General features: G+C 49.2%; 42 protein-coding genes and 2 pseudogenes. 22 read left to right on the plus strand and 22 right to left on the minus strand.

The annotated features are described in order from the left end of the window. Positions 1–266: hypothetical protein (locus ACUVQO_RS08300; protein ID WP_445925420.1), on the plus strand; the 266-nt coding region annotated here is incomplete at its 5' end. Between the two features lie 721 nt (positions 267–987). Here the strand turns inward: ACUVQO_RS08300 and ACUVQO_RS08305 are convergent. Together ACUVQO_RS08305 and ACUVQO_RS08310 are read right to left on the minus strand one after the other, a co-directional pair. Then, positions 988–1,428 carry a TetR/AcrR family transcriptional regulator gene (locus ACUVQO_RS08305; RefSeq protein ID WP_445925421.1) on the minus strand — a complete coding sequence of 147 codons (441 nt, stop codon included), beginning with the start codon at positions 1,426–1,428 and terminating at the stop codon, positions 988–990. A 15-nt stretch (positions 1,429–1,443) separates the two neighbouring features. After that, positions 1,444–1,524: pseudogene (locus ACUVQO_RS08310) on the minus strand (TetR/AcrR family transcriptional regulator); the annotation flags it as partial. Here ACUVQO_RS08310 and ACUVQO_RS08315 point away from each other — a divergent pair. Beyond that, positions 1,500–1,865: a GNAT family N-acetyltransferase gene (locus ACUVQO_RS08315; RefSeq protein WP_445925459.1), complete on the plus strand. Its 366-nt coding sequence runs from the start codon at positions 1,500–1,502 to the stop codon at positions 1,863–1,865. The pseudogene ACUVQO_RS08310 and the gene ACUVQO_RS08315 sit on opposite strands and share 25 nt — an antisense overlap. Before the next feature lie 307 nt (positions 1,866–2,172). On the opposite strand, the gene ACUVQO_RS08320 is transcribed toward ACUVQO_RS08315, so the two are convergent. Further along, positions 2,173–2,574 carry a sensor histidine kinase gene (locus tag ACUVQO_RS08320; protein WP_445925422.1) on the minus strand — a complete coding sequence of 134 codons (402 nt, stop codon included), beginning with the start codon at positions 2,572–2,574 and terminating at the stop codon, positions 2,173–2,175. A gap of 523 nt (positions 2,575–3,097) precedes the next feature. On the opposite strand from ACUVQO_RS08320, the gene ACUVQO_RS08325 reads away from it, so the two are divergent. The 3 genes from ACUVQO_RS08325 to ACUVQO_RS08335 all read left to right on the plus strand — a co-directional run bounded on the left by ACUVQO_RS08325 (position 3,098) and on the right by ACUVQO_RS08335 (position 6,533). Further along, entirely contained in the window at positions 3,098–4,336 is a 1,239-nt protein-coding gene (locus tag ACUVQO_RS08325) for an anhydro-N-acetylmuramic acid kinase (protein ID WP_445925423.1), read from the plus strand. Positions 4,337–4,421: 85 nt separating this feature from the next. Then, positions 4,422–4,868 (plus strand): hypothetical protein, encoded by a 447-nt coding sequence (locus ACUVQO_RS08330; protein ID WP_445925424.1) that lies wholly within the window; start codon positions 4,422–4,424, stop codon positions 4,866–4,868. A gap of 120 nt (positions 4,869–4,988) precedes the next feature. Continuing rightward, positions 4,989–6,533: a serine/threonine protein kinase gene (locus ACUVQO_RS08335; RefSeq protein WP_445925425.1), complete on the plus strand. Its 1,545-nt coding sequence runs from the start codon at positions 4,989–4,991 to the stop codon at positions 6,531–6,533. A 202-nt stretch (positions 6,534–6,735) separates the two neighbouring features. On the opposite strand, the gene ACUVQO_RS08340 is transcribed toward ACUVQO_RS08335, so the two are convergent. Next, complete coding sequence (locus ACUVQO_RS08340) at positions 6,736–8,382, minus strand: tetratricopeptide repeat protein (protein WP_445925426.1); 1,647 nt, start codon at positions 8,380–8,382, stop codon at positions 6,736–6,738. A 187-nt stretch (positions 8,383–8,569) separates the two neighbouring features. After that, positions 8,570–8,860 carry a hypothetical protein gene (locus tag ACUVQO_RS08345; protein WP_445925460.1) on the minus strand — a complete coding sequence of 97 codons (291 nt, stop codon included), beginning with the start codon at positions 8,858–8,860 and terminating at the stop codon, positions 8,570–8,572. A 302-nt stretch (positions 8,861–9,162) separates the two neighbouring features. Here ACUVQO_RS08345 and ACUVQO_RS08350 point away from each other — a divergent pair, with 302 nt between their 5' ends. Further along, positions 9,163–10,806: a NupC/NupG family nucleoside CNT transporter gene (locus ACUVQO_RS08350; RefSeq protein ID WP_445925427.1), complete on the plus strand. Its 1,644-nt coding sequence runs from the start codon at positions 9,163–9,165 to the stop codon at positions 10,804–10,806. Between the two features lie 259 nt (positions 10,807–11,065). Here ACUVQO_RS08350 and ACUVQO_RS08355 read toward each other — a convergent pair whose 3' ends face one another. The 3 genes from ACUVQO_RS08355 to ACUVQO_RS08365 all read right to left on the minus strand — a co-directional run bounded on the left by ACUVQO_RS08355 (position 11,066) and on the right by ACUVQO_RS08365 (position 13,109). Continuing rightward, complete coding sequence (locus ACUVQO_RS08355; protein WP_445925428.1) at positions 11,066–11,413, minus strand: hypothetical protein; 348 nt, start codon at positions 11,411–11,413, stop codon at positions 11,066–11,068. Positions 11,414–11,604: 191 nt separating this feature from the next. Next, positions 11,605–11,922, minus strand: coding sequence for a hypothetical protein (locus tag ACUVQO_RS08360; RefSeq protein WP_445925429.1), 318 nt, complete (start codon positions 11,920–11,922; stop codon positions 11,605–11,607). A 110-nt stretch (positions 11,923–12,032) separates the two neighbouring features. Then, on the minus strand, positions 12,033–13,109 hold the full coding sequence (locus ACUVQO_RS08365) for an ABC transporter ATP-binding protein (protein WP_445925430.1): 1,077 nt from the start codon (positions 13,107–13,109) through the stop codon (positions 12,033–12,035). 130 nt (positions 13,110–13,239) lie between these two features. Between ACUVQO_RS08365 and ACUVQO_RS08370 the strand changes: the two are divergent. Further along, positions 13,240–13,824, plus strand: a pseudogene (locus tag ACUVQO_RS08370) (lipase family protein). 234 nt (positions 13,825–14,058) lie between these two features. Next, positions 14,059–14,322, plus strand: a complete 264-nt coding sequence (locus ACUVQO_RS08375; RefSeq protein ID WP_445925431.1) for a DUF3146 family protein — start codon at positions 14,059–14,061, stop codon at positions 14,320–14,322. Between the two features lie 51 nt (positions 14,323–14,373). Here the strand turns inward: ACUVQO_RS08375 and ACUVQO_RS08380 are convergent, their stop codons facing one another. Together ACUVQO_RS08380 and ACUVQO_RS08385 are read right to left on the minus strand one after the other, a co-directional pair. Further along, positions 14,374–15,492: a glycosyltransferase family 4 protein gene (locus ACUVQO_RS08380; protein WP_445925432.1), complete on the minus strand. Its 1,119-nt coding sequence runs from the start codon at positions 15,490–15,492 to the stop codon at positions 14,374–14,376. Between the two features lie 520 nt (positions 15,493–16,012). Next, positions 16,013–17,743 carry a CocE/NonD family hydrolase gene (locus tag ACUVQO_RS08385; protein WP_445925433.1) on the minus strand — a complete coding sequence of 577 codons (1,731 nt, stop codon included), beginning with the start codon at positions 17,741–17,743 and terminating at the stop codon, positions 16,013–16,015. Between the two features lie 628 nt (positions 17,744–18,371). Here ACUVQO_RS08385 and ACUVQO_RS08390 point away from each other — a divergent pair. After that, positions 18,372–18,731 carry a Uma2 family endonuclease gene (locus tag ACUVQO_RS08390; protein WP_445925434.1) on the plus strand — a complete coding sequence of 120 codons (360 nt, stop codon included), beginning with the start codon at positions 18,372–18,374 and terminating at the stop codon, positions 18,729–18,731. A 308-nt stretch (positions 18,732–19,039) separates the two neighbouring features. Continuing rightward, positions 19,040–20,029 carry a M48 family metallopeptidase gene (locus tag ACUVQO_RS08395; protein ID WP_445925435.1) on the plus strand — a complete coding sequence of 330 codons (990 nt, stop codon included), beginning with the start codon at positions 19,040–19,042 and terminating at the stop codon, positions 20,027–20,029. A 68-nt stretch (positions 20,030–20,097) separates the two neighbouring features. On the opposite strand, the gene ACUVQO_RS08400 is transcribed toward ACUVQO_RS08395, so the two are convergent. From ACUVQO_RS08400 to ACUVQO_RS08425, 6 genes are all read right to left on the minus strand, one after another. After that, positions 20,098–20,763: a hypothetical protein gene (locus ACUVQO_RS08400; protein ID WP_445925436.1), complete on the minus strand. Its 666-nt coding sequence runs from the start codon at positions 20,761–20,763 to the stop codon at positions 20,098–20,100. 57 nt (positions 20,764–20,820) lie between these two features. After that, positions 20,821–21,198 carry a hypothetical protein gene (locus ACUVQO_RS08405; RefSeq protein ID WP_445925437.1) on the minus strand — a complete coding sequence of 126 codons (378 nt, stop codon included), beginning with the start codon at positions 21,196–21,198 and terminating at the stop codon, positions 20,821–20,823. A 77-nt stretch (positions 21,199–21,275) separates the two neighbouring features. Then, positions 21,276–21,710 (minus strand): hypothetical protein, encoded by a 435-nt coding sequence (locus tag ACUVQO_RS08410; protein ID WP_445925438.1) that lies wholly within the window; start codon positions 21,708–21,710, stop codon positions 21,276–21,278. Positions 21,711–21,881: 171 nt separating this feature from the next. Continuing rightward, entirely contained in the window at positions 21,882–22,136 is a 255-nt protein-coding gene (locus tag ACUVQO_RS08415) for a hypothetical protein (protein ID WP_445925439.1), read from the minus strand. A gap of 177 nt (positions 22,137–22,313) precedes the next feature. Next, on the minus strand, positions 22,314–22,475 hold the full coding sequence (locus ACUVQO_RS08420; RefSeq protein WP_445925440.1) for a hypothetical protein: 162 nt from the start codon (positions 22,473–22,475) through the stop codon (positions 22,314–22,316). A 272-nt stretch (positions 22,476–22,747) separates the two neighbouring features. Next, positions 22,748–24,400, minus strand: a complete 1,653-nt coding sequence (locus tag ACUVQO_RS08425) for an acetolactate synthase large subunit (RefSeq protein WP_445925441.1) — start codon at positions 24,398–24,400, stop codon at positions 22,748–22,750. Between the two features lie 1,112 nt (positions 24,401–25,512). Between ACUVQO_RS08425 and ACUVQO_RS08430 the strand changes: the two genes are divergently transcribed. Together ACUVQO_RS08430 and ACUVQO_RS08435 are read left to right on the plus strand one after the other, a co-directional pair. Next, on the plus strand, positions 25,513–26,310 hold the full coding sequence (locus ACUVQO_RS08430; protein WP_445925442.1) for a response regulator transcription factor: 798 nt from the start codon (positions 25,513–25,515) through the stop codon (positions 26,308–26,310). 33 nt (positions 26,311–26,343) lie between these two features. Next, on the plus strand, positions 26,344–27,045 hold the full coding sequence (locus ACUVQO_RS08435; RefSeq protein WP_445925443.1) for an N-acetylmannosamine-6-phosphate 2-epimerase: 702 nt from the start codon (positions 26,344–26,346) through the stop codon (positions 27,043–27,045). Between the two features lie 16 nt (positions 27,046–27,061). Here the strand turns inward: ACUVQO_RS08435 and ACUVQO_RS08440 are convergent, their stop codons facing one another. Next, the gene (locus ACUVQO_RS08440) at positions 27,062–27,475 is read right to left on the minus strand and encodes a hypothetical protein (RefSeq protein WP_445925444.1); all 414 of its coding nucleotides are present in this window, start codon (positions 27,473–27,475) and stop codon (positions 27,062–27,064) included. A 201-nt stretch (positions 27,476–27,676) separates the two neighbouring features. Between ACUVQO_RS08440 and ACUVQO_RS08445 the strand changes: the two genes are divergently transcribed. After that, positions 27,677–28,279 carry a hypothetical protein gene (locus tag ACUVQO_RS08445; RefSeq protein WP_445925445.1) on the plus strand — a complete coding sequence of 201 codons (603 nt, stop codon included), beginning with the start codon at positions 27,677–27,679 and terminating at the stop codon, positions 28,277–28,279. Positions 28,280–28,359: 80 nt separating this feature from the next. On the opposite strand, the gene ACUVQO_RS08450 is transcribed toward ACUVQO_RS08445, so the two are convergent. Further along, the gene (locus ACUVQO_RS08450; protein ID WP_445925446.1) at positions 28,360–30,036 is read right to left on the minus strand and encodes an ArnT family glycosyltransferase; all 1,677 of its coding nucleotides are present in this window, start codon (positions 30,034–30,036) and stop codon (positions 28,360–28,362) included. A 281-nt stretch (positions 30,037–30,317) separates the two neighbouring features. Between ACUVQO_RS08450 and ACUVQO_RS08455 the strand changes: the two genes are divergently transcribed. Then, positions 30,318–32,636 carry a cation:proton antiporter domain-containing protein gene (locus tag ACUVQO_RS08455; protein WP_445925447.1) on the plus strand — a complete coding sequence of 773 codons (2,319 nt, stop codon included), beginning with the start codon at positions 30,318–30,320 and terminating at the stop codon, positions 32,634–32,636. A 72-nt stretch (positions 32,637–32,708) separates the two neighbouring features. Here the strand turns inward: ACUVQO_RS08455 and ACUVQO_RS08460 are convergent, their stop codons facing one another. Then, on the minus strand, positions 32,709–32,924 hold the full coding sequence (locus ACUVQO_RS08460; RefSeq protein ID WP_445925448.1) for an Hfq-related RNA-binding protein: 216 nt from the start codon (positions 32,922–32,924) through the stop codon (positions 32,709–32,711). 89 nt (positions 32,925–33,013) lie between these two features. Between ACUVQO_RS08460 and dapF the strand changes: the two genes are divergently transcribed. After that, a complete protein-coding gene (dapF, locus tag ACUVQO_RS08465) occupies positions 33,014–33,856 on the plus strand; it encodes a diaminopimelate epimerase (RefSeq protein WP_445925449.1) in 843 nt (280 codons plus the stop codon). Between the two features lie 158 nt (positions 33,857–34,014). After that, entirely contained in the window at positions 34,015–34,902 is an 888-nt protein-coding gene (gene glyQ / locus ACUVQO_RS08470; protein WP_445925450.1) for a glycine--tRNA ligase subunit alpha, read from the plus strand. Positions 34,903–35,201: 299 nt separating this feature from the next. Here glyQ and ACUVQO_RS08475 read toward each other — a convergent pair whose 3' ends face one another. Further along, a complete protein-coding gene (locus tag ACUVQO_RS08475) occupies positions 35,202–35,486 on the minus strand; it encodes a DUF427 domain-containing protein (RefSeq protein ID WP_445925451.1) in 285 nt (94 codons plus the stop codon). Positions 35,487–35,626: 140 nt separating this feature from the next. Between ACUVQO_RS08475 and ACUVQO_RS08480 the strand changes: the two genes are divergently transcribed. The 6 genes from ACUVQO_RS08480 (at position 35,627) to ACUVQO_RS08505 (ending at position 43,808) form a co-directional block, all read left to right on the plus strand. Beyond that, positions 35,627–37,768: an AMP-binding protein gene (locus ACUVQO_RS08480; protein WP_445925452.1), complete on the plus strand. Its 2,142-nt coding sequence runs from the start codon at positions 35,627–35,629 to the stop codon at positions 37,766–37,768. 7 nt (positions 37,769–37,775) lie between these two features. Next, positions 37,776–38,210: a YlqD family protein gene (locus tag ACUVQO_RS08485; RefSeq protein ID WP_233746711.1), complete on the plus strand. Its 435-nt coding sequence runs from the start codon at positions 37,776–37,778 to the stop codon at positions 38,208–38,210. Positions 38,211–38,338: 128 nt separating this feature from the next. Beyond that, positions 38,339–39,640 carry a dihydrolipoamide acetyltransferase family protein gene (locus ACUVQO_RS08490; RefSeq protein ID WP_445925453.1) on the plus strand — a complete coding sequence of 434 codons (1,302 nt, stop codon included), beginning with the start codon at positions 38,339–38,341 and terminating at the stop codon, positions 39,638–39,640. A gap of 7 nt (positions 39,641–39,647) precedes the next feature. Next, complete coding sequence (locus ACUVQO_RS08495) at positions 39,648–40,373, plus strand: DUF1995 family protein (protein ID WP_445925454.1); 726 nt, start codon at positions 39,648–39,650, stop codon at positions 40,371–40,373. A gap of 603 nt (positions 40,374–40,976) precedes the next feature. Then, on the plus strand, positions 40,977–42,584 hold the full coding sequence (locus tag ACUVQO_RS08500; RefSeq protein ID WP_445925455.1) for an NAD(P)H-quinone oxidoreductase subunit 4: 1,608 nt from the start codon (positions 40,977–40,979) through the stop codon (positions 42,582–42,584). Positions 42,585–42,686: 102 nt separating this feature from the next. After that, entirely contained in the window at positions 42,687–43,808 is a 1,122-nt protein-coding gene (locus ACUVQO_RS08505) for a dienelactone hydrolase family protein (RefSeq protein ID WP_445925456.1), read from the plus strand. A gap of 60 nt (positions 43,809–43,868) precedes the next feature. Here ACUVQO_RS08505 and ACUVQO_RS08510 read toward each other — a convergent pair whose 3' ends face one another. Continuing rightward, positions 43,869–44,057: a hypothetical protein gene (locus tag ACUVQO_RS08510; protein WP_445925457.1), complete on the minus strand. Its 189-nt coding sequence runs from the start codon at positions 44,055–44,057 to the stop codon at positions 43,869–43,871. A gap of 17 nt (positions 44,058–44,074) precedes the next feature. Beyond that, positions 44,075–44,287, minus strand: a complete 213-nt coding sequence (locus tag ACUVQO_RS08515; RefSeq protein ID WP_445925458.1) for a hypothetical protein — start codon at positions 44,285–44,287, stop codon at positions 44,075–44,077. Between the last annotated feature and the right edge of the window lie 43 nt (positions 44,288–44,330).

A 44,330-nucleotide genomic window follows, 5' to 3' on the forward strand; every position in this document is an offset into this window, starting at 1 on the left:
ATCGCTGTAATCGCATGCGTCTGTCTGCCGATGGCTGGCTGCGTCCCTGTTTGCTAAGGGTTATTCACTCCACAGGCTACTATGAGTACAGTGGCTCTGAAGTCCAACTCAGTTATGAAGCGGGCGAAGTCATTATCGAACATGCTGATCCCAAATTCCCCTGGAAAAGATCAGACAAATGCGTGATCGAGCATTCAACGATCAACAATCTGGAAGCATTTCTGACATTGTGCCAGACAATTGTCATGCCAAGTTTGGCGGCATAGGTCAGTCATACGATCGCGCTTGATTCAGCGCATGATCTCGATGTCAGAATGCCTGAAATTTTGAAATCCCGATGTAAATTTGCGCCGCCGCTCTCGATAGACCGATAACCTTATCCTCCATAAGATGGACAGTTAGGCAGTGGTTTTCTAAAGGGTGATTGCTAAGATAGCTATGCTGCATAAGGCTTAGCAATGAAGTGTCCCCACTGTCAAAGTGAGAAAACGGTGAAAAACGGTAAGGTCAAGCTGCAAGACCAGAGTGTTCAGCAGCGATACTTACAGCGGTTCTTGCTTGAGTAAGCCACAATCTGGTAGCCTGAACGAGTCCCACAAGCTCCGGAAATAGCCGTTCATACTTGCTCCTTCTCGTGGAGCTCTCGATCAAGCACTAACGCGAATTATTAACAAGTGCATTTCCGATCATGATCTGCTGGGCTAGTTCGCACACTGTGGACTATTCATCTGAAAACTGCTGTAAGGATGCCACTCATAGTGGCTACATCTAACGTCTCTCTACATGTAGCGAATTTTTGAAGAATTGATATGAAAATAATCCATACGCCTGGAAACGCTCGTTTCAACCGCCAGAACGACCAGCGCAACAGTCCAGTCCCATGACTATTGCCAGCGCGTAACTGGAGCACCACCGGATACCCACCGTGGGCTTTATTAATCAGGGTGGTAATCATCAAACCAAGTATCTGAGATTCGATAATTAGGTTTAGCTTCGGTGCCGCTCTAGTAATGTCTCCACTAAAGATTGTGCTGTTTTCAATCGATTCAAATCATTCGACTGTGCAACCCAAGCCGCTAAATCATTGAGCGAACCATTGACGAGGTGAGCAAACCCCTCTGCATCGATCGTGTTTAGCTCGCCCTCGTTGACTGCAATTTGGATAGACTCATGGAGCAACGCAAAGCCATACTGATCGATTTCAGCCAAGTCATCTGCTGCCAAAACGGCTGGAGCTTCAACGAAAACTAAACGCCGTAGTTCTTCCTGGTGAGCCACTTCGAGAAATGCCTTGCAGCCGACGATAAGCTGCTGCCAATTGGTGTCTAGGGGCTGGATTTTAGCTTGGATGTAGTCTGTGATCTCGCCGTAGACTTCAACGATGACCGCCTTAAACACGCCCAGCTTGTCGCGGAATTGGTGGTACAAGGCCCCCCGTGTAATGCCTAATTCGCTGATGATTTCTTCGGTTCCCGTAGCGGCATGCCCCTTTGTGGCAAATGAGTGACGCGCTCGATCCAGAATGGCGCGACGAGTGCGCTGAGTTTGTTCCGCTTTGGGGAGGAAATTTGCGGCCGTTTTTCCTCACACCCCAAGCAACCTGGATTATTGAAAATGTTGCCGTATTACCCGGGGCAAGAGGGCGAGGCTTCGGTAAAGCCTTACTCAGAGCTTTGTTAGAGGAGGGGCGATCGCAGCAGCATGACTTTGCCGGAATTATGGTAATCAACGGCAATGATGTCGCTCGCCATACCTATGAGTCCATTGGGTTTAAGCCCTATCAAACCTTCCATGCAGATTACTTCTGGGAACAATTCAACATTGAGTTTCCGGGAGTGACGAAGTTTGGTCTGCGCCTCAATTAACGGGATAAAGGCAATGTCTTTTAAGACCATTCTGGTAGCAGGTGCGAGTCGTGACGATTGAGTTTCTCTGGTCTAATATTTAGCCCGGTGCCTCCAACCTCAAACAGCAGGGTGATGGAAGGGCAGTGCAATGGAGTTTCCGTGCTTACCTTTTGCTTTACCGAGGCCCAGAGTGACACGTTTCTATTGTGGGTAAATTTGATTTTGGGTAAATTTGATGGCATTTCCTAATAAATTAATGAAAATCTGGCGTAGCTTGCCTTCATCCGTTTTAATTATTTGTGACAGGTTATCACTATAATCAAGATTAAATTGCAATCCCTTGAACAGGTGCTGTGAAATGCATTACGTCTCTCAGCGCATGCAATATACGATGTAGATTGAGAACATTTTTATGTATCGTTGATATCCCAGTTGCAATCTTCGACATTTTCAATACATGGTTAATTAGCTTTAATAAGTGTTTGCCACTATTGCTAATAGTTTCTAGATAACGCTGATGCTCCTGCATCAAAAAACAATCGCGATTAAGCAGTTGAGTCAATCCCAAAATCACATTGAGCAGAGTTCGCAACTCATAGCTCATATTAGCCCAAAACTCGCTTTTAGACCGGTTAGCGGTATCTGCCAATCCTTTAGCCTCTTTACAATGCTGCCGTTTGTTCTCGAATTTGCATAAACAGTTTTGCTTGCTGCACCGCAATCCCAACTGATTGGTAGTCTAGGATGCTATTTGCACTTCGGCGATTTGCTATTCGCGGAAATGACTATTTTGGTAAATCACCCTGATGACTGAAGTCGCGGCTATCCGGAAAAAACAGCCGACGCAGGTTACTGAAAACCTGGATGGTATTGAGTCTGTGTCGGCAGATTTGGTGTTGTCCACTCCAATTGCTATTCAACCGATAGATAAGTGACCAAATGCAACAAGACCAAGGGAGTTTGCCACAAATAGCAGTGACCATGAGGAATGTATTGGCTTGGTTAGAGGAGATTTTTAGCCAGTTCCAGTGTGTTTTCTTCTGTAAAAGAAGAACTGGATAGGGTAATATCAATTTTCTAAAGTTCAGCCCCATGTCTTCATAGAACGAACAGTGGTTCGCTCCTACAGCGAATGATCTGTAAACCAGGTCGTGGCAAGGGTAAAGACTGCTCAGGGAGTAGCGCCCCATCGAATTTCAACACCTTTTAAGGGAATAAAGAGCTAACCCGGTGTTCCCTGCATCAAGGTTTTGTTACTCTTCACAGCTTATAGTAATAGTCCTGGTATTTTTCCCTCTCCTCTAGTATTGCTCATGTATGTGATTGGTCTGATTAGTGGTACGTCCGTTGATGGTATTGATGCCGCCCTCGTGGAAATTTCTGGGGCTACCGAGGATTTGCAGGTTAACTTATTGGCAGGAAAAACCTTTTCCTACCCAACCGTCTTGCGAGAGAAGGTTTTGGCTGTCTGTGCGGGATCTGCCCTACCGCTGGTGGAACTGGCTGATCTGGATGACGCGATCGCCGAGCAATTTGCCCAGGCCGCTCTAGCCATTCAACAGGGACAACCCCATGCCGTCTTGATTGGTTCCCACGGTCAAACCGTCTTCCACCGACCACCTTCCCCAATTCAAAACTCCCTGGGCTACAGTTTGCAATTGGGCCGGGGGGATCTGATTGCCGATCGCACCAAAATCCTGACTGTGAGCAACTTTCGCGTAGCCGATATTGCGGCTGGAGGACAGGGTGCGCCTTTAGTGTCTAAGCTGGATGCCTATCTACTTGGTCACCCTGATCAGTCTTGCTGTGTGCAAAATATTGGCGGCATTGGCAATGTTACTTACTTACCTGCCAGGAAGGATGATCGTGGCTGGGAAGAAGCCGTCCTTGGGTGGGATACTGGCCCTGGCAACAGCCTGCTTGATCTGGCCGTTCATCAGTTAACCAATGGTGCTCAAACCTACGATCGCAATGGCGAATGGGCAGCGACTGGACAGCCCTGTCAGCCTCTGATTGATCAATGGCTACAGCAAGACTTCTTTGATCAACCTCCTCCTAAGTCCACCGGACGGGAATTGTTTGGGATGGATTATCTGCAGCACTGTTTGCACGACTGCCAGCAGTACAATCTGACTCAACCTGCTGACATTCTGGCGACCCTTACCGAACTGACGGCTGCCTCGATTGCTCATAGCTACCGTTCTTATTTACCCCAAATGCCGGATCAAGTTTTGCTCTGTGGCGGAGGCAGCAAAAATCAATACTTAAAACAACGCTTGCAGACACTTTTAGGAGCGATTCCCGTCAGAACGACGGATGAGGTAGGACTGAATGCCGATTTTAAGGAGGCGATCGCTTTTGCAGTGTTGGCCTACTGGCGAATTCACAATATTTCAGGAAATCTACCCGCCGTTACGGGAGCGCGTCAGGCTGTTTTGCTTGGAGAGATTCATCCAGTAGTAGAATTTACCCGTGCGCTACCCTGTTAGCGGCTCAGGTCAACCGATGCATGCTAGCATGAATTATCATTGAACCAGCATGGCGCACGGGTCGTCGAGGCAAGGAACTAGGATTGTGGCTCATACCTTTTTGATTCAGCCAGGACGTTGGGCGATGCAAGGGCACTGGCTAGAACGAAATGAACTGCCAGTCTCTGTTATGGGCAAGACGCTGGTTGGTTGGAGCCGCGATGATTGGTTCACGATGGTCACCAAGCTGATTTTCCCAGGAACCGAGCGAAAAGAAATCTCTCTCCAGTACCGGGGGCGCATGGATGCCGGGGAACGCCAGTATACCTTTGTGTTACAACATAGTTTGCTGGGGCGGGTAGAAGGGGAAGGCTGGTTAGCTCAGGAATCGATCGTGCAGCGCTACTGGGCGATCGGCGATCGGCAGCGGCGCAGTGGTTTTGAAACCCTCTACCGGCTGAATGAAAATACCTATTACCTTTCTAGTGGCATCATGGCTGGCCATTATCTCACCAGTACGATGGAGGCAACGTTAGAAAGGCAGTTAGAGTAGGTGGGCAGTCTCCCGTCTTACCTATCAAAAAAATCAATCAGATTGAGTGGCTACAATAGCTTTACGGGATTACTAAAGGAGAAGGGCTTAAGAGAGGGTTAATATTTGCTGACTGCTCCTATGGCAACAGACTCAAACATCGGTCGTTTACTCAATGGGCGCTATCACCTGGTTGAACTGGTGGGTAAAGGGGCTATGGGACGGGTCTACCGAGCCGAGGATGTTGTGTTAGGCAGTGTGATTGCTGTCAAATTCCTGTCTCATACCTTGCTCAACTCCAAGATGCGCGATCGCTTCAACAGTGAAGCCCGCACCTGTGCCCAACTAGCCCAAAAAAGTATCCATATCGTGCGAGTAACAGACTTTGGCGTGGACGAAAACGAGGTGCCGTTCTACGTCATGGAGTACCTGCAAGGGCAAAGTCTAAATGAGATGATCAGCCGTCAGTTGTTGCCTCTGCCCAAGTTTCTCAGTCTGGCTCGGCAAATCTGCTTAGGGCTCCAGTGCGCCCATGAAGGCATTCTGGTAGAGAAGCAACTCTGTCCCATCATTCACCGGGATATCAAACCTAGCAACATTCTGGTAACACCCAACCCGATGCTGGGCGACCTGGTGAAAATTCTAGACTTCGGCATTGCCAAACTGTTGCAGGAAGATTCAGGCCAGACCAGTTCTTTTATGGGTACCCTCCCCTATTCTTCGCCCGAACAAATGGAGGGGCAGGATCTAGATCCCCGTTCAGACATCTACAGTCTGGGGATATTGATGTTTGAAATGCTGACAGGCAAGATGCCATTGCAGGCTGAAACTCACTCGTTTGGTGGTTGGTATAAGGCCCATCATTATCTGCCTCCCCGCACCTTTGCATCGGTAAACCCCAGTTTGAGCTTGCCGAAACCGCTGGAGGTGCTGGTTATGGCCTGTCTGGAGAAAAAGGCAGCCAATCGGCCTCAGTCGATCGCGGAAATTTTGAAAGCTCTGGTGCCCCTGGAAGAACGCTATAGTGCCAGCTATCAGCTTGGTAACCGGATTGGGGAAGCATTAGCCAAGAAGTTGCCGGTCAAGAATCCAGTTACCCAGTCAACCCTCTTGACGGAGGAAATCTGTCAACTGACGACTTGGCCCAAGGATAAACCCATTGCTCAAATCGTTTTTCCACAGGTGTTGAACCGGGGCAAGGAAGCGATGGCAGCAATTTGGGTAATGCTACCGCAACAGGAAATCCGTAGTCTTGAGGTGAATCGGCTTTACAACCGAATTTACCGGAATTTCCTGTGTTCCATGTCTCCGCATCCCATGATCCTCTGGCTAACCGCTATTCATAATCGCTTTCACAGTCAGAACAATGGGCCTCGCTGGTTGCGCTGTTTTCTAGATCTGAAAACTTCCCACGGGCGAGAAATGATCCGCTTGTTGGGAGAAACAAGCGAGTATTGCATTCTCCTCTTTGCTCTGGAGTCTCCCGAACAGTGTGCTCACGCGATTAACGTCACTATTCATCCCTCCCAATGTTCTCTTCTCAAACAGTGGTCTATCACGAGTCAATCTTCTATTTCTATAGGCCAACCTACAACTTCCAAAACTTTATTGCAGGCAGAGTTTGAGAAATTGAAGCCCAAGATTGTAGAAGAACTGGAAAGTTCCTCAAACACGTCGGTCTGGTGAATATTGGCTAGTAGATTGTGGCTGATTAAGGGTTAAGAGTTAAAAGTTAAGAATAAATCGTGTCCGAGTCCAGAACCGGAATTTTCTGATCGGAAAACGACCGTTCTCTTGCTGGATTTGGTTTAAATGGGTAATAGCCTTGGATATATACTCAAAACTTAAAACTCAAAACTCAAAACTTTTCACTCTTCACTCTGAACTTTCAACCCTTATCTCTAGCTTCTTCCAGGGCTTCAACCACGCGCTGCATTACGCCCTGCCAGTCTCCGGGATGGCTTTGGCGAAATAGTCGCATGGTGGGATACCAGGGGCTGTCTTGACGGTTAAGCAACCAGCGCCAGTCAGCTACATGGGCGAGTAAAACCCAGACAGGAGTAGCCAGAGCACCTGCCAGATGGGCGACTGATGTATCTACAGTGATTACCAGATCGAGTTGGGCGATCGCATCTGCTGTGTCTGCCATATCCTGCAACTGTTCACTCAGATCGACGAGACGTGATTGCCAGCCCAACTCTGCAATTTCCAGTTGAGGAATACCCTTTTGCAAGCTGTAAAAGCTGACTTCGGGAACGTCCAGAAGGGAGTGAAATTCCTGGAGAGAAAAGGAACGGGCTTGATTGTGTTTGTAGAGATTGCCCCCTGACCAGACTAGGCCGACTTTTAATTTTGGATTTTGAATTTTGGATTTTGGCTGTTCGCTGTCACTGGAGCAGCTGAATTCAGCAGGCGATGTCGCAGCCAGAGTTGGCAACTCTATATTCACTCTAGGCGGCTGTAGATAGGGAACTTGATGGGGAACGGTGTCGAGGGTGGTGCCCATAATTCTGGGTAGGCTGAGCAGGGGAGCATAGGTATCAAACGCTGGCAGTGGCATCCCTAAGGGAATGAATTGATCAATTCCTGGCAGAGTGGAAAACAGGCGCATCAAAGGCTGATGGCAGGTTAGAATGACCCGTCCGCCCCGTTCAGTCACCAGGGGAACATAGCGGATGAATTGGATGGTATCTCCCAACCCTTGTTCGGCATGGAGGAGCAGGGTTTTTCCAGAAAAATTAGAGCCATCCCAGACGGGTTGCTTAAATGGACAGGGTGGGAAATCTGCCGTTCTTAACCGCCATTCATACTCCGGAAAGCCCTGCTGAAAGTCACCCTTCTGAAGCAGGATCAAGGCCCGATTATAACGGGCAATGGGATGGGTGGGATGAATGCTCAGGGCTTGATTGATATAGGCTAGACCATCCTCGACCTTACCCTGATCCAGAACAGCTTTAGCTAGACTGATGAGCGCATCAACGTTATGGGGTTGGTGGATCAAGGCTTGCCGATGAAAATGAGCCGCCAGGTTCGGTTTTCCCTGATATTGTAATACGACTCCAATCCGATTCAGCACATCAGCACTGGTAGGATTAGCAGCCAGTGCCTGTTGATAGTGGTGGAGTGCTTGTTCCAGCATTCCCTGTTCTTGATAAATGTTGGCCAGGGTTTTCTGGGCCTGTTCGTTTCTGGGTTCAAAGTTGACGATCCAGTTGAGATTGGCGATCGCTTCGTCAATCTGCTTTTTCCCTAGCTTCCATAGGGCCAGGTTCAAATTTTCCCGGGCCTGTCGATGGTTGGGCTGCAAAGCCAGTGCCTGTCGGTAGAGTGCCATGCCCTCCTCTAACTTGTCGCGTTGACAGGCAATCACCCCCATGAGGGACAAAGCATCCACCTGCTGAGGCTGCTGCGCCAGAATTTGTCGGTAAAGCTGCTCGGCCTGGTCGAGATGGCCAGCTTGGTGGTAGGCGATCGCGGCCTTCAGCGCTTCTGCACTGTTAATTGATTGGGGAGAGGAGGGAAATGGGCTTTGCACACCAAAACCTTGACTTGTAGATTGTGAACAGGCTCAGTCTAGCTTGCCCAGCGGCTAGTCACAATTAAACTGAAGGGAACTCTTGCATCTTATTCAGCCGTTTTCCGATCAGAGAAAGTGTGGTTCTGAAATTGGACAAGATTTAATCGGCAAGAAGGCTCATGGAATTGGGGAACTGACAGCTTTCTCAATCCTCAAAGGGATTAAAGAATTCTGGCCGAGGCGGCATCTCGCGTTCCTGATTAGCCAGTTCAGATGGGGGACGATCGCTGCTCCAGGCCCACCAAGCTGTATTACACTCACACAGATAAAACTCCTGCCACTTGCGGCGACGGTCTTCTGTGTAAACAGGCGATCGCCGATTAATCCAAACTCGGGTCGCAGCCTTGCTCAGTGCTCGACAGGAGGGGCACTGAAATTCCGCTGCATGAGTGGCAGCTTGAGTCCAGTCAGGAGGAGTTGGCTCAAACGCTTCCATACTGTTCACCGCTTCAACCCTATTAACTTACTCACCCATTATCAACATTCTATTTATCAACATTCTATGGAGCAGATGGCAGAAGGGGAAAAGAAGGCAGGCTCTCCAATTAAACCAAGTCCAGCTAGAGGACAGTCCTTTTCCGATCAGAGAAACTACGGTTCTGGACTTGGACAAGATTTAAGTTTTGAAAATTCCCCTCTCCTTCTGGGATGCTAAAACCCTGATTCTCGCGTATTTTGGTTATGGTTTTACCTGCTGCCCTAATCGCCATAAAAATCATTACTGCGAGGAAAATGCCCATGTCCATTCTTAACCTGATCTCGCTACTTGGCATTTTCGGTCTGTGTTTCGTTGCCTGGTTGTTTTCCGAGAATCGTAGTTTGAGGGTGTTTCCCTGGCGCCTCATGATTATGGGAATTTTGCTGCAGCTCGTGTTTGGAGCCGCAATTTTTCTGTTTCCACCCACGCGAGAGGCTTTACAGGTTTTTAGCGATCTCCTGAATGTCATCTTTGATGCGGCGGATTATGGCGCAAACTTTGTCTTTGGTCGCAATATTGTACCGCTGCCCGATAAACCTGCCGATGTTAATCTGGGCTATATTTTTGCGTTCCGGGCACTCCCGACGGTGATCTTTTTCTCAGGTTTGATGGCATTGCTTTACAACCTGGGGATTATTCAGGTGATTACAAATGTATTTGCCAAGATTTTTTACTCGGTGATGCGGTTGAGTGGGGCTGAAGCCTTAAGTGGAGCGGCCAATATTTTTGTGGGGATTGAAGCGGCGATCGTGGTTAAGCCCTTCCTGGCAGAAATGACTCGCAGTGAACTGTGTGCCATCCTGGCCTGTTGTTTTGGTACAGCCGCTTCTTCCACCCTGGCAATTTATGTCAGCTTTCTCAAACCTGTATTTCCCAATATTCTGGGACACCTAATATCAGCCTCGATCATGGCAATTCCGGCTTGCTTTGTGGTAGCCAAAATTTTGGTGCCAGAAACTCAGGTGCCGCTAACGCTAGGAGGATTGCCCAAGGAAAAAAAAGCATCCCGCTTGAGGACGGTGACTAGCAAACGGCAATTGCTACAGGATACAAAGCAGTTACCGATGGTAGAAGTGCCTGTCACCACGGAGGATGAAGAACTAACTGAGGTGCTGAGAGGAGAGGCTACAGTAGAAGCTCAGGAGCGAGGAGAAACAGAGTCAGTTCCCCAGGTAGAGCCTGAAGGGCCGCAGGAAACAGTCGCAGGTGAGCCGATCGAGCGCGTTAGCCCATTGGATGCCGCGATCGTAGGAGCGCTGGATGGGGTAAAAATGGCCGTCTCGATCGCGGCTGTGCTGATCTTGATCCTGGGATTGGTGTATCTGTTCAACCAGATTTTTGTGGGGTTAGCGCTGTTGCCCAGTCCGATCGGCAATATTTTCAAGATCGTCACTCTGTCGAATATTCTGGGATTTCTATTCTTACCTCTGACTTTCCTGACGGGAGTATCCCTGAATCCGCAGGAATTGTGGGAGTCTTCTGTAATTATTGGTCGTCGTCTGTTTGAAACGGCCATTCCGCCCTATCAAGCTCTGGCTCAAGCAGCGGCATTACCAGCGGGGCAACGGGTGATCAGCGATCGGGCTGTGCTGATTGTCAGTTACGCGCTCTCTGGCTTTGCCCATCTTGCATCGGTTGGCATCTTTGTTGGTGGTACGATCGCCTTAATTCCCTCCCGTCGCAAAGACATTTCCGAATTGGGCTGGAAGGCTTTATTTGCAGGTACTCTAGCTACCCTGATGATTGCGGCTGTATCAGGCGTTTACTACACACCAGGCAATACCAGCATTTTAGGAGTTCAGCCAACTCCTACTTCCTCCGTCAGTCCGGCTTCAACCGAAACCCAGTCTCCTGCCGCTTCTACCCTATTTCCAGTGGTGACTCTTTCTTCTACAGAACAATAGAAAAGCAAATGGCCGCAAAAATTAGGGTACCTGATTCAGATACCCCAAGTATGATCTTCTGCTCTTGAAGTGATCTTCAATCTAACAAGGCTTTACTAAGCCTCAGCTTTGATGTTAAGTCGTGGATGCTTTTCGGCAAAGTAGCGACTCCATAAAGTATTCACAAATGACAGGATAACTGGCCCTAAGATGATCGCCAATAATCCATGAACACTAAAACCAGGAACCAATGAAACCAATCATAACGCTCTCCTTATTTCTAGATAATGCCGCTACCCTTACCCCGGTAGTCGTGCTCAGAAGTTAACAAACCGCTTTCATCGTTGTCGTTGATGTCATGCAGTTCTTCAGCGCGGTGCTCAACGTCTTCTTCTTCTTCCTTGCGTGCATCCCCCGGGGTTTCGTAATACATTTCAGGCTCGATCGCGTAGTTATTTAACAACCCTTCGCGATCAACCGTAAACCCACCTGTGGTATCTATACTTTCACCTTCTGCTGGTTCAGGAATATGCTTATATTCTTCACCTTCCCGTTCTTTACGGGCGGCTGTTTCAGCAGGGATAATACCTCTATCATAAGCGTCCGATTCAACACGTGGATTTGTCATAACGCCATCTCAACTCAATAACAATTCCTGTACTATACAGCCTAGGAAAAAAAGATCCCTCTACCCCTGGATCAACTATTCAACTAGAGTTCTCTGTCTTAAGACGTAAACCAAGTCCAATGAGAGAACGGTCGTTTTCCTATAAGAGTACGGTTCTGGACCTAGACTTGGTTTACTTTAGAGCTATTTTCCTATTCCCCAAAGAATTGGACTATCCGTTGCACATAATCCAGCTTTGCGATCGCTACCAGAACCTCACGCCATTGAGGAGTATGGGTTTCACCGATACACAGATACTGATTTTTAGTGCAGCCAATTCGTCCAGGCGATCGAGAAATTTGAATAGCAGGGTTAATCAAACGGACTTCATTGAGGTGCTTCTCGGTTGCGGTAATGCAAAACTCATAACTCAGCGATCGTCGTCCATTGGGTGGGCCAGTTAATCCATCTGGTGAAATCTGGGAAAGATCAAAGGTGATTTTATTTAGCACTAAATCAGAAACAGTCATCTGACTGGAATTTTGATTGGATAGTTTACAGGCCAGTAATCCAGGAGAGAGAATTACAAGTATCAGTAGAAGAACTTTCAATATCATCGAATTCCTCCGAATCGACCGCATCATAGTTTCAATGCATCTCCTGAAACGGGATCAAACCAGTGGGTTACCTCTTCTGGAATGACCAGGGTTAATTCCCGGTTTGACCAATCTTCGTTGGGGGATAGCAAGGTTCTGACTGTAACAGGGCTACCTTGAGAATTGGCGACCTGAACGCTGACCAACTTGTACATTCCCAGGTTTTCTACCAGAAATACCCGGCCCTGAATCGTTGGTCGTTCGCCTGGTTGTGCTAATCGGATATGCTCTGGACGAATGCCCAGAACAACCTCAGATGGGATAGTTGGCAAATTGGGTAGCGGAATCTGAAAATTTCCCAGCCAGGCATGGCGATCGCGGCAGGGCAGAGTCAGTAAGTTCATTTGGGGACTGCCAACAAACCCGGCAACAAATTGGTTCGCCGGATGGCTGTAAATGCGATCGGGGGAATCCAATTGCTGCAAATAGCCATCATTCAGAACAGCTACTTTTGTGGATAGGGTCATTGCCTCTGTCTGGTCATGGGTGACATATACTACGGGAGCCTGCTGGGCCTCAAAAATTTGTTTCAGTTCTGCCCGCACATTTTCCCGCAGTAAAGCATCCAAATTACTCAGAGGTTCATCCAGCAAAAATACATCCGAATCCCGCACTAATGCTCGTCCGACTGCGACCCGTTGCCGCTGTCCCCCTGATAGTTGGCCCGGTTTGCGTTGCATGAGTTCGTTCAGTTCCAGAATTTGGGCAACTTCCCGCACCCGCTTGTCAATCTCGGCTTTGGGAACCTTCTTCAGCCGCAAGCCTGCACTTAAATTTTGGTAAACTGTCATATGGGGATACAGCGCATAACTTTGAAAAACCATCGCAATATTGCGATCGCCCGGTTGCATTTGAGTCACATCTTGTCCACCAATCACGACTTGTCCCTGGGTGGGCAGTTCCAATCCCGCAATCATTCGTAAAATAGTAGACTTGCCGCAGCCTGATGGCCCCAGCAAGCTTAAAAACTCTCCATCCTCAACTGTCAGGCTAATATCCTTCACAGGAACGACTTTGGGGCTGAAAGTTTTGTTGAGATGAATTAGTTCAAGCTGGGCCATAGATGGGATCGTCGTAAAGGATGGACAACACTCACTGCAAAAGGCAAGCTGTTCTCCCCAGCTTACTGCAAGCACAGCCAGTCTCCTCTAGACAGCAAAAATTCTCAAATTTCAAAGGCTCTAGTCATACATTTTTCGGGGTAGCGAGTCTTCTGAGGACTGGGAAACTGATTTTAATACAGCGTTGGAACGTGCCCAATTTGACCAGAAGGTGATCCGTGAATTGATTGTTGGCCCCCAAGAAAAAACCTACCCCTATGCTGGGCCGAGCAATTTGGGAGCCTTAATGCACACGGGGTTTGTGACTGCTTACTTTGCGGTAAGAGACCAGATTCATCATTACATTCAAAATAGTGCAGTTTCGACTGTGGTTACCACGGGTCATAGTTTAGGGGGAGCGCTGGCTACCCTCTGTGCGGTTGATATTCAGTACAATTTTTCCGATAAAGTAACCATCGAAGCTTTTACCTAAGGTGCGCCGAAAGTAGGGAATGATGGCTTCCGTGATTCTTATAATCAACGGGTTCCCAACAGCTACCGGGTTGTTCACGGGATGGATATCGTACCGGAGTTGCCAAGATGGTGGCAGGGCTACCGGGTTGTGGACAAAGAATTCCGGATTGGACAGCGGTTCAGCATCAACTTCATCACCCAACGGTTTAAGGATCACGCGATCGATCGCCATATTGCAGTCCTCAGGCAATTAGCAAAATAAATGATTCAGACCGAAGCATTAGAAAATGTTTGGGCATGGTGAAGCACCAGCAAAGGCTTTTGGGGAATTATTGCTAAACACGTAACCAGCGGTTAATAGCAAAAGGTGAAGCGGGTGAAGCGGTGATCTTGACTCAGATCCCCAAGGGTTTGATATTGTGGGTATTTGAGCCAGATGCACAGTTAGCCAAACGTTAAACCCTGTACGTATTCACCACTCCCTCACGAAAGTCCTGTGGCGCCTAACCGCTTACCTCAAACTACCGCCTATGTTCGGATTACTCGCCAATGCTGGCAGCAGGGCAAAATTGAAGGTGAAGTGTGGGCTAATCAGTTTGAGTGGCAATTTGAGTGGTGCTTCCGGCATGGCGAATTGCTCGTCCAACCCTCTCTAGGGCGTGCTCTGATTAAAGAACCTTTGGGACGGTTTCTGGAACAACGGGACTATCAGTTGGAACCTGGGGGAGATTACTCGTTTACCATTCGGGGAGAAGTATAGGCATCCCTGTATCGGTTGAGGTAGAGAAATCTTCCCCCTGAACGTTAACTACTATCGACTAAACGATGTGCTGAACAAGCGGCGGCGCTTGGGAGATTGGCGTTCTATAGCCCTGTGCAGAGCAGTTTCAAAATGGCTAGTGGCATCATCCCAGGTGTAACTCGTCACTTTGTTGTAAGCCATATCCGACATCACTTGCCAGGTTGAATTGGAGAAGTGATAAATCTGCTCGATCGCCCGGGCCATATCCTCTGGATCTTCTGGTTTCACTAAAATTCCGGCCCCATCGCTCAACATTTCTGGGGCGATTCCCGTTGGGGTGCCAATCACTGGCGTGCGACAGGCCATGGCTTCTAAGATAGGGAGACCGACGGCTTCATAACGGCTAGGAAACAACCAGACATCACAAGCTGAGTAATAGTCTCGCAGTTGATGTTGTTCTGGCCAGGGGTCGTAGTGTAGCTGAGATAAAAAGGGAAGTTCCAGAGATTGACCAAACCCGAAGGCAACCAGACGCAAATTAGGAATGCGTTGGGCTGCTAATTCCAGCGCCTGAAAAGCAATATCGCATCCCTTCCAGGACGTGTGCCCATACATCATGCCAACGGTGGGGACAGGCTGCTTATCCCGTTTAGAAGCAAAAAATTGTTGAGTGTCCACGCTGGGAACTACGAGGGAGACATCCCGATCGCCAAACCGAAGCATGAGAGTATCGCGGATCCAGTTCGCAACGGTGATCTTATGGAATGGCATTTGATAAGTTGCTTCTACTCTCCTGCGGGGTAAATAATCGAACATCTCATAGTGTTGGATGTAATAGACTTTTGCCCCTTTCGATCGAGACAGTTTCATCACCCACTCTGCCGTTTCCCACCAGGTGGCAATGACAACATCTGCATCTGGCACATCTGCATCTGTTACTGGACGGTAACGTTCCAGTACATGACAGGCAAGACCTAATCGCTCAAAATGACCTAACTGGATTTCGTCAGTAATCAGTTGTTCTTGCTTTAGGAAAGATTTAATGCATCCCCCAAGACTGGGCTGGGCAGAAGGTACAGCAACTAAATAAACTTCATGACCGCGCTTCTGTAATAAGCTGGCATACAGTGCAATTACGTGCATTCCACCACCCATATCAGGTGTAGGAAGAACGAAGGTAATCCGCATGAATCAGTATATCCTTTAACAAGGAGTAGCCACGTTCAAACAGGTAGTGTTGATTATCTGAGCAGTAAAGTTGATAGCTGCTCTTAAGCACTTATAAATGTCAGTGATTCCATATAGAAAAAAGCGATCATTTTTGATAGAATTCATAAAAAAATAAGGAGTAAGAGTTTAGCTGATTGAAAGACGGTTTTCAAAACAATCTACTTTAAAAACAATCTAGTTGCCTCAAGTATCTATTGAAGAATTTAAAATTAGTCAATTCTGCTATTTTTAATACTGTTTTTTGCATAAACCGAACAATCAATACAGCACCTCTAAATCCATGAATTAATTATCAGTGCATTAGTCCAGTATTTCTACGGATCTTTGTGAAAATTATGTAGAATTTGATGAAGATTCTATAGTTTTTCTGAGACAACCAACAAATACTCTAATTCTGGAGCTTTTAACTAAACCTTATCTAGGCACAGAACCATAGTTTTTCCTATGGGAAAACGATCGTTCTCTCGCTGGACTTGGTTTAGATCTGGCTGAACACAAGAGAGGAGCGACGATCGCCTGCTTCCGAATGCACGGTTATAGTAATAATTTGCTGATCTATCAGTCGAGCTTTGCCCGCTGGGGATCCCGTGCCCGGATTTACTGGATAAGCTGGAAAACAGGCAGCACTGAGACTCAGGCGAATTGCACAGCCCGGTTGCACACTAATACAGGTAGGTTGCAAAGCCAGGATAAGAGGGTTGGTCGATGCAGTTGCTGGCACCACGATATGACCCTCGGTAAAATTAAACACTCTGCCGTCGGGTTGAACCTCGGACACAACGGCATGCAGGTCAAAGCTGGGAGTATCGGCTGTACATATTAAATGAAGCTGTACCTCCCCCGCCAGGTGTAGGGCTTCCGTCAAGGGGTCAGAGGTATAAGTCAGAATATCGGTGCGACTATCCAGGGTCGATCGCTCCTGGGGGCCGGAGGGGTAAGCGGCATGGCCTCCGCAGGTGGGAACAGGTCGCCAGGGATCGTGGACGAGGATGTCAAGCACGTTATGAGTTATAAGTGTTGAGTTTTGAGTTGGATAGCCTTCTGGATTTTGGATTTTGGATCTTGGATTTTGGATTGTCTCTGAGGAATTTTGCATTTTGCATTTTGCATTTTGCATTAATCGTCCGTCTCGGTCGTCGATCGCTGCAAGTCCCGTGCTGGCAAGGTAGAAAACAACGGGTTGGGAGGCGTTCCAGGAGGGGTAGAAGCGCCACTGGTTGCTGCCCATTTCAAAGAGTTGGATGGGAGGTTCAGTTAGAAGGCCGGTGTCGATGCCCTTTAAGAACTGATCGAACCAGCGAACTTGCAGACGATCGCAGGGACTGTTTGCCTGTGGGCCAAAGTCCAAGGCACCAACTGTGCGGCTCCAGGGAAGGTGTGTCCAGGGGCCGACGATCAGTTGTTGACGGTAGGCGCTGCGATCGGCCATCTCTTGATACAGACGCAAGGTGCCACGTAGGAAAGTATCAAACCAGCCACCAATATGCAGCATCGGGAGATCAACGTCTTGGAAGTAAGTTTTTGGGGATAGCTGTTGCCAATACTTATCGGGTTCAGGATGATCCAGCCACTCATGATAGAAGGAATCGGGTGCAAGTTGCTGAAGCAGGCTGGGGCGGGTGGGCACTACGTCCCCTAGAGGCAAGTTTTTGGCTGCAGCAGCCAGCCTTTGATGAGCAGCAGCATCACCTTGCAAGCGAGCAGTTTCGGCAGCCAGTTGAATCGCCCATCCCAGATTCGCTTGTAAGCAGAATGCTCCATTTTCATAAGCCCAATCCTGATAGAGGTCATAGCCAATCATGGCGGGACAAATGGTTTTTAGGGCAGGGGGATGGGCGATCGCGGCATACAACTGGGTCATGCCCTGGTAGGAAAAGCCATACATGCCTACTTCGCCAGTACTGCCTGGTAGGTTGGCCGCCCATTGCACGGTATCGTAACCATCAAGGATTTCATGGGCAAAGAGTTTAAAGTCACCCTCAGATGTCCCTCGTCCTCGCACATCTTGAATGACCACAATGTATCCATGAGCCGCATACCAGATGGGATGAGCATAGACGACAGTGGAAGCGATCGCTCGTCCATACGGTTGCCGCATCAGCAAGACTGGAAATGGCCCCTCTCCTTCTGGTCGATACACATCTGCATCCAGTCGCACGCGATCGCGAGTCACCATCGACAGGGTTTGTTTCGGCTGCACCTTCAACATTGTCAATCCCATTCCTCGGAGATCGCTAGAGAGTTTAAATTGGTAGCCCGACGAATCGAATTATTCATTTGGATCCACCCCCAATTGCCTGAGTTTTTCCATTAATCGTAGTTTTTCCAGTCGTTCTTGCTCGGCTTGTTGGCGTTGTCTACTTGTTTCCTGTCACGCTTGTTCGACTTCTGCCTCCAATTGACGAATCATCTGGTGCGGGAGGGGGTAAGGCTGCCCAGATTGGTCATACCAGGCCAACCATAGAACAGGGAAGATCTTCCGAACCAGGCAGCCAAATCTCTGAGTCAGTAATGTTTGGGTTCATCATCAAGAACCTCAGCCTGAGTGCTTTTATTGTGGCATAGGCGATCGCGCTTGTTAAAATTGTCCTGGTAGTCGTTACTGTGGGGCGATCGTAGCCATAAATCAGATAGCCTCCCAAAAAACTGAACCTTTAACCTTTGAGGAGTACCTTGTTTATGACAGTGGTACAGATACTCGATATGAACTGGTCGATGGAATACTCGTTGAAATGCCATCAGAAAGTGACGAAAATTTGGCGATTGCCAGGAAAATATTTTTAGAACTGATTCAACGCTTTTCTGCTGAATTAGTTGTCTAGGGACCTAAAATTAAGGTGACAGGGCGGCGAGCGCGGTGTAGATTACCGGATTTTGGTGCATACAGAAGCCTCAAAAGCGGCATTGGCAGGACCAACCGGGCCACCATTACGCGGGATATGCCACCTCCAGCATTAGTGATTGAAATAGTTTCTCCCGGAAACGCAAGTCACGATCAAGACTACCGCTACAAACATACGGAATATGCCGCACGGGAAATCACCCAATACTGGATTGTCGATCCGGAGGAGCAAAAGGTGACGTTGTGCAAATGGATAGATGGGCAATACGAGGACACGGTTTGTACAGGTGGCGATCGGCTCCCATCTGAAATTGTCCCGAATTTTGGACTGCCTCCAGCAGCAATTTTTGCTTAAACGATTATCAGTAAAAAAAACTCTGGCAAACACCAGAGGGGTCATTCCGCACACAACCAAGGAGATAATGGAGATAAACCTTGCGGCTAACCTCAATTCTGACTACCTTTACATAAGAAAAATTGATCAGAATAGCGACAAGCCAGAAAGAGAAGAAACAGACTACAAAAGGGATTTCGGCAATTATTGTCTAGTCTTTGCCAAGAAACAGGTATGTCCGCTACAAAAGAGTAGTTTTTTCTTACCCATCACCTCATCACTCCCTCCACTCCCAACCCATTCACCCGACTCCCAATCCCTCAATCTCCATGCCTACCTACCCCGGAATTTCCAGTGAAGCCTTTAGACATCCCCTCGATCGCCAAGCCGAGCAGGCTTTACGCAGTGTCCCTGGGTTTGATCTGGTCGCTCGTAAGTTTGTTGAATTTCTCACCGAACGGCCTCAATATGTCTTTCAAATGGGCAACAGCATTCAGGTTGGCCCGCGTCAGTACGCCTCGGTATACCAAATTTTTCGAGACTGTTTGCGGGATCTGGATATCTACCCAGAACCGAATCTGTTTGTATCCCAAAGTCCGATTGTCAATGCATTTGCTCTTGGGCAAGAATTTCCTTTCATCTTGCTCAATTCGGCCTTACTGGATCTGGTGAATGAAGCTGAGCTACGCAGCGTCATAGCTCATGAATTGGGACATTTGAAGTGTGGGCACACGACACTGATTCAAATGGCGATCTGGTCAACTCAAGTCATTTCCGGGCTGGCTGAGCGAACTTTTGGCTTAAGTTTGCTGGTCAGCACCGGATTAGTAATGGCATTTTACGAATGGCTGCGGAAGGCGGAACTATCGGCTGATCGTGCGGCTTTACTGGTAATGGACGATTTATCGCCTGTTGTCAGCGGCATGATGCGGGTCGCGGGGGGAAGCTCGCGGTATGCTCATGAATTAAGTTTGGAGGAATTCATGCGGCAATCTGAGCGCTATCAGGCCCTGGACGAGGATGGACTCAATCAGGTGTATAAATTCATGTTGTATAATAACTCCTCTGCAGGAGTGTTCCTATCCCATCCCTTTACGGTGGAGCGAGTTCACTTTTTGCGGGAATGGGCCAAGTCCGAGGAATACCGTCAGATTCGTCAGGGAAATTATGTCCGTGCTCAAGCCCCAGGAGCAGTGGAGGTTCCCGCTCAGACATCAGAGGCTGCCCATGCCAATGCTTCCCAAGTCGAGGTAGATGAGTTACGTCGCCAAATTGATGCCTTGCAACAGGAAATCGATCGCATCAAAAAAGGCGGCTAGTACCACATAGCCGCCTAAATGTTCCTAACGCAGATACGAGTGAGAGTTAAAGCCTTGCGGGGTAACGCTTACCGCCTGATAGGGCAAGGCTCAAGGACAAAGCCGCCTGCGATAATTTTGAAGTCGTTATAGTCCCGGTCGTTACCGACGACTACAGGTGTGATCAGCCCTGTATCTTCCCAGTTGATAGGGTTTCCAGATTCCCCTGCTTCCAGGTTGCCAGAAAAGCGGGTATTGTTCAGGTTAGTTGAAACTAACTGAGTCCGAATCTTTTTGGTATAAGAATTGACGGAGTCCAGATAAAAGACATAAGGGGTGTTGGCATCAAATCTAAATTTGATCAACGGGCTGGCCTGTCTTTCTCCATTTACAATAGATCCCCCGGCCACCGTTCCTCTGTAGTCATCATAGATACGCTGACCACCGGGTTGTCTGGCTACGGCAGGCTGACCTGTCCAGGCATCAAAGGGTTTCGTTTCAACAAATAGGGGGGTCTTTTTACCCGTTTTGGTATTGATTACCCCAAAGGTAGATTGCAGAAACCCGTTGGTTTCAGTCACTTCAAATTCAATAATCGTATCCTCAGAAAACTGCACAGCATTATTGGTCAAGGCTTCCTGACCCTGAACTAAAACTGCCAGAATACTGCAGACCCCGATCGCCGACAATGAGGCAACAATCCCCGGATGAAACAGTTTGCTGACAGCAAGAATGGACTGATTAGATGGATTCATGATTGCGCGACTCCTACTTTCTGCTGCACCGATCAAATCGAATGACCAAAGCATGAATTACCAAACTCCCGAAAACTGAGCAGCCGATTCCTCATATTTTTTGACCTCGGCTCTGAGGGTGTCCGCTTCTGTCCGCAAGTTGTCCAGATCTACACAAGCCTGAGGATAGGGAACTCGCGGATCTCGTCGCAGATACTGACGCGGTGGCACGGTTGGGGCATTTTGCTCTGCTGCTGCGATCGCATCCAGACATTCCTTGTACTTTGCCTGAGAAGTCTGATTGAATTGCTCGATACGGGCAACCAACGCTGGATCAACTGGGACGGTGCGATCGAGAATAGGTGCGGTGCTATTCCAGATGTTTGTTCCCGTGATGTTGGAGTAACTGCGATTGTCTCCACGGGGGCCAGGGCCAGCCATAGCTGGTAAAGCCACTGCCACTCCCACTAATGCACCCAAACTAATCGCTAATTTTTGAGATAATGTTCAAGTCTTCATCGCATTACTCCTCCTTACTTCAGCGAAAACGACACACCTGCACCCATCACAAAACGCGGTGCGTATCCCGACCCCGTTACATCCCTGACGGCGGGAGTAATGACAAATGGAAAGTTTTTGAAAGGAGCGATCGACAGCCCTAATGCCAGATCTTGTCCCGTCCATTCTGCGATTAAACTAACAGGGCGAATCACCCGGAGTGCCATGTTGCCAAAGACATTGGTACCATTGCGGAACAGATCCCGATCTAGATTGGAACGGAATTGGCCATTGCCTACTCCAACTGTCACAGCAAGACGGCTAAAAGCTGCATCTAACGATTCAGCAAATCGGAAGACATAAGTACCAACGCCATAAATGGAGTGTTCAAAGTCGTTACGACCACCCAAGTTAGCGAAGCCATTCCAGCCGAAGGCGATCGACCCATCATTTCCAAGGCGGCGATGCAACTTCCCGCTAAATCCGCCCAGACCAAAACTGTCACCATCTACAAAGGTATAGCCCAGTTCAAGACCAACGTACTTCCTAGCATCCCCCAGGCCAACACCAATTCCACCTCCTCCGACCGAACCTGTGTCCTCACGTACTCCCGCCTGAAAGCCACCACTACCCCAGACAGACTAACCATCCAAGCCAAAGCCAACGGGAATGTAAATACTGAGTGCAGGTGAAGCCTCAGCCCGATGGGGCTGGGGAACTGTTAACGCAGGCAGCGGTTCTGGACGAGGGCAGGGGCCAGTTTGTTGAGTGCCAGCCTGAGCCACTTGATTTTGGGCCATAGCCACGGTATCCAGTTTCAAAGGGCACTGGGTAGAGGCGGATTGCATATCTACTGCAACGGCTCCTCCCAGCGAGACCGCAGGAGATTCAACCATCGGATTGACCTCTTTGAAACCTGACTGGGGAAATGAATAAGAAGATTCTGATTCAGAAACTGCAAGTTCTACAGGAGTAGCAGCCAACTCTACACGGCTGGGCAGTTGAGGTTCAGACGTAAATCCTGGCTCAGCAGGGACTTCTGGAACCACTGCGAAGCCAGATGGATCCCCAATCTAGGAAACCACATTGGCCGAATCCGCAGTCACAATCGCTGGCTCAGGCTGAGCAACTTGCTGCGAACTGGCGGCAGGATTGAAAACTTCACCGGCCTGAACTGCAGTAGCACTCAAAGAAAGTGCTGTCAAAGCAGTCATCGCAATGTTAGGGCAACGCATAGGCGACACTCCTAGTCACACCAAAATGGACTTAAAGTTGCTATCTCAAAAAGTGATTGCAATCTGGAAAAGTCAAGGTATCCTTCTTGAATCATACATGGTGAGCCATGCTTCAGGATTGCCAAGAAAGTTAATTTTTTCTAATGACATTATTTTTGAGCTTGATTGCATTCCTTTCCGACTGATCGCTTTGGGAAAGGGTAGGGCTTCAACGAACCAGGGATATCAGCTTATAACCAACTGATATCCCTGGCAGAGTAGCCTGGATGACCTCAGTCCCAAATTTCACAGGCCAGATTTCCCGCCCGTTGCGAGAAGCGTAGATTCTCTTGATAATCCACAGGACAATCAATCACCGCTGGCACGTCCTGTTCTAAGGCTTCTTTGAGAATCGGCATCAGATCCAGGCAGGATTCCACCCGATATCCCTTCAGACCCATACTCTCGGCGAATTTGACAAAGTCGGGATTGCCAAATTTGATGAAAGCAGATTCACCAAACTGATTGTGCTGTTTCCATTCGATCAGTCCGTAGCCCCCATCATTGAAAATCAGAGTGACAAAGGGAGTACCCACCCGCAGCGCCGTTTCCAGTTCCTGGCAGTTCATCATAAAACCACCATCCCCCGTTACAGCGACAACCCGATGTTCCGGATGTACCAACTTGGCCGCGATCGCCCCCGGAATGGCAATCCCCATGGCTGCAAAGCCGTTAGAGATAAGGCAGGTATTGGGACGCTCACAATGGTAATGGCGGGCCATCCACATTTTGTGTGCACCCACATCGGAAACAACAATGTCATCTGGCCCCATCACCTGCCGCAGATCGTAAATAATCTTCTGTGGCTTCACTGGGAAGGCGTCATCCTTGGAGTATTGCAGGTAATCCTTGAGAATCTCCGTCCGCAATTCCACCGCATAGGGGGTGGGCTTGCCGGTGCGATCGGCTCGTGCCAGGATTTCTTGCAAGGAATCAGAAATATCTCCTACGACTTCAACAACAGGGATATAGCTGCTATCCACTTCGGCAGAAGTCATGCTGATATGGATGATCGGAATATCGCCATTCGGGTTCCATTTCTTGGGAGAGTACTCGATCAGGTCATACCCGACACAAATCACCAGATCGGCACGATCGAAACTGCAACTAATATAGTCACGCTGTTGCAGTCCCACAGCCCAGAGCGCCAGCGGATGAGTATAGCGAATCACTCCTTTGCCCATAAATGTATTTGCCACCGGAATATTTAATTTAGTGGCAAAATCTGTCAGCATTTTTGAGGCATTGGCCCGAATCCCACCATTGCCAACCAGAATCAGGGGATGGTCAGCCTTCGAGATCAGTTCTGCAGCTTTCTCAATACTGGAAAAAGCGGCATAGACTTTCTCCTGAGAGTCTTTTTGCAACGGCTTACCCACGGCTGCCATTGCCGCAATATTCTCCGGCACGTCAATATGAACCGCTCCTGGTTTTTCCGTCTGTGCAATCTTAAACGCCTTCCGTACAATTTCTGGCGTATTACTGGGACGAACAATCTGGGCGTTCCATTTCGTCACAGGGGCAAACATAGCCACCAGATCAAGGTATTGGTGGGATTCAATATGCATGCGATCAGTTCCCACCTGACCGGTAATGGCAACCAACGGTGCCCGATCCAAATTTGCATCTGCTACGCCCGTCATTAAATTCGTCGCCCCCGGTCCTAAGGTCGAAAGACAAACCCCAGCTTTGCCCGTCAGCCGACCGTAGACATCGGCCATAAAGGCGGCTCCCTGTTCGTGGCGGGTGGTGATGAAGCGAATGTTGGAATACTTCAAGGCTTCCAGAACATGCAGGTTCTCTTCTCCTGGTAGCCCGAAAACGTATTCCACGCCTTCATTTTCAAGACATTGCACGAGCAATTCAGCAGTATTCATTTCACCCATGATCTACCCCCTTCACCACTGACGTAACAAAGCCAGTATTGTGTAATTGGCAATTTCTCAGACATAGATTGATGTCTCCACTTAAAAATCAGCAACGTCAATAGAGGATCCTCGATAGCACCTCAGAAGCTACGAGGAGGCAGACAGCAAAAGTCAGGCACTATCAACATTCTGGCTTATGGAGTAAAGCCCCTTGTAAAGATTCATTTATAAATCTATTGGCTTCATCAAGGCTTCAACAGTGATTCAGGTGCAGCGAGTGTGATGACTCTTCAAAAATTTCCCTCTATAAGTTCTATATTTTCAGGAGTTTTCCTACCTGTGACAAACTCTTTATATCTCTTCAGATATGCAGGCTACGGATAATGGCAAATGAAATTGTTACAGAACAGTACAAGGCCAGTATGCAGGCTGTAAGACAGAAGTAACACAAGGGCTGCAGGTAGATACCGCGATCGCCGTTCTACTGAAGATAGAAACCCACCTTTTCCATGGTAAGGGTTGACATCGAGCCGAAATGAAGTAGCATTCACTATGGCATGTCATACACTGACGCTTTACAATTTATTACAACTCTCAACAATTTTGTACATTCCGCGTTGAATGATCGGCGTAAACAGGGTGTATCTACCAGACCTGGCTATCACCGATTAAGGAGCGTCTATATGGTTCTGTACCCCTGTTGATGTTTACAGTATTGCCCTATGTCTATTGCTAATCTTCGAGAAACTCTCCGATACAGCATTACTCCCTGTGCCGATGGTGTTACTCTGAGTGTTTGGGAAACGACTCGTGGCTCTCATGCAAAAGACCAGCCCTTTCTCTTTAAGATTAATCATCGGCTTTCCTCGCAAGAGGATGCTCAAAGGCTCCTGGAACGCTATTTGCTCTACTTAAGTTCTCTACTTAAGTTAGGGATTGCTTACAAAAAACTTGTTAGGACTCGACAGAGGAAAAAGTCAGCGATAGAAGTTAGGCAGTCAGAAGTGACTCAAGCTTCTGACCTCCCGGATTCGGCTAACGTATAAATACAGATTTTAAAAAGTATCGGAACATACTAAAGTTTTTCTAAATGGTAGAATAACCCTGGGTTATCAGGAGCCAGCTACATCATGTCGTTTACGCTGACCTTAGATCAGACAAAAGCTCAAAAGGGATTGCGTATGGGTCGCATCCTGTTGGTTGAAGATGAAGAATTGATTCGAGAAACGATCGCCCTGGCATTGATGAATGAAGGCTACGACGTTGTAGCCGTTGAGGATGGTCGAGCGGCACTTGATTTGCTCCACCAAATGGACGAATCAGGAAACTATCGCGGCAAAAAACAGCCTCCATCTAGTCCTGCTTCTGAGCAACCAGGCTTTGACGTGATTATTTTGGATTTGATGCTGCCCTACGTCAATGGTCTGGATTTATGTCGTGTTATTCGACGAGAAGGCAACAACGTCCCTATTCTGATGCTGAGTGCTAAAGGCAGTGAGACCGATCGGGTAGTGGGCTTAGAAGTCGGTGCAGATGATTATTTAACGAAGCCCTTTGGGATGCGAGAGTTGATAGCTCGCTGTCGAGCCTTATTGCGTCGTCATCATCAATTTCAGGCAGAACCTGAGCAACCCCTGCTTAAATTTAATGACATTACCCTTTATCCTCAGGAGTGCCGGGTTGTGGTGCGGGGCGAAGAGGTTAATTTCTCTCCTAAAGAGTTTAAGATTCTGGAATTGTTCATGAGTTATCCGCGGCGGGTATGGTCACGGGAACAATTATTAGAGCGCATCTGGGGGCCAGATTTCATTGGAGACAGCAAAACAGTGGATGTGCACATTCGCTGGTTACGTGAAAAGTTAGAAACCGATCCCAGTAATCCGGAATATTTGGTTACAGTCAGAGGGTTTGGCTATCGCTTCGGTTAAGGTTTAGCGCTTACCTCTCAGTTTTTTCTTTGCATGGCTGCTGATTTTGCTCAACTGGCTCCCACACTTCAGGGTGGTTTAATTGTTTCCTGTCAAGCTCCTGTCGATTCACCGATGCATGAGCCGAGCGTGATTGCAGCGATCGCGCAGGCATCTATCAATCAGGGAGCGGTCGGCGTGCGGCTTGATACTCCTGCTCATGTGAAAGCGGTACGACAGCGCATATCGGCTCCCATTATTGGCCTCTGGAAACAGGTCATCCCTGGTTTTGAGGTATACATTACGCCCCGGTTTCACCATGCTGCCGCGATCGCCGCAGCCGGAGCTGACATTATTGCCATTGATGCCACACCACGCCGCCGTCCTGGGGAAGAAACTCTGGAGTCATTGATTGAGCAAATTCACAGTCAATTAGGGAAGCCAGTCATGGCAGATGTGGATACCTTGGAAAGTGCGATCGCTGCTGCCAAGGCCGGAGCCGATATGGTCGGTACCACCCTATTTGGTTACACCCCAAAAACTAACCACCTGACCCCTCCCGGGTTTGAACTGCTCACCCAATTAGTCCATAAACTGGATGCCTTCATCATCTGTGAAGGTGGCATTGCTTCCCCCGCGATGGCCCTCCACGCTCTTCAGTTGGGAGCCGATGCGGTAGTGGTGGGGACTGCCATTACAGGCATTGACCTACAGGTAAAAGCCTATTGTGCGGAACTGCGATCGGCAAACCATTAACGATTCCCGTTGCCAATCAGGAATCAAGGGGCTGGGTCAGCCAGGTCGGCTCACCTGCTTCATCGACTTTTGGATAAGCCGCTCGCCAGAGTTTTTCTGCGGTCTGATGTTGTAAATAAACCTCAAAGGGGACTTGCCGTTGAGTCAGAGTGTGTTTTGGCCGTTTGATGGTGAAGTCACAGGTGCCTCTCACCTGATAGGACGGTAGGTTTTGAATTTTGAGCGGGGTTTGCTGCGTGACTTTAACATGGCTGACCCGAATCCCGTCGGGGGCAACAGGAAGCCGCAATTGTTGACTTAATTCCTGTTGCGTCTGGCTCAGTTGCCACGCGATCGCCTGTTCTACCAATTCCGCCCGGAGTTCCGTTGCGGCTCCACTGCAAGCGGCTAACAGCCATGCCAATCCGATCGCCAAAATAACTCGTAGCATTCCCAGTTCCATCTCACGTCCCACTCTAATTATCGGGGATAGAGGGGGAGTGCAAATATTTTTTGGTACAAATACTCCCGGTTGGTAATTCCTGCGTATTCTGGTATGAAAGCGATGGCCTTCAATCTCAGAGACTGTTTGTAATCGTTGACAAACACTATCTAAAGTTCAGAACTGAACAGGATACGAGGAGCGGAGAAAATGCGTCTGGGTAAAGTCGTCAAATCGAATTCTCACTGTGACTACATTGTGCAGGTTGATGACGCGATGGACTTCGACAATCCACCGCAAGCGGATGATTATGGATTTGGGTCATTTGTGCGTTTGGAGAACAGCGATCGTCACTGGGCGGTCGGCCTGATTTACAACTCCCAACTGTTCAATCCCATGTTTCTAAATATGGGGCCACGCCTGTCCAGTGAACCGGATCCCGTTTTCACCCCGGATCTGATCACCGAAACTCGCACCCTCTTGTGGACAATTCTGATCGGCAATCTGGAACAGAACGGCGGAAAACCCTATGGCATTCATGGCATCCCTAAAGTCGTCGTACCTGTCAATACTCCTGTCTACCGGATGACTCAAGACGAAATTCACCGCTTTCATCTGAACTCGAACCAGCGCCCCCAATTCTGTTACTACAGCCATCTTCTCAAGTGTGGCGGCACTTTTGCCGTGCAACTCACCCAACAGGTGCTGACTGAATTAATTAACACTAATCTTTTCACTGGGACTGATCAGCGTGCCCTCAAGGTGCTGTGTAAGGAGTTGTCGTGGAAGAGTACGATGGGAGCGATGAGGTAGAGAAAATTCTAAGTTTTAAGTTCTAAGTTTTGGAATGTTCGTTGCTTATGCATAACTCAACACTTAAAACTTAAAACCTTTCAGAATCCTTTGACATCCTGGGTTTTCATGGGGCGAGGATAGGGTTTTAGCAGGTTTTGACCGTAGTAGATCTGGATAACTTCGACGATCGCCCCGCCGCGCTGGATGGGTATTTCTCCGATTTTTTGCATGGTTGCAAAATAGGTTTGATAAGGGGCCGTGTCGGCAAGTCGGGTGGAGGTGAGGTATAGTCCGTTTTTGCTAACCCATTGTTCAGCCGTAGACCAGTAGGCAAAGCCCCGCAAGTCTTCCGTAAAGCTGGTGAGCGGGGGCGGATTTAAGGGAGCCAGGGCCATACTCACCTGGCCGGCTAAAAAGATTTCACTGGTAAAGACAAAATCGGCCTGCTTCAGTGCCCTGGTGAGAACTGGCGAATCAATAAATCCCTGACGGATCTGATGAATGTCCAGCAGTTGCACAGAGGCATCGGATTGGGCAGGCAGAAAGCCGCCAAACCAGGCAAAGCGACTGGACTTCTGCAGCGTTCCCAAGGAGAGATGGAGCAGCGCCACCAGTAACAATGTGACGATCACCAGTCCCGATCCCCAGAGCCAGCGTCGTACTCCTTTTGGCGATCGCTGTTGCCACACGACTGCTCGATCGCCCAACAACAGGGTTGCTCCCCAAAATCCCGGCATCGGCCAGGTTGGCAGGATAGCCCGATAGCCTCCCATGAGAGTGAAAATCAGCATCAGGGGCAGAGAAAGCCAGAGAAGGAAGGTGATTTTGGATTTTGGATTTTGGATTTTGGATGGGGAAAACTCCTTTGTCCTTTGCCCATGACCCATGACCCATGACCCATTGCGCTTCCCGACTCTCCCACTTCCTACCGCCCAAGCCGCCTTCCCACTTACCCACCACAAGGGAAAGCCAAAGGTCGGAAATAAATAGGCGATTCCCAGGAGAAAGACTCCTAGGAGTTCCAACAAACTGTAGCCCCGCTCAGGTACGGCACGACCGGATTGGTAACGAAAGGAAATCCAATCATGCTGGCTGTTCCAGATGACGATGGGGGCGATCGCCAGCAGAAATAATCCCACTGCTCCCAGCATCCAGGGTGACACCAGTGCTCTGCGATGAGCGGAACTGGTGAGGCAAAAGCCGACCAGACCAAATCCCAGCGCCAGACCGTGGTACTTACTCAGGCAGGCCAGTCCCACCAGCAGACCCATCACGGTAAGACGATAGGTGGGCTGGTAATCCGAATCGGGAAAGAATTCTGTGGCGGCAGCGTAAAGAGTCGCTGACCAGAAGAACATGAGGGGACTGTCTGGCAGGGTTAATACGCCGAAGCCGATCGTGAAGATGGGAATGAGAGAGGCGATCGCCAGGGTCAATAAGGCGGCCTGTTTGGAAAATAGTCGGGCACTGGTCAGGTACAGAAACAGTAATGCTCCGGTATACAGCAGCAGAGTCCCAAGGCGGATGGTGAAGGGGAAGACAGTTCCCGTAAGCCAGGGGCCAAAACCTGTCGACAGGGCAACCATCAGGGGATGATCAAAGTAGCTCCAATCCAGATGCTGGGTATAGAGATAGTAGTACGCTTCATCAAAACCCGCAGGCAACCAAATAGCAATCAAACTGCGGAGCAGTAAGCCCCCGGCCAGCCACGCTATGACGCTGCTCAATTCTCGCGGTGACCACCCGTTTTTCCCCGTATAATGCCCGTTTACCACACTTGCCTCTGCCAGAATTTGCTAGTTAACGCTATCAGCTTTTGGATGGGTGGCCGTGATCTGGAGTTTAGACTAATTGGGAAAGAAAAGCAGCAAATCAGAACGCTTAATGGACACTGCATGAACATAGCGCGTTTCACCAGTCTGGCCCGTTGGATTTGGTCAACAGCCTCTCACAAATTTCTAACCATAAGGTTCCTGTAACCGGGAAAACTCGGTATGCTGGGATTTAATATAGGTTCACATTTCTCTCATAATATTCGCAATCGCGCTTAACTGCCGTGCAAGAAGACTTTCGATTAATTCTTGATTTAGTAACGGTATTAGGGGCTGCTGCAATCGGGGGGCTACTGGCGGCTCTCCTGCGGCAGCCTATCTTACTGGGATACTTGATTGCCGGAATGGTGGTGGGGCCAACCGGCTTGGGGCTGATTAAAGAGTTAGTACAGGTGGAAACCCTGGCCCAGTTTGGGGTGGCTTTCCTTTTATTTGCTCTTGGCGTAGAATTTTCATTTACAGAACTGAATAAGGTTAAAGGCATTAGTTTGGGGGGAGGTGGCCTGCAAATAGCCCTGACTATCATGGTGACGGCTGTGGTGTCGGTGGGGATGGGATGGGTGACCTCTCCGGCTCAAGGGGTGTTTCTGGGCGCGATTTTGTCTCTGTCCTCCACGGCAGTCGTGCTGAAGTCGTTGATGGAGCGGAACGAGACGGGGACTCCCCACGGTCAGGTATTGCTGGGCATCCTGGTGGTACAAGACCTGGCACTGGGCCTCATGCTGGCGGTTCTCCCGGCGCTCGATCAACCACCGGAAGCAATCGGTATAGCCGTGGGATGGGCCTTGCTACGAACTGGAGCGTTTGCCCTAGGAGCGGTGGCGGCTGGCATCTGGATCATTCCCCGGTTGCTGCGAGTCCTGGCCCGGACTGAAAGCCGGGAGTTGTTTCTGCTCTGCATTGTGGCGCTGTGTCTGGGGATTGCCCTGCTAACGGAACAACTGGGACTGTCCATTGAGATGGGAGCCTTTGTCGCGGGTCTGATGATTTCCGAGGTGGAGTATTCCGATCAGACCCTCACCTATGTGGAACCGTTGCGGGATATCTTTGCCTCCCTGTTTTTTGCGGCGATCGGGATGTTGATTGACCCCCTGTTTCTCTGGAATAACCTGGAACTGATCCTGGGCCTGGTAACGCTGGTCTTTATCGGGAAGTTTTTGATCGTCATGCCGCTGGTCAGACTGTTTGGTTATCCCTTGAAAACAGCCGTGATTGCTGGGTTAGGGCTGGCGCAAATTGGCGAATTCTCGTTTGTCCTGGCGAGTGAGGGGCAGACACTAGGATTGGTGTCGCGGCGGGTTTATCTGCTGATTCTGGGAACAACAGCGGTGACTCTGGTGGTAACTCCCTTTGTCATGCGGTTGATTCCCCAACTGTTTATCTGGGCGGAGGCTGTACCCTGGTTGAAGTCCTGGCTGGAGGGGAGCAACCTGCCGCTGGAAGTCTCGGAGAATCTGCCCCTGGAACAGCATGTGGTGATTTCTGGCTATGGAAAAATTGGCCGCAACATTGTGCGGATGTTGACGGAGCATGGCTATTCCGTGCTGGTGATTGATCAGTCGGAACAGCGCATCCAGGAATTGCGAGAGGCAGAAATTCCTTACATCTATGGCAATGCCGCCAGTCTGCATGTGCTGGAAAAGGCAGGCATGATGACGGCTAAGGGGATGGCGATCGCGCTTCCTGATCCTATGAGTACTCGCCTGTGCCTGAAACGCGCTCTGGAACTGAGTCCCGATCTGGATATTGTGGTACGGGCTAATAAGGATAAGGATATTGAACTGCTGTATCAGTTGGGTGCAAAGGAAGTCGTACAACCGGAGTTTGAGGCCAGCCTGGAACTGTCCTCTCACCTGATGACTGGCTTGGGGTTGCCCTTACCTGTCATTCAGCGAGAAGTGCAGCAGATCCGCAACTCGCACTATCAGGATTTGCGATCGGAGCGTCCGTCTTACCAGATCTCACGAGAATTGAAGCAAGCGGCTCAGGATATGGGCAATAAGTGGTATGCCTTACCAGACAGTTCGCCGTTGATTGGGATGACGCTGGAGGAAACCAACCTGCGCCGCTTAACGGGAGTCAGCTTGATGGCGATTCAGCGCAACAACGGCGAGGAAATGGATTATCCTGATGCCAAAACCATCTTGCACAAAGGCGATCGCCTGCTGATCGTTGGCCAACCAGAAGAACTCGCGGCCCTCGATGATCTGGCTAAAGGGAAAGCTGCGATTCCCACCGAAAACGCCTCCTGCCAGTGGTTACTGGTGCCAGACCATAGCCATGTTGTGGGCAAAACCCTTTCTGAACTGCATATTCGCCGGCAATTTGGCGTACTGATCCAGGCCATCCGGCGGGAAGGAAAATTTATCAACTTCCCAGATGGCAACAGTGATTTGCAGGCGGGCGATCGCTTGCTCCTCTGTGGCAATCTCTATGCCCTGAACCAGGCCAGCCGCTGGATTGCTCCTGCTTCTCAAACCGGAACCGTAGTCCCGTTTCCAGTTACGAGCGTCAGCCTGAATGAAACCATTGCGGATTCTTAAGAGATTGGCTAGGCTGATCGCCCTCCCATAGGAACGTTTCCAAGAAACGTCTCTACCCTATGCGGATGATTCTTATAATCTGGGCTTGATATACACGATCGCCTGCCGCCAGACGATCGTCGCCTGATCATACTGGTCGATTAAGGCAATACAATAGTTGTCTTGCCAGCGGATCTTGCCCGATAGCAAATCTCCAGTGACTAACTTGAATTCAACTTCTTGTTTTTCCCGGATCAGATTTTGAATCTGGCGAATACTGGGAAGCTCGGTTTCTAGTTCTGCCGCCATCGTTATGCCCCCTATAAAGAGAACGTCCTCAAACGTTATATCTTATCCCTTGTCGTCCCTTCTCTCTCTTTAGACATTTATAGGTATCTATGGGAATTGAGTTTACGAAATATCATGGTTTGGGCAATGATTTCATCTTGATAGACAATCGCGGCTCGACTGAACCCTGTTTGACGGCTGAGGAAGCGGTGCGCTGGTGCGATCGCCATTTCGGGATTGGGGCCGATGGAGTTATCTTTGCCCTACCTGGACAGGACGGCACCGACTATACTATGCGAATCTTCAATAGCGATGGCTCGGAACCGGAGATGTGTGGCAATGGCATTCGCTGTCTGGCCCGCTTTATTGCTGACCTGGAAGGCATAGAGCCAAATACTTCTGTAACCTATCGGATTCGTACCCTGGCTGGGGTGATGCTGCCCCGGCTAGAACCTGATGGACTGGTTACGGTGGATATGGGAGAACCCCGCCTCTTAGCCGCCGAAATTCCCACGACCTTGAGCCAGCCCAATGAGAAGGTGATTAATCAGCCCCTGGAAGTGGCCGGACAGTCCTGGTCAGTTACCTGTGTCAGCATGGGTAATCCTCATTGCATTACTTTTGTTGAGGATGTAGTGGCTATTCCTCTAGCAGCGATCGGCCCACAGTTTGAATGCCACTCGGCGTTTCCCAAAAAAACGAACACAGAATTCATTCAGGTCGTCCGTCCCGATTACTTGAAAATGCGGGTTTGGGAACGGGGAGCGGGCATTACCCTGGCTTGCGGTACGGGAGCCTGTGCTTCTCTGGTAGCGGCAGTATTAACGGGTCAGAGCGATCGGCGGGCAACGGTTGAACTTCCCGGTGGCCCCTTGCAAATTGAATGGTCAGCCAGCAATCATCACCTGTATATGACTGGCCCTGTCGAAAAGGTATTTACCGGAAGGTGTTAAAAAAATCCCGCCATATTCGTAGATGGGTAAAGGGATAACCCATGCCCATCACATAGATTTTAATAACCGCTTCAAGGGACTGAGAGTTAATGGAGGAGACCGATCGCGCCCCATCTGAGTCACAATAAGAGTGCTGAAGTCGAAAGGATGGGGTTGTTGTGAATTTTCAATCCGTTATTGCCACTTTGCACCAGTTCTGGAGCGATCGGGGTTGTTTAATTGTTCAGCCTTACGACACGGAGAAAGGGGCAGGTACGAAAAGTCCCCATACATTTTTGCGAGCACTGGGGCCGGAACCCTGGTCTGTGGCTTATGTGGAACCCTGCCGCCGACCAGGAGATGGACGTTATGGCGAGAATCCCAACCGGGTGCAGCATTATTACCAATATCAGGTGTTAATCAAACCGTCACCCAATAACATTCAGGACATTTATTTGGACTCGTTAAGAGCATTGGGCATTCAGCCAGAAGATCACGATGTCCGGTTTGTGGAAGACAACTGGGAAGATGCCGCTGTGGGAGCCTGGGGAGTCGGTTGGGAAGTCTGGTTGGATGGCATGGAAGTCACCCAGTTTACCTACTTCCAGCAGTGTGGCGGGTTAGATTGCCGTCCGGTTTCGATCGAAATTACCTATGGGCTGGAACGTTTGACCATGTATCTGCAAGGAGTCAATTCCATTTTTGACATCCAGTGGAATGATACTTTGACCTACGGGGATGTGCATCTCCAGGGCGAAATCGAATGCTCCAAATACAACTTTGAAGCCTCTAATCCGGAGTTACTGTTTACCTTATTTCAGCTTTATGAGCAGGAAGCCAAAGAACTGATGGATAAGGAATTGGTGCTGCCTGCCTTTGATCATGTGCTGAAGTGTTCTCATACCTTTAACCTACTGGATGCGCGGGGAGTCATTTCAGTGACAGAGCGGACTCGTTACATTGGTCGTATTCGCAATATGGCGCGGCAAGTGGCTCAACTGTATTTGAAGCAGCGTGAGGAATTGGGCTTTCCCTTGTTGCAAGCTGAACAGGTGAAAGCGGCTTAAGAACACGTTATACCAGTTCAAATCATTGCTAAGACATACGCAGCCTCGTAGAAATGTTCTAGCGGAACGTCTCTACGGGATCTGCCGCCATCGCAATTTAATTCGTTATCCCTAAAAAACTATCCAAAGCTAGACAGAACAGGAATATCAGAGACTGAGCAAGGTTGTAATGGATGTCTGCCGCTAGATTGTATTCGTCGTCCTCGACCAGAACAGAGCGTTGGCATAAAATCTGACTCTCAAATCCTTTCAAACATCCTCTAATTCTTTTAGACTTCTCCAAAGGTCGGCAACTTGTCCTAAGCTTCTACCTTTACGCCTTTCCAGAAGGCAATGTAGCCTTTGATGTTTTTAGCCGCATCTTTGGGATTGGGGTAGTACCAGGCTGCATCTTTATTTATCTGACCGTCTACTTCGATCGTGTAGTAACTAGCGATCCCTTTCCAGGGACAGGTGGTGTGAGTACTGCTCTCCTTGAAGTATTGAGCATTAATGGCATCAGGCGGAAAATACTGATTGCCTTCTACCACTTCACAGCGATCGCTTGCGGCCAGCACGGCACCATTCCAAATTGCTCTCGGCATAACAAAAGAGATTCATGCAACTTCAAGAAAAGCCTAACGAACAGTGGCCTCATCCGACAATAGACAAAATCAATTCTGTCTATCAAAAAACTTCTCCATCCAGAACATAATTAGGCTGAAAATCAGGCTAAATCCCTAAAATGGGTTTAAGAACTCCGGGAGCGATCGCCATGAGCCGCACGAATTACTCGATGTCAGAGCGGGAACGGGAAAATTTGAGCCGTCTGGTAGACTACAGCAGCGTGCAATCTTTACCAGAGATTTGGGCGATCGCAGCACAGCGCTTTGGCAATGTCACAGCTCTCCACGCGCCCCATCTCAAACCACCTGTCAAGCTGACGTACAACCAGTTGTATGAGTCCATCAAACAGTTTGCGGCTGGTTTGCAAGCACTGGGAATGCAGGCAGGAGAGCACATGTGTCTGTTTTCCGATAACAGCCCCCGCTGGTTGATCGCTGATCAGGGAATGATGATGGCTGGCGTGGTGAATGCCGTTCGCAGTTCTCAGGCCGACAAAGACGAACTGCACTTCTTGTTAGAAAATAGCGGTTCTACAGCCGTAGCCCTGGAAGACCTGGCAACCCTGGAAAAACAACGCCACTCGCTAGATAATCTGTCCCTCAAATTCGCTGTTCTGTTAACTGATGAACCTCCACCCGATGATCTGGGATTGAAGGTACTGAATTTTTCGCAAGTCATGGAATTGGGAGCAGGTCGGCCACTACAACCTGTCAACCAGAATCGGGATTCCCTGGCCACGCTCATTTACACCTCCGGAACAACCGGAAAACCCAAGGGAGCAATGCTGAGTCATGGCAATCTCCTGCATCAGGTGGAAACGCTGGGAACTGTCGTACAACCCGCTTCCGGCCTAATCAATTCCCCTGCTCATCAGGAAACCCGGATTCTCAGTATTCTCCCCACTTGGCACGCCTATGAGCGTAGTATTGAGTATTTCTTGATGTCTCAGGGTTGCACGCAGATCTATACCAGCATCCGCACCATTAAAAAAGATTTGAAGGACTTCAAACCCAACTATATGATCAGCGTGCCGCGCATCTGGGAGTCGGTCTATGAAAGTATTCAGAAGCAATTCCGAGAGCAGCCAGAAAGCAAGCAGAAGCTGATCAATTTTTTTCTGGAGAAAAGCCTGAACTACATCAAAGCACGTCGGCTTTGGCAGAACCTGGATTTACTGCACCAAAATCCCTCACCTTTAGAACAAGTCGCTGCTGGATTGCAGATGGCAGCCCTTTACCCCATCCATGCCCTGGGAGAAAAGATGGTGTACTCCAAAGTGCGGGAAGCCGCTACAGGCGGACAATTTCAGCAGGCAATTAGTGGGGGTGGCTTCCTGGCTCGGCACCTGGACGACTTTTTTGAGATCGTTGGAATTGAAGTCCTAGTGGGCTATGGTCTGACTGAAACCTCTCCCGTTACCAATGCTCGTCGTCCCTGGCGCAATCTGCGAGGCTCTGCTGGACAACCCATTCCCGGTACCGAAATCCGAATTGTTGATCCTGAAACTCGCAAACCCTTACCTGTCGGACAGCGGGGACTCGTCCTGATTCGAGGGCCACAGGTGATGCAGGGCTATTACCAGAATCCGGAGGCGACCCGCAAGGCGATCGACCCCGATGGCTGGTTTGATAGTGGTGATTTAGGCTGGGTCACGGAGCAAAACGATCTGGTACTTACCGGTCGAGCCAAAGACACGATCGTCCTCACCAATGGCGAAAATATTGAACCCCAGCCGATCGAAGATGCCTGCCTGCGCAGCACATATATTGATCAGATCATGCTTGTAGGACAGGATCAAAAGAGCCTCGGTGCCTTGATTGTGCCAAATCTGGAAGCTCTGGAAAAATGGGCAATCGGGCAGGGGTATGTTCTGCAGTTACCGAAAGCTGCACAAGAAAGGGTAGAAGGCGGACGGCCAAAGAAAGGCGGGCAAGATGGGGAGGGTGAGGAAGCTGGAGAAGGCAAGGAGAAACAAATCAACGTTCAAAGTTCTCCCCCAACCTCCCTATCTCCTTCATCTTCTCCATCGCTGACCCCCATCACCCTCGACAGTAAAGTAATTCAAGATCTGTTCCGCAAAGAACTCAACCGGGAAGTACAGGATCGACCTGGTTACAAGATTGACGATCGCATTGGGCCATTCCGCTTACTTCTGGAACCCTTTTCAGTAGAAAACGGCTTGCTGACCCAGACCTTAAAAATTCGTCGAAACGTTGTGATGGATCGCTACCAGGGTATGATTAACGAGATGTTTGAGTGAAGTGGTTATGGATGTTTCCCCATCTCATTTGCTCCTAAAACGTGCTGTTAATGTCAAGGCGATCGTTACGCCTCGCTGGAAAGAAGAAGCCCAACAGCAACTGCAAGCCCAAATCAACCAGGTAGACAGTCAGCTGCAGGAGCTAGAAATGCAAGCTCAGCGGATGATTTCTGAGTTGCAGAAGCAGGGCCTGGACGGTGGGCAGCAGGTTGAAAGCTTACGGGTTCAGGTCAATCAGAAGAAGAGTGAGTTGCTAGAGCAAAAGAATCAAATCTTGCAACAACTGCAACAGGTACAGGTGCTGGAGTTAGACCAGGAAGTCAACCAGGGGCAGATTGACAGCACCTTTCGGGTAGAGGTCGGCGATAACCTGATTGCCAAAATGCAGGTCGAAATTCTCCTGCGAGATGGCATTATCGAGGAAATTCGCGGCACCGTTTAAACGGGTCTGGTTTAACGTAGATCTAGTATCTGCTCCACTTCTGGCAGTTCCCTAACCCCCTGCTAATCTAACTATTCTCGTTCTCCGAGCCATTCGTTCTATTAACCGTTTGAACTGGAATTTGCCCCATGATTAATGAAATTTTCATGCCTGCCCTCAGTTCCACCATGACGGAGGGAAAAATTGTTTCCTGGCTCAAGGCACCAGGTGACAAGGTGGAAAAGGGTGAAACCGTGGTGGTAGTCGAGTCTGATAAAGCAGACATGGATGTGGAGTCCTTTTATGCGGGCTACCTGGCGACGATCATAGTTCCAGCAGGCGAAACTGCCCCTGTCGGAGCAGCGATCGCCCTGATTGCAGAAACTGAAGCAGAAATTACCACGGCCCAACAACAGGGAACGACTCAACCGAAAGCCGCCAGTGTTTCCTCCGCTAAAGAAGCGGCTTCCTCCTCGGCAAAGGTTGCTGTAGAAGCTCCCGTGATTACATCTGATAATGGGGCTGGATCAAAGAATGGTCGGATTATCGCGTCTCCCCGTGCCCGGAAACTGGCTAAAGACTTAAAAGTAGACCTGGCTACCTTGAGAGGTAGTGGGCCTCACGGTCGGATTGTGGCCGAGGATGTGGAAGCGGCAGCAGGTAAAATTGCTACTCCTGCCCCAACTCCCGCAGTTCCCCCAACTCCCACCGCTCCTGCGATCGCCACCGCTACCCAACCGCTGCGACCCACTCCTCTGGCTTCGGTTGCGGCTGTTGCTGGACAGCAAGTTCCATTAACTACCCTGCAGAATGCGGTTGTGCGGAACATGCTGACCAGCCTGGAAGCTCCCACCTATCATGTCGGCTACACGATTACAACCGACAATCTGGATGCTTTGTACAAACAAATTAAGTCCAAAGGTGTGACAATGACGGTGCTGTTGGCAAAGGCCGTAGCTGTTACTCTGCAGAAGCATCCCCTGTTGAATGCCAGTTATGTGAACCAGAGCATCAATTATCCCGCGTCCATCAATGTAGCTCTGGCCGTGGCGATGGAAGATGGCGGACTTATTACTCCTGTATTGCAGAATGCAGATAAGCAGGATATTTATACCCTGTCGCGAACCTGGAAGGATCTGGTCGATCGCGCCAGAACTAAACAGCTACAACCAGAGGAGTACAGCACGGGAACCTTTACGGTATCGAATCTGGGCATGTTTGGAGTCGATCGCTTTGAGGCCATTCTTCCCCCCGGAACTGGCGCAATTCTGGCTATTGGAGCCTCTCTCCCTGCTGTGGTAGCTAACGAAGATGGCATGTTGGGCGTGAAGCGACAAATGAAAGTGAACATTACCTGCGATCACCGGATCATTTACGGTGCCCATGCCGCTGCTTTCCTCAAGGATCTGGCTCAGTTAATTGAAACCAACCCGCAGTCCCTCACGTTGTAACAAACGCATGACTGACTTCCCGACAACATTAGATGACGCGATCGCTCAAGCCCGCACAGCAACTCAGGCGGCTATAGCAGCCGGATATACACGGCTACAGGTGGAACTGGCCATCCCTGAACTGAAACCGATGGAACCGGCTTTTCAGTATCTTCCAGCACTGGCCGATTATGGTTTTGGTTTAAAGATCTTTTTTACGGATGCTGGAGCCGCTGCTTTAGCCAGACGCGACTGGGGTGAGCTTCCTCACCCTATTCAAAGCATTGACATTGCGGGTTCCCGACAAACCAACCTGGTAGAAGAATTGATTCAGCCGGAGGATCAAATCTTTCTGTTTGTGGCTCCGTCTTCAGTAGAAGTGAATTTAGTTGAGCAGATGTGCAATGCAGCAGGCGATCGCCCGGTCATCTTATTCAATCCTCGCCTGGAAGATGTTGGCACCGTTGGCATTGGCTATGCAGCCCGGAAATTACGGGAGCGTTTCCTCAACACGATCGAGCCGTGTTACTACATCAAACCTTTAGAAGGTGCGGCCTTGTTGCGCTCTTATCCCTCCCCCTGGCAAGTTTGGCTGGAAACCAGCGAAGGTTATCAACTCTGTGCCGAAGAACCTTTAAAGCCCAACGCAGAACAATTAGATCAAATTTTCAGTAAGGCTTTGGGAGCAGACCAGACTCCCCGAAGAGGATTCCTTTCAGAACTTCAACGAATCCTGAAAGCACTAGGACAATAAAGTGGCGACATTGCTATTGGTCATCCAAACCTTGTGAAATATATGATCCTAAGGATGTTTTAAAGTCGCCCTAGCGACTGAAGTCGCAGCTATCCGGAGAAAACCTGCCGACGCAGGTTACTGAAAACCTTGATTTTTTGAGTCTGCATCGGCAGACTTTGTGAGTGTAGTCGTGGTTTTAACCGCCGGATACTTTCAAACTTTCAAACGCCCTTCAACAAGGTATAGAAGTTTGTCTAGAAAATTGAAAAAATTTATAACAACAAAATATTGTCAGAAGTCCTAAAAAGTTTACATATCTTAATTAAGTTGGGTAACATAGTCGTTAGGTAAATGTTCACATGAGCTTTCACCTGACGTTGGCTTAGTCTGTCAAGGGAACCTTCGGGGTTTATGAAATGCCGCTGTCACTCTCCAATTACCAAACAGAGCACCTCAGTGACTACCCCAACTAGTTCAGTGATTCATCGCAAGCGCGTCTGGTTCGTTCCAGTCCTCCACTTGGGATAGGGTTCCTTAACGGATTAAGCGTTGGTTGCTTTTGGTTGTGAGCCAGCATCCTCAACGCCCATATCCTCCACGACCCTTGTGTAACTTCTTAAAATGAGTACGCATTTCCCCTGGTTAACGACCATTACTCTGCTGCCCCTGGTAGCTTCTCTCCTGATTCCAGTACTCCCCGACAAGTACGGAAAAACAATTCGCTACTATGCACTCTCCGTTGGTCTGATTGATTTCGCCCTGATTATCTATGCATTCTGGCGGGGCTATGATTTTACGAATTCTGGATTTCAGTTATCCGAATCTTACGCCTGGCTGCCTCAACTGGGCCTGAATTGGTCTTTGGCCGTGGATGGGATTTCCATGCCTCTAGTGGTACTGGCCGGATTGGTAACGACCCTCTCCATGATGGCGGCCTGGAATGTGAAGCAGAAGTCCCGCCTCTTCTACTTTCTGATGCTGGCCATGTACAGTGCTCAGATTGGGGTCTTTTGCGCCCAAGATATGCTCCTTTTCTTCCTGATGTGGGAGTTAGAGTTAATTCCCGTCTATGTGCTGATCTCCATTTGGGGTGGACAGAAACGCCTGTATGCAGCCACCAAGTTTATTCTTTATACAGCAGTTGGTTCAATCTTCATTCTGATGGCGGGGCTGGCAATGGCCTTCTACGGCGGTAATGTCACCTTCGATATGCAGCAGTTAGGCTTAAAGGATTACTCCCTGCCCTTCGAATTGCTGATTTATGCAGCCTTGCTGATTGCTTATGGTGTGAAACTGCCGATGTTTCCCCTCCATACCTGGTTGCCTGATGCTCACGGTGAAGCCTCTGCGCCAGTCTCCATGATCCTGGCTGGGGTGCTGCTCAAGCTGGGTGGGTACGCACTGATTCGCATGAATCTAGAGATGCTGCCCCATGCCCATGTGTATTTTGCTCCTGTGCTGGTAATTCTCGGAATTGTCAATATCATCTACGGGGCACTGGTTTCCTTCGCGCAACAGAACTTGAAGCGGCGATTGGCTTACTCTTCCATTTCCCACATGGGCTTTGTGCTGCTAGGGATTGCCTCTTACACCGAAGTGGGTTTGAGCGGAGCCGTGTTGCAAATGCTGTCTCATGGTCTGATTGCGGCTGCACTGTTCTATCTGGCGGGTGTCACCTACGATCGCACCCACACCTTGATGATGGACAAAATGGGTGGCTTGGCAAAAACCATGCCTACCGTATTTGCCCTGTTCACGATCGGTTCGATGGCCTCCCTTGCCCTCCCCGGTATGAGCGGATTTGCCAGCGAATTGATGGTGTTCCTGGGCATGGCTTCCAGTGATTCCTATACCTCCACCTTCAAAGTGGTTGTCGTGTTGCTGTCTGCCGTGGGCGTAATTCTCACTCCCATCTACCTGCTCTCTATGTTGCGGGAAGTGTTTTACGGTAAGGAAAATCTAGAGCTGGCTACCAGTGGCGATCTCTGGGATGCCAAGCCACGCGAGGTTTTTATTACTGCCTGTCTGCTGGTGCCTGTGATTGCGATCGGGGTCTATCCTAAACTGCTGACTCAAACGTATGATGTCAAGACGGTTGAAGTTGCTACTAACGCTCGTCATGCTGTTTCCATGATCGCTCAACAACCCATCCAACTGTTTTCCCAGCTCTCGGTGGCTCCTCAACTTCCCAGACCGGTTGCAACTGAAGTACTGGGAATTGTGAAGTAGCCTTCTCGTGCGATCGTTAACCAAATACCCGGCAACTCTGGACATCCGAATTGGGTGTCCAGATTCTTATTTGAGAGTGATTTGGAGTCTGACGATACTCCTATGGATAACGAAGATCAGAATTTACTGCCCAACCTGCTGCTGTTTTCTCTGGCGTTGCTGTGGGCAGAGCGGACGGCCTGGTATTTTGGGGTAGATATGGCGAGGAAAATGGTATTCCACCCCTTTGAGATCTATCGATTGGAGGGTGAAGTCTATTACCAGCGTAGAAATTTGCGATCGCTCCAGTATAGTGAAGGCTGGATGATAACTTGGAGTGTCAGCATGAAAGTGGTTCTGTCTGCCTTAATTGCGCCGATCGCTGTAATGATGCTTCCCCTGGCAGTTCTGGCAGAGGTGAAAACTCAGGTCGTAGAGTACAAACATGGCAGTATCGTGCTGGAAGGCTATCTGGCTTATGATGATGCGGTGCAGGGGAAACGCCCCGGTGTGCTGGTGGTACATGAGTGGACGGGGTTGGGCGACTATGTAAAACGACGGGCGGAACAGTTAGCCAAGTTGGGTTATGTGGCATTTGCGATCGATATGTACGGCAAAGGCATTCGTCCCACCAATCCTAAAGACGCAGCGACTCAGGCTACCATTTACCGTTCCAATCGTCCCCTGATGCGCGATCGGGCAAACGCTGGGTTGGCTATATTGCAACAAAATTCATTAACAGACCCAAATCGAATTGCGGCGATCGGCTACTGTTTCGGTGGCGGCACTGTTCTAGAACTGGCTCGTAGTGGTGCTCCGGTGGTTGGTGTCGTCAGCTTTCATGGCAACCTGGATACGCCCAATCCAGCAGATGCCAAGAATATCAAGGGAAAGGTTTTGGTACTGCATGGAGCCAGCGATCCTTATGTTCCTCCTGCTCAGGTACAGGCATTTGAAAAAGAGATGACGAATGCGGGAGTGGACTGGCAACTGATTTCCTATGGGGGGGTAGTGCATAGCTTCACCAATCCGGACGCAGGCAACGATCCATCCAAAGGAGCGGCCTATGATGCTGCAGCAGATAAGCGATCGTTTGCCGCGATGCGACAGTTCTTTGCGGAGATTTTTGGCCGATCGCCCCAGCCTCAAATTCGCACTTCTGATGGGTCGGTGCATGATCAAGGGGGTGGAAGACGGGTAGTGCTTAAAAGAGTAGCGTCTGCAAAGTTTCTAATCCAAAAGTGATGCGTTACATGGCGCTAACACATCCTATATAAGAACTTTTGGGTGTTAAATGGTGGAGCTTTAATGGCTTCTGTTTTCAACTTTTTGTATGAGTTGTTCAGCCATTTCAATCGCCATTAAAATCAAATCCTGTTCCTGCTGGCCGTTAGAGCGTTCATCACTGACACTGGGATAGACGTGAGGATTGGCTAACAGTCCAGCTAAGATTTGTGTAGCCAGTTGTTGCAGATCACTTTGAGTAGAGTCCATACCGACCACCTCTCCATTTATACACCAACGATCGCAAACAGAATAAACAGGGCAACCACAAACGTAGCTACTAATAGTGTCATGGCATCTGTCTGAGTCTCTGAACCCGCTGATTCCGTTTTCAGGATTTTGTGCCTATACCGACAATTCAGACACTCCCACTCGCCATTTTTCTTTAGCACAAGGTCACACTGTTTGCATTTAGGGCAGTCTGCAATGTCATGAGACATAATTAGCCCTCCCGTGGAAATCCTTAAGCTGCCTTCTAGTTAA

The sequence above is a fragment of the Leptodesmis sp. genome, assembly GCF_052746595.1.

Bases quoted from the DNA above. Each gene is read 5' to 3' on its own strand.
- ACUVQO_RS08480 (WP_445925452.1), top strand. From the start codon at position 35,627: ATGGGTTTAAGAACTCCGGGAGCGATCGCCATGAGCCGCACGAATTAC.
- ACUVQO_RS08460 (WP_445925448.1), bottom strand. From the start codon at position 32,924: ATGGCGGCAGAACTAGAAACCGAGCTTCCCAGTATTCGCCAGATTCAA.
- ACUVQO_RS08315 (WP_445925459.1), top strand. From the start codon at position 1,500: ATGAGTGACGCGCTCGATCCAGAATGGCGCGACGAGTGCGCTGAGTTT.
- ACUVQO_RS08425 (WP_445925441.1), bottom strand. From the start codon at position 24,400: ATGGGTGAAATGAATACTGCTGAATTGCTCGTGCAATGTCTTGAAAAT.
- ACUVQO_RS08345 (WP_445925460.1), bottom strand. From the start codon at position 8,860: ATGGAAGCGTTTGAGCCAACTCCTCCTGACTGGACTCAAGCTGCCACT.
- ACUVQO_RS08505 (WP_445925456.1), top strand. From the start codon at position 42,687: ATGGATAACGAAGATCAGAATTTACTGCCCAACCTGCTGCTGTTTTCT.
- ACUVQO_RS08445 (WP_445925445.1), top strand. From the start codon at position 27,677: ATGCGTCTGGGTAAAGTCGTCAAATCGAATTCTCACTGTGACTACATT.
- ACUVQO_RS08380 (WP_445925432.1), bottom strand. From the start codon at position 15,492: ATGCGGATTACCTTCGTTCTTCCTACACCTGATATGGGTGGTGGAATG.
- ACUVQO_RS08350 (WP_445925427.1), top strand. From the start codon at position 9,163: ATGTCCATTCTTAACCTGATCTCGCTACTTGGCATTTTCGGTCTGTGT.
- dapF (WP_445925449.1), top strand. From the start codon at position 33,014: ATGGGAATTGAGTTTACGAAATATCATGGTTTGGGCAATGATTTCATC.
- ACUVQO_RS08515 (WP_445925458.1), bottom strand. From the start codon at position 44,287: ATGTCTCATGACATTGCAGACTGCCCTAAATGCAAACAGTGTGACCTT.
- ACUVQO_RS08395 (WP_445925435.1), top strand. From the start codon at position 19,040: ATGCCTACCTACCCCGGAATTTCCAGTGAAGCCTTTAGACATCCCCTC.
- ACUVQO_RS08355 (WP_445925428.1), bottom strand. From the start codon at position 11,413: ATGACAAATCCACGTGTTGAATCGGACGCTTATGATAGAGGTATTATC.
- ACUVQO_RS08335 (WP_445925425.1), top strand. From the start codon at position 4,989: ATGGCAACAGACTCAAACATCGGTCGTTTACTCAATGGGCGCTATCAC.
- ACUVQO_RS08485 (WP_233746711.1), top strand. From the start codon at position 37,776: ATGGATGTTTCCCCATCTCATTTGCTCCTAAAACGTGCTGTTAATGTC.
- ACUVQO_RS08415 (WP_445925439.1), bottom strand. From the start codon at position 22,136: ATGGTTGAATCTCCTGCGGTCTCGCTGGGAGGAGCCGTTGCAGTAGAT.
- ACUVQO_RS08400 (WP_445925436.1), bottom strand. From the start codon at position 20,763: ATGAATCCATCTAATCAGTCCATTCTTGCTGTCAGCAAACTGTTTCAT.
- ACUVQO_RS08385 (WP_445925433.1), bottom strand. From the start codon at position 17,743: ATGTTGAAGGTGCAGCCGAAACAAACCCTGTCGATGGTGACTCGCGAT.
- ACUVQO_RS08420 (WP_445925440.1), bottom strand. From the start codon at position 22,475: ATGCGTTGCCCTAACATTGCGATGACTGCTTTGACAGCACTTTCTTTG.
- ACUVQO_RS08510 (WP_445925457.1), bottom strand. From the start codon at position 44,057: ATGGACTCTACTCAAAGTGATCTGCAACAACTGGCTACACAAATCTTA.
- ACUVQO_RS08365 (WP_445925430.1), bottom strand. From the start codon at position 13,109: ATGGCCCAGCTTGAACTAATTCATCTCAACAAAACTTTCAGCCCCAAA.
- ACUVQO_RS08435 (WP_445925443.1), top strand. From the start codon at position 26,344: ATGGCTGCTGATTTTGCTCAACTGGCTCCCACACTTCAGGGTGGTTTA.
- ACUVQO_RS08475 (WP_445925451.1), bottom strand. From the start codon at position 35,486: ATGCCGAGAGCAATTTGGAATGGTGCCGTGCTGGCCGCAAGCGATCGC.
- ACUVQO_RS08500 (WP_445925455.1), top strand. From the start codon at position 40,977: ATGAGTACGCATTTCCCCTGGTTAACGACCATTACTCTGCTGCCCCTG.
- ACUVQO_RS08440 (WP_445925444.1), bottom strand. From the start codon at position 27,475: ATGCTACGAGTTATTTTGGCGATCGGATTGGCATGGCTGTTAGCCGCT.
- ACUVQO_RS08490 (WP_445925453.1), top strand. From the start codon at position 38,339: ATGATTAATGAAATTTTCATGCCTGCCCTCAGTTCCACCATGACGGAG.
- ACUVQO_RS08430 (WP_445925442.1), top strand. From the start codon at position 25,513: ATGTCGTTTACGCTGACCTTAGATCAGACAAAAGCTCAAAAGGGATTG.
- ACUVQO_RS08495 (WP_445925454.1), top strand. From the start codon at position 39,648: ATGACTGACTTCCCGACAACATTAGATGACGCGATCGCTCAAGCCCGC.
- ACUVQO_RS08360 (WP_445925429.1), bottom strand. From the start codon at position 11,922: ATGACTGTTTCTGATTTAGTGCTAAATAAAATCACCTTTGATCTTTCC.